Annotated in this window: 52 protein-coding genes and 1 pseudogene (2 of these 53 cut by a window edge); 26 read left to right on the forward strand and 27 right to left on the reverse strand. The window is 52.9% G+C overall.

The features are described from left to right. Positions 1–86, reverse strand: partial view of a DUF1330 domain-containing protein gene (locus HVE01_RS12870; protein ID WP_146944567.1) — the start only. It extends 211 nt beyond the left edge of the window; only the first 86 of its 297 coding nucleotides appear in the window; it begins with the start codon at positions 84–86; its stop codon lies off the left edge, out of view. Positions 87–307: 221 nt separating this feature from the next. Here HVE01_RS12870 and HVE01_RS20050 point away from each other — a divergent pair, with 221 nt between their 5' ends. The 3 genes from HVE01_RS20050 (at position 308) to HVE01_RS12880 (ending at position 2385) form a co-directional block, all read left to right on the forward strand. Then, a complete protein-coding gene (locus HVE01_RS20050) occupies positions 308–883 on the forward strand; it encodes an MFS transporter (protein ID WP_252183162.1) in 576 nt (191 codons plus the stop codon). Continuing rightward, positions 783–1514: an MFS transporter gene (locus tag HVE01_RS20055; RefSeq protein WP_252183163.1), complete on the forward strand. Its 732-nt coding sequence runs from the start codon at positions 783–785 to the stop codon at positions 1512–1514. Before HVE01_RS20050 ends, HVE01_RS20055 begins: the two co-directional genes overlap by 101 nt. A gap of 79 nt (positions 1515–1593) precedes the next feature. After that, positions 1594–2385: a PhzF family phenazine biosynthesis protein gene (locus HVE01_RS12880; protein WP_146944569.1), complete on the forward strand. Its 792-nt coding sequence runs from the start codon at positions 1594–1596 to the stop codon at positions 2383–2385. A gap of 136 nt (positions 2386–2521) precedes the next feature. Here HVE01_RS12880 and luxS read toward each other — a convergent pair whose 3' ends face one another. The 4 genes from luxS to hisI all read right to left on the reverse strand — a co-directional run bounded on the left by luxS (position 2522) and on the right by hisI (position 5898). Beyond that, positions 2522–3046 carry an S-ribosylhomocysteine lyase gene (luxS, locus tag HVE01_RS12885; protein WP_125745879.1) on the reverse strand — a complete coding sequence of 175 codons (525 nt, stop codon included), beginning with the start codon at positions 3044–3046 and terminating at the stop codon, positions 2522–2524. A 21-nt stretch (positions 3047–3067) separates the two neighbouring features. Then, positions 3068–3346, reverse strand: a complete 279-nt coding sequence (locus HVE01_RS12890; RefSeq protein ID WP_244973781.1) for an amidohydrolase family protein — start codon at positions 3344–3346, stop codon at positions 3068–3070. Next, a complete protein-coding gene (thrS, locus tag HVE01_RS12895) occupies positions 3343–5364 on the reverse strand; it encodes a threonine--tRNA ligase (protein WP_146944572.1) in 2022 nt (673 codons plus the stop codon). The genes HVE01_RS12890 and thrS overlap by 4 nt, the downstream gene beginning before the upstream one ends. A 120-nt stretch (positions 5365–5484) precedes the next feature. Next, positions 5485–5898 carry a phosphoribosyl-AMP cyclohydrolase gene (hisI, locus tag HVE01_RS12900; protein ID WP_146944574.1) on the reverse strand — a complete coding sequence of 138 codons (414 nt, stop codon included), beginning with the start codon at positions 5896–5898 and terminating at the stop codon, positions 5485–5487. Between the two features lie 111 nt (positions 5899–6009). On the opposite strand from hisI, the pseudogene HVE01_RS12905 reads away from it, so the two are divergent. Continuing rightward, a pseudogene (locus HVE01_RS12905) lies at positions 6010–6267 on the forward strand (alcohol dehydrogenase catalytic domain-containing protein); the annotation flags it as partial. A gap of 21 nt (positions 6268–6288) precedes the next feature. On the opposite strand, the gene HVE01_RS12910 reads toward HVE01_RS12905, so the two are convergent. Continuing rightward, complete coding sequence (locus HVE01_RS12910) at positions 6289–7470, reverse strand: AAA family ATPase (protein WP_146944576.1); 1182 nt, start codon at positions 7468–7470, stop codon at positions 6289–6291. Positions 7471–7762: 292 nt separating this feature from the next. Here HVE01_RS12910 and HVE01_RS12915 point away from each other — a divergent pair, with 292 nt between their 5' ends. Continuing rightward, positions 7763–9274 carry an MFS transporter gene (locus tag HVE01_RS12915; RefSeq protein WP_146944578.1) on the forward strand — a complete coding sequence of 504 codons (1512 nt, stop codon included), beginning with the start codon at positions 7763–7765 and terminating at the stop codon, positions 9272–9274. A 79-nt stretch (positions 9275–9353) separates the two neighbouring features. Here HVE01_RS12915 and HVE01_RS12920 read toward each other — a convergent pair whose 3' ends face one another. Next, positions 9354–9881 carry a hypothetical protein gene (locus HVE01_RS12920; protein WP_146944580.1) on the reverse strand — a complete coding sequence of 176 codons (528 nt, stop codon included), beginning with the start codon at positions 9879–9881 and terminating at the stop codon, positions 9354–9356. 51 nt (positions 9882–9932) lie between these two features. Continuing rightward, the gene (locus HVE01_RS12925; protein WP_125745891.1) at positions 9933–10376 is read right to left on the reverse strand and encodes a MerR family transcriptional regulator; all 444 of its coding nucleotides are present in this window, start codon (positions 10374–10376) and stop codon (positions 9933–9935) included. Between the two features lie 73 nt (positions 10377–10449). Between HVE01_RS12925 and HVE01_RS12930 the strand changes: the two genes are divergently transcribed. The 3 genes from HVE01_RS12930 to HVE01_RS12940 all read left to right on the forward strand — a co-directional run bounded on the left by HVE01_RS12930 (position 10450) and on the right by HVE01_RS12940 (position 13804). Further along, positions 10450–11478 (forward strand): SO_0444 family Cu/Zn efflux transporter, encoded by a 1029-nt coding sequence (locus tag HVE01_RS12930; RefSeq protein ID WP_146944582.1) that lies wholly within the window; start codon positions 10450–10452, stop codon positions 11476–11478. A gap of 51 nt (positions 11479–11529) precedes the next feature. Beyond that, positions 11530–12285 carry an ion transporter gene (locus tag HVE01_RS12935; protein WP_146944584.1) on the forward strand — a complete coding sequence of 252 codons (756 nt, stop codon included), beginning with the start codon at positions 11530–11532 and terminating at the stop codon, positions 12283–12285. Between the two features lie 322 nt (positions 12286–12607). Continuing rightward, positions 12608–13804: an MFS transporter gene (locus tag HVE01_RS12940; protein WP_244973782.1), complete on the forward strand. Its 1197-nt coding sequence runs from the start codon at positions 12608–12610 to the stop codon at positions 13802–13804. 65 nt (positions 13805–13869) lie between these two features. On the opposite strand, the gene HVE01_RS12945 is transcribed toward HVE01_RS12940, so the two are convergent. From HVE01_RS12945 to HVE01_RS12960, 4 genes are all read right to left on the reverse strand, one after another. Then, positions 13870–15942: an FUSC family protein gene (locus HVE01_RS12945; protein ID WP_146944588.1), complete on the reverse strand. Its 2073-nt coding sequence runs from the start codon at positions 15940–15942 to the stop codon at positions 13870–13872. A gap of 3 nt (positions 15943–15945) precedes the next feature. Continuing rightward, entirely contained in the window at positions 15946–16818 is an 873-nt protein-coding gene (locus HVE01_RS12950; protein WP_146944590.1) for an efflux RND transporter periplasmic adaptor subunit, read from the reverse strand. After that, positions 16818–17036, reverse strand: a complete 219-nt coding sequence (locus HVE01_RS12955) for a DUF1656 domain-containing protein (RefSeq protein WP_125745901.1) — start codon at positions 17034–17036, stop codon at positions 16818–16820. Before HVE01_RS12955 ends, HVE01_RS12950 begins: the two co-directional genes overlap by 1 nt. A 259-nt stretch (positions 17037–17295) precedes the next feature. Continuing rightward, entirely contained in the window at positions 17296–18459 is a 1164-nt protein-coding gene (locus tag HVE01_RS12960) for an MFS transporter (RefSeq protein WP_146944592.1), read from the reverse strand. Positions 18460–18633: 174 nt separating this feature from the next. Between HVE01_RS12960 and HVE01_RS12965 the strand changes: the two genes are divergently transcribed. The 5 genes from HVE01_RS12965 to HVE01_RS12985 all read left to right on the forward strand — a co-directional run bounded on the left by HVE01_RS12965 (position 18634) and on the right by HVE01_RS12985 (position 24467). Continuing rightward, positions 18634–19518, forward strand: a complete 885-nt coding sequence (locus tag HVE01_RS12965; protein WP_146944594.1) for a helix-turn-helix transcriptional regulator — start codon at positions 18634–18636, stop codon at positions 19516–19518. 55 nt (positions 19519–19573) lie between these two features. Then, a complete protein-coding gene (locus HVE01_RS12970; RefSeq protein WP_146944596.1) occupies positions 19574–20098 on the forward strand; it encodes a sigma-70 family RNA polymerase sigma factor in 525 nt (174 codons plus the stop codon). Further along, the gene (locus HVE01_RS12975) at positions 20095–21069 is read left to right on the forward strand and encodes a FecR domain-containing protein (RefSeq protein ID WP_146944599.1); all 975 of its coding nucleotides are present in this window, start codon (positions 20095–20097) and stop codon (positions 21067–21069) included. Before HVE01_RS12970 ends, HVE01_RS12975 begins: the two co-directional genes overlap by 4 nt. Before the next feature lie 82 nt (positions 21070–21151). Next, positions 21152–23563 carry a TonB-dependent siderophore receptor gene (locus tag HVE01_RS12980; RefSeq protein ID WP_244973783.1) on the forward strand — a complete coding sequence of 804 codons (2412 nt, stop codon included), beginning with the start codon at positions 21152–21154 and terminating at the stop codon, positions 23561–23563. Positions 23564–23594: 31 nt separating this feature from the next. Continuing rightward, positions 23595–24467, forward strand: coding sequence for an alpha/beta hydrolase (locus HVE01_RS12985; protein WP_146944601.1), 873 nt, complete (start codon positions 23595–23597; stop codon positions 24465–24467). Positions 24468–24476: 9 nt separating this feature from the next. Here the strand turns inward: HVE01_RS12985 and HVE01_RS12990 are convergent, their stop codons facing one another. After that, positions 24477–25379, reverse strand: a complete 903-nt coding sequence (locus HVE01_RS12990; protein WP_146944603.1) for a LysR family transcriptional regulator — start codon at positions 25377–25379, stop codon at positions 24477–24479. Between the two features lie 186 nt (positions 25380–25565). On the opposite strand from HVE01_RS12990, the gene HVE01_RS12995 reads away from it, so the two are divergent. Beyond that, positions 25566–26144, forward strand: a complete 579-nt coding sequence (locus HVE01_RS12995) for an NAD(P)H-dependent oxidoreductase (RefSeq protein WP_146944605.1) — start codon at positions 25566–25568, stop codon at positions 26142–26144. Between the two features lie 13 nt (positions 26145–26157). Here the strand turns inward: HVE01_RS12995 and msrQ are convergent, their stop codons facing one another. The 5 genes from msrQ to HVE01_RS13020 form a co-directional block, all read right to left on the reverse strand. Then, a complete protein-coding gene (msrQ, locus tag HVE01_RS13000) occupies positions 26158–26778 on the reverse strand; it encodes a protein-methionine-sulfoxide reductase heme-binding subunit MsrQ (protein ID WP_146944607.1) in 621 nt (206 codons plus the stop codon). Further along, positions 26778–27794 carry a protein-methionine-sulfoxide reductase catalytic subunit MsrP gene (gene msrP, locus HVE01_RS13005; protein ID WP_146944609.1) on the reverse strand — a complete coding sequence of 339 codons (1017 nt, stop codon included), beginning with the start codon at positions 27792–27794 and terminating at the stop codon, positions 26778–26780. The genes msrQ and msrP overlap by 1 nt, the downstream gene beginning before the upstream one ends. Positions 27795–27879: 85 nt before the next feature. Then, complete coding sequence (locus HVE01_RS13010; protein WP_146944611.1) at positions 27880–29379, reverse strand: sensor histidine kinase; 1500 nt, start codon at positions 29377–29379, stop codon at positions 27880–27882. Between the two features lie 3 nt (positions 29380–29382). After that, on the reverse strand, positions 29383–30084 hold the full coding sequence (locus HVE01_RS13015; protein ID WP_125745919.1) for a response regulator transcription factor: 702 nt from the start codon (positions 30082–30084) through the stop codon (positions 29383–29385). A gap of 61 nt (positions 30085–30145) precedes the next feature. Then, the gene (locus HVE01_RS13020; RefSeq protein ID WP_146944613.1) at positions 30146–30403 is read right to left on the reverse strand and encodes a hypothetical protein; all 258 of its coding nucleotides are present in this window, start codon (positions 30401–30403) and stop codon (positions 30146–30148) included. 207 nt (positions 30404–30610) lie between these two features. Between HVE01_RS13020 and HVE01_RS13025 the strand changes: the two genes are divergently transcribed. The 3 genes from HVE01_RS13025 to HVE01_RS13035 are packed head-to-tail and all read left to right on the forward strand — an operon-like array spanning position 30611 to position 33211. Next, complete coding sequence (locus tag HVE01_RS13025) at positions 30611–31585, forward strand: DUF2157 domain-containing protein (RefSeq protein WP_146944615.1); 975 nt, start codon at positions 30611–30613, stop codon at positions 31583–31585. After that, entirely contained in the window at positions 31582–32676 is a 1095-nt protein-coding gene (locus tag HVE01_RS13030; RefSeq protein WP_146944617.1) for a DUF4401 domain-containing protein, read from the forward strand. The genes HVE01_RS13025 and HVE01_RS13030 overlap by 4 nt, the downstream gene beginning before the upstream one ends. Beyond that, the gene (locus tag HVE01_RS13035) at positions 32666–33211 is read left to right on the forward strand and encodes a GDYXXLXY domain-containing protein (protein ID WP_146944619.1); all 546 of its coding nucleotides are present in this window, start codon (positions 32666–32668) and stop codon (positions 33209–33211) included. The genes HVE01_RS13030 and HVE01_RS13035 overlap by 11 nt, the downstream gene beginning before the upstream one ends. Positions 33212–33220: 9 nt before the next feature. Here HVE01_RS13035 and HVE01_RS13040 read toward each other — a convergent pair whose 3' ends face one another. Then, positions 33221–34132 carry a LysR family transcriptional regulator gene (locus tag HVE01_RS13040; protein ID WP_146944621.1) on the reverse strand — a complete coding sequence of 304 codons (912 nt, stop codon included), beginning with the start codon at positions 34130–34132 and terminating at the stop codon, positions 33221–33223. A 145-nt stretch (positions 34133–34277) separates the two neighbouring features. Here HVE01_RS13040 and ycaC point away from each other — a divergent pair, with 145 nt between their 5' ends. From ycaC to HVE01_RS13055, 3 genes are all read left to right on the forward strand, one after another. Continuing rightward, entirely contained in the window at positions 34278–34913 is a 636-nt protein-coding gene (ycaC, locus tag HVE01_RS13045; protein WP_125745931.1) for an isochorismate family cysteine hydrolase YcaC, read from the forward strand. 90 nt (positions 34914–35003) lie between these two features. After that, positions 35004–35585, forward strand: coding sequence for an antibiotic biosynthesis monooxygenase (locus HVE01_RS13050; RefSeq protein ID WP_125745933.1), 582 nt, complete (start codon positions 35004–35006; stop codon positions 35583–35585). Positions 35586–35772: 187 nt separating this feature from the next. Next, positions 35773–36720 carry a pirin family protein gene (locus HVE01_RS13055; RefSeq protein ID WP_146944623.1) on the forward strand — a complete coding sequence of 316 codons (948 nt, stop codon included), beginning with the start codon at positions 35773–35775 and terminating at the stop codon, positions 36718–36720. Positions 36721–36787: 67 nt separating this feature from the next. On the opposite strand, the gene HVE01_RS13060 is transcribed toward HVE01_RS13055, so the two are convergent. Beyond that, positions 36788–37669, reverse strand: coding sequence for a pirin family protein (locus tag HVE01_RS13060; RefSeq protein ID WP_146944625.1), 882 nt, complete (start codon positions 37667–37669; stop codon positions 36788–36790). A gap of 243 nt (positions 37670–37912) precedes the next feature. On the opposite strand from HVE01_RS13060, the gene HVE01_RS13065 reads away from it, so the two are divergent. Further along, complete coding sequence (locus tag HVE01_RS13065) at positions 37913–39643, forward strand: mechanosensitive ion channel family protein (RefSeq protein WP_146944626.1); 1731 nt, start codon at positions 37913–37915, stop codon at positions 39641–39643. A gap of 92 nt (positions 39644–39735) precedes the next feature. Here HVE01_RS13065 and HVE01_RS13070 read toward each other — a convergent pair whose 3' ends face one another. Both HVE01_RS13070 and HVE01_RS13075 read right to left on the reverse strand, forming a co-directional pair. Then, complete coding sequence (locus tag HVE01_RS13070) at positions 39736–40521, reverse strand: glutamate racemase (RefSeq protein WP_146944628.1); 786 nt, start codon at positions 40519–40521, stop codon at positions 39736–39738. A 429-nt stretch (positions 40522–40950) separates the two neighbouring features. Further along, positions 40951–44124: an acyl-[ACP]--phospholipid O-acyltransferase gene (locus tag HVE01_RS13075; RefSeq protein ID WP_146944631.1), complete on the reverse strand. Its 3174-nt coding sequence runs from the start codon at positions 44122–44124 to the stop codon at positions 40951–40953. Positions 44125–44258: 134 nt separating this feature from the next. On the opposite strand from HVE01_RS13075, the gene HVE01_RS13080 reads away from it, so the two are divergent. Together HVE01_RS13080 and HVE01_RS13085 are read left to right on the forward strand one after the other, a co-directional pair. After that, positions 44259–45017 (forward strand): helix-turn-helix domain-containing protein, encoded by a 759-nt coding sequence (locus tag HVE01_RS13080; protein ID WP_125745951.1) that lies wholly within the window; start codon positions 44259–44261, stop codon positions 45015–45017. Positions 45018–45059: 42 nt separating this feature from the next. Beyond that, positions 45060–45923 (forward strand): putative RNA methyltransferase, encoded by an 864-nt coding sequence (locus HVE01_RS13085; RefSeq protein WP_146944633.1) that lies wholly within the window; start codon positions 45060–45062, stop codon positions 45921–45923. A gap of 156 nt (positions 45924–46079) precedes the next feature. Here the strand turns inward: HVE01_RS13085 and HVE01_RS13090 are convergent, their stop codons facing one another. Further along, positions 46080–46286, reverse strand: a complete 207-nt coding sequence (locus HVE01_RS13090; RefSeq protein ID WP_125745955.1) for a cold-shock protein — start codon at positions 46284–46286, stop codon at positions 46080–46082. A 363-nt stretch (positions 46287–46649) separates the two neighbouring features. Between HVE01_RS13090 and HVE01_RS13095 the strand changes: the two genes are divergently transcribed. Further along, the gene (locus HVE01_RS13095) at positions 46650–47123 is read left to right on the forward strand and encodes a nucleoside deaminase (protein WP_146944634.1); all 474 of its coding nucleotides are present in this window, start codon (positions 46650–46652) and stop codon (positions 47121–47123) included. Between the two features lie 142 nt (positions 47124–47265). Here the strand turns inward: HVE01_RS13095 and HVE01_RS13100 are convergent, their stop codons facing one another. After that, a complete protein-coding gene (locus tag HVE01_RS13100; protein WP_038481890.1) occupies positions 47266–47439 on the reverse strand; it encodes a YqaE/Pmp3 family membrane protein in 174 nt (57 codons plus the stop codon). Positions 47440–47809: 370 nt separating this feature from the next. Between HVE01_RS13100 and HVE01_RS13105 the strand changes: the two genes are divergently transcribed. Continuing rightward, positions 47810–49858, forward strand: a complete 2049-nt coding sequence (locus HVE01_RS13105) for a TonB-dependent receptor family protein (protein WP_146944636.1) — start codon at positions 47810–47812, stop codon at positions 49856–49858. A gap of 75 nt (positions 49859–49933) precedes the next feature. On the opposite strand, the gene HVE01_RS13110 is transcribed toward HVE01_RS13105, so the two are convergent. From HVE01_RS13110 to HVE01_RS13120, 3 genes are all read right to left on the reverse strand, one after another. Continuing rightward, positions 49934–52414 carry a glucose/quinate/shikimate family membrane-bound PQQ-dependent dehydrogenase gene (locus tag HVE01_RS13110; RefSeq protein ID WP_146944638.1) on the reverse strand — a complete coding sequence of 827 codons (2481 nt, stop codon included), beginning with the start codon at positions 52412–52414 and terminating at the stop codon, positions 49934–49936. 263 nt (positions 52415–52677) lie between these two features. Beyond that, positions 52678–53682, reverse strand: a complete 1005-nt coding sequence (locus HVE01_RS13115; RefSeq protein WP_146944640.1) for an NADP-dependent oxidoreductase — start codon at positions 53680–53682, stop codon at positions 52678–52680. Between the two features lie 219 nt (positions 53683–53901). Beyond that, positions 53902–54276 carry a septal ring lytic transglycosylase RlpA family protein gene (locus HVE01_RS13120; protein ID WP_089038975.1) on the reverse strand — a complete coding sequence of 125 codons (375 nt, stop codon included), beginning with the start codon at positions 54274–54276 and terminating at the stop codon, positions 53902–53904. A gap of 316 nt (positions 54277–54592) precedes the next feature. Here HVE01_RS13120 and HVE01_RS13125 point away from each other — a divergent pair, with 316 nt between their 5' ends. Further along, positions 54593–55970: the 5' portion of a hypothetical protein gene (locus HVE01_RS13125; RefSeq protein ID WP_146944642.1), read on the forward strand. Its footprint extends 56 nt past the window's final position; 1378 of the gene's 1434 nt are visible here — the first part of the coding sequence; its start codon is at positions 54593–54595; its stop codon lies off the right edge, out of view.

The following is a 55970-nucleotide window of genomic DNA, read 5'->3' on the forward strand; positions in this document are numbered from 1 at the left end:
CGGGCGGCTTTGGCCTTGGAAGCGTACTGCTCCATTTCCTTGGCATCGTGAGTGTGCTCACGGGTTAGTACGATGTAGGCGGGCATTCGGCTCTCCTTGTTGGTGTGAAATGCGCTACACAATCATACCCGTTGTTGGTTGGGCGCTGTCCACTTACTCTAATGGCTCTGCTCTCAAGGACTGTTCTCAGAACCTTGCACGAAAATTTTATTAGCAAGCTATCAACCTATTCGATTGCCTTGATAGCAACTGTCGGTATCATATTGTTGATGTTGTCCATCATTACGCCTCTCTACCGTGAGCTTCTATGACCCAATCTAAAACGCCGTTCATTGTGGTGCTGAGCTTGGCATTGACCATGATGCTGGGCCCGTTTTCCATGGATACGTACCTGCCGGCTTTTCCGGTTATTGGCGAATCGCTGGGAGTTTCTCAGCAGGCGGTATCGCTGAGCGTTTCAGTGTATGTCTTCGCAATGGCGTTTGGTCAGTTAATCGGCGGTGCGCTTTCAGACCGCTTCGGGCGGCAGCGGGTGTTGATGAGCGGCCTGGCGATTTTTGCGCTTTCAAGCATTGTCATTGGTATGGCGGATTCCTTGAACACGCTACTCGGCGGGCGAGCCGTTCAGGCCCTTGGCGCTGGCTTTACTCTGGTATCTGTGCCGGCGTTGGTACGCGACCGGGTGGCTGGCCGCGATGCCGCGAAGCTATTTTCGATGATGGGCTTTATCATGGTGCTGGCACCTGGCACCTGGCATTGCGCCGAGCGTAGGCAGCGCGATCCTGTCTTTGGGTTCCTGGCACTTTATCTTTTTCGCCTTGGCGGTATACGCGGTGCTGCTGGTGCCGTTGCTGGTGCGGGTGCTTTTTACCGGTACGGGTAAAGTGTCGCGGGCGAAAAGCCCTAAGATGAGCCTGCTGGCGCGCTATAAATTGGTGCTGTCGACAAAGCCAGCTCTGCCGTTCATCGTTTGGCAGGCTGCCTCGTTTTCGACTCTAATGATGTTCATCACCTATGCGTCATTTATCTATCAAGGGCATTTCGGCCAGTCGCCTTCAAGCTTTTCGATGCTGTTTGCGGCGAATATCGTCGCGATGCTTATCTTCAATATTCTCAATCGAGCGTTGCTTTCCAGGCTATCGTCACTGCGTATCCTGCAGCTGGCAACGGGCTGCCAGGGCGTTGGCATACTGTTGTTGGTGATGGCCGCCTTTATGGAGTGGCCGCTGTACGCCTTCTTGCCTGCCATGATGCTGACCATCGGTGCGGTGGGGGCGATCTCGCCGAATATTCAGGCCTGCTTTTTGGAGTACTTTCCGACCAGTGGCGGGACGGCAGCAGCGCTTCTGGGCGCTGCGCAGTTTGGTGTCGCTGGGTTGCTGAGCGCACTGTCTGCCATGTTGCCGCATACGCTTGAAGCGGTCATCCTGGCCATGGCCGCCTGTGGCTCGGTGGCGTATCTGATGCTTGCCCGTTCTATCATTAAAGGGCGCTCCGCCGTTGAGACGAACTGAGCCAAACGGTACGCACTTGCCAAAAGCCTCGTGCTATCCAAAACATAATGACCCATGACGTTAGAAAAGGCTGGCTGTAATGAATATTGATCTTTACCAGGTAGATGCGTTTGCCTCTAAACCGTTTGAAGGTAACCCTGCGGCGGTTTGTCCGTTGGAAGCGTGGTTGGACGATACGTTGTTGCAGGCAATAGCCACGGAGAACAACCTCTCTGAAACCGCCTTCTTCGTGCCGACCGAGTCTGGCTATCACCTGCGCTGGTTTACCCCTTCAGTGGAAGTGGATTTATGTGGTCATGCTACGCTGGCGGCGGCGTGGGTGATCTTTAATGTGCTGGGCGATAGCGCTGAAACACTGGCGTTCGAGACCCGCAGTGGGCAGCTTTTAGTGCAGCGTGACGGCGACGAACTGGCGATGGATTTTCCTGCCAAGGTAGTCGAACCCTTGGCGATGGAAGCTGAGGTAAAGGCGGCGTTAGGGATTAATGAGATCGAAGAGCTGCTGATATCTGACGATATCGTGGTGGTGGTTAACGATGCTCAGTTGATTGAATCGCTAACGCCGGATATGCAGCAATTGAAGCACCTTCCAGGACGCGGCATTGTCGTGACTGCGAAAGGCAGCGATGTAGACTTTGTCTCCCGTTGGTTCGGCCCCAAAGTCGGTGTGGAGGAAGACCCCGTGACTGGCTCGGCGCATACCTCGCTTGCGCCTTTGTGGGCGAGAAAATTGGGTAAACGGCAGCTTACAGCACGCCAGGGGGGAGTCCGAAAAGGTGCGCTGAGTTGTGAGATAGAAGGCGAGCGCGTGATTATCAAAGGTTGCGTTGCGCCTTACTTGAAAGGGGTAATTACATTGCCTAATGGATAAGCTGATCCACCACTAAACCGAATAGTGGTGGTCTGGGTGGCCGCGATGCGACGAAGTCACCTAGTTTTAGTAAGTGCTGCCGCTCACTATCAATTTAATGAGCGGCTTCTGAAAAGCGCTGATGCCTCTGAGGCGATCACTTCACATCGTTACCTAAGGCTTTTAGTTGCTCGGGGCTAAGGGCGATGTCATCGTTTTTGTTTACCCCAATACCTTGCTCAATGATAGTTTGCGCAATCTGCTGGGCTTCTTCTAGCGAGTGCATAACAAAGGTGCCGCACTGATACTCATTGAGCTCGGGAATCTCGTCCATTCGCTGAACCGCTAGTACATCGCGCATAGCGGCTAGCCAGGCATTGCCGACACGCTCTTCGCTTGGGCTGCCCAACAGGCTCATATAAAACCCCGTACGGCAGCCCATCGGTGAAATATCAATAATTTCGACGTCTGCACTGTTCAAATGATTGCGCATAAACCCTGCAAACAAGTGCTCAAGAGTGTGGATGCCTTTTTCACCCATCATGTCTTCATTTGGCTTATTAAATCGTAAGTCGAACACGGTGATGGTATCGCCAGAAGGCGAGTTCATGGTTTTGGCAACACGCACGGCTGGGGCATTCATTATGGTGTGGTCAACGGTAAAGCTATCGAGAAGCGGCATGCTGCCTCCTGGCTGAGTCGTCTATAAGGGGACTTCTAGAACTTTGATGGGTTGCCCTTGGGGGCTACCCATCAGCGCTCCATCACGAACGACTGTTTGGCCGCGTATTACGGTCGCTATCGGCCAGCCGGTCACTGGTTTGTCGTGATAAGGCGTCCAGCGACTAACGCTGGCGATCCATTCATTTGTGATGAGGCGCTCGGTTTTAAGGTCGACCAACGTAAGGTCGGCATCATAGCCTAGAGCAATTCGTCCTTTGCCTTCAATACCGAATAGTCGAGCTGGCCCAGCGCTGGTCATGCCGGTGTCTCCTCTGCGGGTGTTGGCGCGCGCAGGCGCTCCAGGCGGTTGGCTTGTTCGCGGCGCTGGACATCAATGTCGGGGGCACGGCTATGCTCTGCTAATAGCGTGATCGCCTCATCCACGGGCAGAGTGCCTAGGTCAGTGCCGTCACGATGGCGCAGGGTGACTTTACCCTCTGCCGCTTCGCGGCTGCCGACGATTAGCAAAAAAGGAATTCGCTGTAGAGTCTGCTCGCGGATTTTGTAGCCGATCTTTTCATTGCGTACATCGGCCTTGGCACGAATTTCCGCGCCGCATAGCGTTTCAGCCAGGGTGTTGGCATAACCTGCCTGTGGCTCGGTGATCGACATAACGACGGCTTGTTGCGGTGCTAGCCATGCGGGCAACTTGCCAGCATGATGCTCAATAAGGATACCGAGAAAGCGTTCTAATGAACCGAAAAGTGCGCGGTGTAGCATCACGGGGCGTTGGCGTTGGCCTTGCTCATCGACGTAGTCGAGCCCAAAACGCTCTGGTAGGTTCATATCCACCTGCAGGGTGCCGCACTGCCAGTCGCGGCCGATGGCATCGCGCAGCACGAACTCTAGCTTGGGGCCGTAGAAAGCGCCTTCGCCAGGGTTGAGTTGGTAATCTAAACCCATCGTTTCCAGTGATGCGGTCAGCGCATTTTCAAGGCGATCCCACACCGCCTCGCTACCCATGCGATTCTCTGGCCGAGTGGAGAGTTTCAGGCGCACATCTTCAAAGCCGAATTCGCGGTAAATATCGAGTACCAGCGCCACCACTTGGCGGCACTCGTCATTCATTTGCTCGGGGGTGCAGTAGATGTGGGCATCATCTTGGGTAAAGTGGCGCACTCGCAGAAGGCCATGTAGCGCACCAGAAGGTTCGTAGCGATGTACCTTGCCAAACTCTCCCATGCGTATTGGCAAGTCACGGTAACTTTTAAGGCCATGGCGAAATAGCAGCACGCTGCCTGGGCAGTTCATGGGTTTGAGCGCCAGTGAACGGCCATCTTCCGTCTGGGTGGTGAACATGTGCTCTTGGTAGTTCTGCCAGTGGCCGGAGGTCTCCCACAAACCGCGGTCCATCATATCGGGGGTGTTGACCTCGACATAGCCGCTGTTTTGCTGACGGCGGCGCATATAGGCAATCAGTGTCTGTAGCACTCTCCAGCCATCGGGATGCCAGAAAACGGCGCCTGGAGCTTCCTCTTGAAAGTGGAATAACCCTAGCTGGCGACCTAAGCGGCGATGGTCGCGTTTTTCGGCTTCTTCGAGGCGTTTAAGGTGGGACTTAAGCGCTTTCCGGTCGGCCCATGCGGTGCCATAAATGCGTTGCAACTGAGCATTGCGCGCATCGCCTCGCCAGTAGGCGCCGGAAAGTTTGGTCAGCCGGAAATGTTTCAGAAAACGCGTGTTAGGCACGTGGGGGCCACGGCACATATCCACGTACTCCTGATGAAAGTAGAGCCCTAGACTCTGTTCATCAGGCATTTCTTCGATCAGCCGCTGCTTGTAGCTTTCACCCCGTTCGCGGAAGATACCCAGCGCTTCGTCTCTTGGCAGGCGTTGTTTGACGACATCGTACTCCTGATTAATCAGCACTTTCATGCGTGTTTCGATAGCGTCCATATCTTCTGGTGTGAAAGGGCGCTCATAGGCAATGTCGTAATAGAAACCGTCATCAATGACTGGCCCAACCACCATCTCAGCGTTCGGGTAAAGCTGCTTTACGGCATGCCCGACTAAGTGGGCGCAGGAGTGGCGGATGATCTCCAGCCCTTCGTCGTCGTTGGGCTTGATGACCTGTACCCGTGCATCAGCGGTGATCAGATCACAGGCATCTACTAACTTACCGTTCACACGGCCAGCCAGTGCCTGACGGGCCAAACCAGGGCCAATAGTGGCGGCAATCTCGGCGATACAGGTGGGAGACGTTAGCGTCAGCTGGCGCTCATCCGGCAGGGTGATCGTAAGAGGCTCTCCGTTAGCGGTAAAGGGCGTGTCGGTCATGGCGTCGTTCTCGTATTGAATGATGTTATGAGCACAGGCAGGGGCATTAGCGTTTGTTTCGATGTGAGGCGGTGTTGCGTGAGCTTGGCTGCCAGCAAGAGCTGTTAGGCGGTTTTGATGTCAATGGCTCAACGGTGCGGTAATAACCTCAACCGTTTCGTTGCGGATGGCGTTGTAGAAACAATTGGGCCGCCCGGTGTGGCAGGCTGGTCCGTGCTGATCAACCCGCAGCAGTATCGCGTCGCCGTCGCAGTCTAGTCGCGACTCGACCAGCCGCTGGCGATGGCCGGAACTTTCGCCCTTGCGCCACAGAGCCTTCCGCGAGCGTGACCAGTAGCACACTTGGCCAGTCGTTAGCGTTTCGAGTAACGCCTCGCGGTTCATCCAGGCCAGCATCAGTACCTCACCGCTGTCGTGCTGCTGCGCGATGGCGGTGATCAAGCCGTCGGCGTTCCAGGGAATGGCATCAATCACCGCTGCTAGCGGTTGGCGCTCGCCGCGCTTGGCATTCTCTAGCTTCATCCAGATGTTCATTACCGCTCTCATTTCATTTAAATTATGTTATAACATAACATAAATGGTGCCTTAGATAGCAAGGTTTGCTGGGAGCCCAGCGCGCTAATACGTCATCCAAACGCGGAGATGATGAAAACACGTGCAGCCATTGCCTGGGTACCCAACCGGCCACTAGAAATTGAAGAAATCGCTCTGGAAGGCCCGAAGTGGGGCGAAGTCTTAGTCAGGATTGTTAACACCAGTCTGTGTCATACGGATATGTTTACGCTATCCGGCAAAGACCCAGAGGGTTTGTTTTGTGTTCTGGGGCATGAGGAGGTGGGCATCGTCGAGGAGCTTGGACATGGGATAACTTCGGTAAAACCCGGCGACCAAGTGATTCCACTCTGTTTGGTTTAATCCATCCTTTTAATCCATCCACTGCCAGGGTGGTTCGTCTAACCATCCCTGGCCGAGGATAACGGTTTCGCCAAACTCCTTATTTAGAGCAATAGCGTTGCAGGCAGCCTCTTTTTCCAAAGTGGCTACCAAGCGTGGTGCGTGGGAGACCACCCATACTTGGGTTGCCCGTGATGCTCGGATGATCAGGCGCCCTAAAGCAGGCAGCAGATCTGGATGCAAACTGGTTTCCGGCTCATTTAGCACTAATAGGGAGGGCGGACGAGGGGTGAGTAGCGCTGCCACCAGCAGTAGATAGCGAAGCGTTCCATCGGATAATTCCGACTGATTTAAAGGGCGTAGCAGCCCATCCTGAATAAATTGTAATAGGAAGCGGTTACCGGCGTCGGCTGCAAAATTGATGGTTGCACCGGGAAAGGCGTCTTCAATCGCCTCGTATAACGCTTCTCTGTCGCCAATCTCGTGGATAGTTCGTAATGCAGCCACTAGGCTATGGCCATCGTGATCCAGCACCGGGGTGCGGGTGCCTATCTGTGGTGTTCGGATCATAGATTGCGGGTCGGTGCGAAACTGATCATAGAAGCGCCAACTACGAATGGTTTGTCGAACCGCGTGAACCTCAGGCACGGCGATGGGGTCACTGATTTCGTTCAAAATGCTTTCGTGGCTATGAAGATGGGCGTTGTAAACCTGCCATTTACGGCCAGCACGCACCTTCACCACTGGTCCGGCTCGGTCGATCAGGCAACTGCTGGGGCGGCAGACGTCGCCAGCCCAAATACACTCGCGCTTTATCTCGGGGTCGAACTGAAACATGGAGGGGTCCCCGTAGCCAGCAAACCCCTGTGGCGCGGGCATTCCCAGTGAAATGGCGTAACCAAAGTCTTCACCCACAAAACCCAGCCTAAGGCGGGAATTGTTTCTCTTGGCAGAGCCTTCAATGGGGGCGGTGCCATCTTTCATGCTTTTGGTCAGTTTTTCCGGGCCAGCCCATAAGGTGTAGTCAAGCCCGCCTTCCTGGGCAATTGATGAGATCAGATTGCCTTTAGTTGTCTCTGCCAGTAGCCGCAGCGCTTTATACAGGTTGGATTTTCCACACCCATTGGGCCCGGTCACCACATTGAGATCTGCCAGGGGGGAGACAACGTTTTTCAAACTGCGATAGTTGGATACGGCAAAGGCGGTAATCATAGGCGCTGAGATCCGCGATAAAAAAGTTTATCTGGCTGCTTTTCTGGAGGGGGGCAGCATACGCAGACAAGCGTCTGCCACTTGGTGTGCAAAGTATGCACGGTCGTCTGTCTTGGCTGCAATGATATCGGCCGTGGCGCCATGCACTGCTTAGAAAATACGGCCTAGTTTAGGCGAGTGATGGCTTAGAGCACAGGTGATCAATACAGTATAATTTATTGACCGACGGTCGGTCGATTTGTATGCTTGAAAAAAGAGCCCGCAATTTTCTATCTCACCGCAAGGAATTGTCATGCAGCCTTCTCGCCGCTACGGCGCATTGTGCGCTGTTTGTCTTGGAAGCTTTATTGCCACACTTGATATCAGCATCGTCAACGTGGCGCTCCCTACCATGCAGATGGCATTGCGCACCGATATCGTAGGGCTGCAGTGGGTCGTTAACGCTTATGCAATCTGCCTATCTGGCTTCATGTTGTCTGCGGGCCCAGTAGCGGATAGGTATGGTCAAAAGCGCGCTTGGCTCAGTGGTGTCATCCTGTTTACGCTGGGCTCGGCAGTGTGCGGCTGGGCACCGTCATTGCCGGTGTTGCTAGTGGGCCGGGCTATCCAGGGAACTGCAGGCGCTTTCCTGATCTGTGGTGCCTTGCCTATTCTTACCTCTGCTTTTCCCGACCCAAAGGAGCGTTCGCAGGTAATTGGTGCTTGGTCAGCCTCTAATGCCTTAGCGCTAATCCTGGGGCCGTTATGCGGGGGGCTATTGCTGGATCATTTTGGCTGGCAGAGCATTTTTTTGATTAACCTTCCATTGGGTATCTTGGTCGTTATCCTCGGCATGTACGGCATTACCGAGCGTCAGTACCCCGAACACGCTGCACGTGATCCGTTGGGCCAAATTCTTAGTGTGTTAGCCCTGGGTGCACTGGCGTTTGGCATGATTGAGGCAGGGGATAATTTCACAATGGGGGGCATTGCATTAATGGTCGCCGCGGTTAGCTTTGCACTGTTCGCGGTGGTAGAAAGTCGAGTAGAGCGGCCTTTACTGCCAATAGCACTACTGCAGGAGCGCGCTTTCTTAGTGGCGAATTTTGCCTCGTTCATATTGGGATTCTCTTACTACAGCAGCCTGTTCTTTTTCTCGATTTTTCTCCAGCAGATTCAGCATTGGTCACCTGTTGAGGCTGGCTGGCGCATGATGCCGCAATTTGTCATGACGCTGTGCGTTTCTCTGCTATTCGGAAGATTAAATAAGCTGATTCCTCTACGGCGGTTAACGGCAGTAGGATACGGCTTCGCTGGGCTTGCTTTGCTATTAATGGCAACGGCTACGGCACAAACACCTTACTGGATTGTAGGGGTATGGTTTGCGTTACTCGGTGTCGGGGTGGGGCTGGCAGTTCCTGCCACTAGCATTGCCGTGATGAGCCTGGCATCGGCCGAACTATCGGGAGCCGCCTCTGCAACAATGAATGCACTCCGCCAAGCTGGCATGACAATTGGTATTGCGCTGCTTGGTACATTAATGAGTGAACGGGCAATTCATGTTTTTGCCTCTGCTTCTGCCGTAGTTGAGAGAGGAGTTGAACAAGGAGTGGGTAGTGTGGAGCAGATTGCGCGTGAGGCTATTACTCAGCACGTATTCCCCAACACCTCAATCGCTCTTCAAGACCTTTTTACCCGCGCGATGGAAAGTGGTTTTCATTTGGCAATGTTGTTGGCAGGGCTCGCCTGTTTTGGTGTACTAAGCTTGCTGCTCATGGGTAATCTTCATGCAGGCCAACGATATAGCCCTAGTTCCAGTCCATAGATGACACTGTAACTTCCTCTAGGCGTGTTAATCGCTGTCTCAAGATGGAAACTACTCTGTCAGTCCGTATTGCTACCCGCTAATGGAAATTAGCAGGGTCGTCGGCAGGGATAAAGGTTGCAGGCTCTGCCACTGGAGGTAGCTGCTTGTTTTCCAGAGTTGCCAAGGCAATCTTGTAGCAATCCTCGATATGTCGGTTGCCCATGTATTTCATGGCAGTAAAACTAATACTGCCTGCCACAGCGCTGCCAATAAAGGGAACAAACTTAGAAACACCTTTGGCAGCAACTTTAACGCCCATCTTGTTCAGCAGCGTAATGATTAACGTCTTGGTGATGTATTTTCCGGCTAACTTGCTTCCCGTATTGGAAATGGCGGTCATCACAAAAAGCTTGGTTTCAGTGTCTAGGCTTTCGATTTGTTCAGGCGATAAACCAAACTGGGCATTAATCTTGGGAATTATGCGCATCAAGATGGCCACGTCTGAGCCGATATCCAGCCCAGGTATGGGAATAATGGCGGTGCCTGCCGAGATCCCTGCGCTTTTGGTCACCATCGAATAGCATGACTTTTTAATAGCGTCGAGTTGTTCCCTTGTCTCAATCATGCGGTGTTCCTTTGTTACGATACTGAACTGCGATATTGCAGGGGGCAGCTTTTACGCCGTCACTTCTCCGCATCCCCGCTCGGTGCAGGTGGGTTGGTGGTCATACAGCGTTTGAATGATCTGACAGTTAGCCGCCTTGCCGCCTCGGCATTGATGCACCACTTGGCGCAGTTCCCCCGCCAGTGCTTGTAAGGCAGCGATGCGTTCTTCTAAGTGTGCTAGATGACGGCTGGCAATATTATCGGCGGCGGTGCAGTCGGTGTCGGGGTTGTCGGAAAGTGCTAACAACTCCTGGATACTGTGCAGATCTAACCCCAGGCTACGGCCATGGCGGATAAAGCCAATGCGTTCTAATGCCGCCTGATCATAAGACCGGTAGCCTTGCTCTCCCCGCTGTGGCGGTGCCAGTAATCCCAGCTTTTCATAATGGCGAATGCTTTCCGGCGAGCATCCGGTTCGGCTGGCAACTTCCCCGATACGATAGTAGCGTTTCATTGGCTTGACCCTGTAACGATTACAGGGTTTAGGCTAGTCGTTATTCTCTTGACTAACAAGTAGGTAACCGACGATGAGTTTGATCAATGAGCTGTTGAGTATTGCGTTAAGTGCCGCGCCTTGGCTGCTGTTGGGGCTGGTGATTGCGGGATTAATTAAGGCCTTAATGCCCGAGCATCTATTACAGCGTTGGATGGGAGGGCGTGGTCTGGGCAGCATTTTACGCGCAGCGGTGATTGGTATGCCGTTGCCATTGTGTTCCTGCGGGGCGATTCCCACCGCGCTGGCGCTGCATCGGGGTGGGGCGGGCCGTGGGCCAACCACGTCTTTCTTGATTAGTACACCCGGCGTTGGGGTAGATTCAATGCTCATCACCAGTGTGCTCTTGGGCCCATTAATGGCCCTGGCGCGAGTGTTGGGAGCCTTGGTAACTGCCATAGTGACAGGCATTTTAGTGGGTTTTACCGGCCAAACTGCATTGCCGAAAAGCACCCCTGTTAGCAGCTGCTGTGCATCAAAAGGGGCTGATGATGGCCATGCTCATGCACATGCCACTGAGTCGACGGGGGTGATCGCAGGATTAAAGTATGCCTTTAGCGATTTATTGGATGACATCAGTAGCTGGATGTTTGCCGGTTTATTGTTGGCGGGGGTGCTGGTTACCTTTGTGCCGCCAGAAACCCTGGTAGGTTTTTCGGGTGGCCTGTTGGCACTCATCCTTATGGCGGTCATTGGTATTCCTTTGTATATCTGTGCTACTGCAGCTACACCGGTTGCCGCTGGCTTGCTATTAGCGGGCATTTCACCGGGGATGGCGTTAGTTTTCCTACTGGCAGGCCCTGTGACGAGCCTAGCCACCCTGGCTATTCTGCGGCGTGAGTTTGGCAGCCAAGCGTTAGCGGTTTATCTCGTCAGCATTCTGCTGGTGACGGTGCTAATTGGCTGGGTATTTGATCAAGGGCTGGCGATGACTGGGTGGGACCCGGTTCAGCAGGCCAATCAAGTTCAGGAGCTGCTACCTGCATCTGTCGAGTGGTTGGCTTTAGGCGCACTGGTACTGTTCTCTATTCGTCCTATGCGTAAGCGGTTGTTGGGGTTTTAGGGGTATAGTGGTCGCTTCCAAGCTAAAATTTACTCACAAGCTCTGCTAAGCATGAAAATATCAAAAGCCGCGCTCTATCGGGAGTTGGCACCAGAGGCCCGTTTACAGTTAGGGCTGTCGGTAACCAATAAAGTCATTTGTGTACTGATTCTATTGGCAGCGTTGACAGCAATTCTGGAGACGGAACCAACGCTGCGGATGCTTCTACCGTATCTTTTCCCTACGTTGGAAGCTGTATTTGTAGTGATCTTTATTGTGGAGTATTTGCTGCGGCTGTATGCCATTGGTGAAGATCCCCGTTATCGCGGCTGGAAAGGGCGGTTACGCTATGTATTTTCATTCTGGACTTTGGTCGATTTATTAGCGATCTTGCCGTATTTTCTGGGATTTATTGCTCAGAACAATGCGTTCTTACTGAGACTGTTGCGCTTAGCGCGCATGCTACGCCTAGCTAGATTAGGCAGGTTTAGCCAAGCATGGACCGCGCTGGCAGAAGCACTGCAGTCTCGCTCTCACGAACTATGGTTAAGCGCAGGCGTGGCTGTGTTGTTGTTGCTGTTTTCATCCTGCTGCCTTTATGTGGTGGAGGCAGCAGCTCAGCCAGAAGCGTTTGGTAGTGTGCCCCGGGCGCTTTGGTGGAGTATCGCTACGCTGACGACGGTAGGCTATGGGGACGTCACGCCAGTAACTGCGGTAGGGAAGTTCTTTGCGGGGTTAACGGCCGTTGCAGGTATCGGCATTATCGCCATGCCCACTGGCATTTTAGCGGCGGCGTTTAGCGATGCATTTCAGAAGAAACAGAAATAAGAAAACAGTAACGTTAGGCGCCCTGATATCTCCTGGGTGATGAAACATGTATTGATGAAGAGACCGCCCGCCATAGACAATACGCATCCTACCTGGCCACGAAGCTTCAATTCTCCAGCTTGTTATTAGTCCTTCAGCGGCGTAGTCATAAATCGTTGATACTTTAAGTCCGCTCCTTTTCGCCACCTCGCCCACACTCAATGCCCTTTCCCCAGAGTCTATGCGCTGATCCCTTATTTCTCTTGACCTCAAGTTAACTAGAGGTTTTACAGTAAGTGCCGATTCTTATTTAGCAATGGCCGATAAAGGGTGGGCAGTGGGTATGCGCAATAGCAATTCGAGATCAATTCCGTTGGTAAGAACGATCCTGCTGATCATTCTTATTGGGTTCAACCTGCGGCCATCCATGGCAGCTATTGGGCCGCTGGTTGAGGCAATCCGCCACGATGTAAGTCTTTCATTTACACAGTTATCGCTTTTAACCACGTTGCCGGTACTAGCGATGGGGCTAGGGTGTTTTGTTAGTGCATTGCTCGTAAAACGGGTCGGTTTTAATAGCGTGATTACCCTGGCGCTTGCGTCGATTGCTCTGTCGGACGCGTTACACTGGTTTGACTTCGGGTATGCCGGTTTAGGGACAGCCGCACTGGGCGCTGGCATTGGCATAGCGTTTATCCAGGCCGCACTGCCCGCGGTGATAAAGCAGGCAGCAGGCGAGAAAACTCCCATGGTGATGGGGTTCTACATTGCCTCTATTATGGGGGGCGCAGCTCTCGCCGCTGCCATTACCCCTGTAGTGAGTGACTATATTGGCTGGCAGAGCGCCTTGGCGTTATGGGGTCTTTTAGCACTTGCCGGGCTTATTGGCTGGGTGATGCGCGGGCAAGTACTGCCAGCCCCTAGTCAAAACAGCAGCGTTAATATTGCTTTTTCAGCGATGGCTCGGCAGCCTCGATTTTGGTCGTTGGCGATTTTCTTTGGTTTAGGCACAGCGGGTTATACTTGCCTTCTGGCTTGGATTCCACCCACCTTTATCCATTTAGGTTGGTCGGAAACGCAAGCGGGGCTGGCACTTAGTTGGCTAACGGCCATTGAGGTGATAGCTGGCCTAACGTTTCCTATCTTGGCCCAACAAATGAAAGACCGCCGCCCGGTGTTACTGCTGGTACTTCTGTTATCGGTGGCGGGTTTCTTGCTGCTTGGGCTGGTGCCTGAAGCAATGGCTTGGCTAGCAATCACGCTACTGGGGTTGGGAATTGGTGGTCTCTTTCCGTTAAGTTTGATTATTACGATGGATCACTCAGACGAGCCCGTGCTCGCTGGCCAGCTGACCGCTTGGGTACAGGGTATCGGCTATCTCATTGCCTCTTTAGCACCAGTTGCGGCAGGGGTGATAAAAGACCTGCTGGGTAGTTTTGAGCAGGCATGGCTGATGCTTGGGGTGATTTTCATTGGCCTGATAGTGATGAGCCTCCGTTTTGATCAATCTAAAGCGCCCCAGCAGCTACGCTTTAGTTAGGGCAAGGAGATTCTCGGCAATCTCGCTGGCAAAGTCGAAACGCCCTATAACATTGATTTATTCGCTCACTGTGATGCGGATGTCGACAAGCGCTGCTTAGCTGAAGGCTTACTATGTGGCCGCTCCGCCATAATGCGCGCAAGACGCTCTAAGGCCAGTTCGAGTCGTTCAACCAAGCCTTTCATGAGCACGAGATGGTCGGCGGGAATGTCGCCGTAGGTCTCAATCGCCGCTTCCAACTGCTGACCGGCTTCGCGAATACCTTGGGGCGGCCGTCCGTTGGCGCTCTCTGCAAAACCGTTGGCCAGCGTCTGCAGTAGGTCTTGGTGCGTTCGGCGGATTAACGGGTGCGGCGCATCGTCAAAACGGTCACGCAGGCGCAACATCGCAGTGCCTAAGTCGAGCCCTGTCAGGCCTAAAATAAACAGATGGCGTTGGTCCTCGGGGAGCATATCGTCGTGTTGAGCGAGCTGCAGTAGTCGGTCGGCCATATGGCCGCTGAAGCGGGTTTCAGCATTTCGAATCGAACGTCGGCGTAGTCCATCGATATCCTGGGAAATTACCTTAATCAGACGCCGCCGCCTAAGTCGTGCACCTGGCCCTGGCAGTAGGCGAAAAGCCATAACGACGCAGGTTAGCCCAATCACCACGGCCACCACCCGGTTGGCGAAGCTGTCGAAAGAGAAATCCATGCCGTTGCCAGGCATGGTCAGCAGAATGTTGAAAATAGCGAAGGCTAAACAGTACCCCATGGTGGCCGGGTTAGTCGCTCCCAGTAAGCCTAAAAATAGTGGCGTGCCAAACAGCATTGCTAGCATCGGGAAACCATTGGCTTGGGAGAGCAGTACATGGCCGAACAGAAAGGCGCTGGGAATCGCCGCCAACATGCCTTTGTAAAACATCATCGTGATAGCTACGGGGTTTTCGCGGCTAGCGAAGAAGGCTGAGAACAACGTGCCCAGCATCATAGCAATCATGGCGCTATTCCAAGCGGTAACAATCCAGAAGGTTGCCAGCAGCGCAAACAGCAATCCCGAGCGTATGGCGTTAATACTGGCGGCTAGGTGGTCACGGTGCCAAGCTAGCGGCGTTGAGCGTAGTTTATGGCGCCCCGGTGCAGCAATGGCCTCGCGGGCGTCGAGCATCACCAGCGCATGGCCAATCGACTCGCGAAGCCCCAAGCGAAGGCGCTGGTCGAGTGGGGCGATGCTGCTCTGGTCACTTTCATGAACCTGATGGCGTAGCACCTGGAGTGCTTTTCTTGCTTTAGCGACCCCCTTAACGTGTTCTGCCTCACGAAAGCCCTGAGCGACCTGGCATGCAAGCTCGATACTTTGTGGGTCGAGCCGATCGGCGTGGTCGTGCATCAGTTGATGAAGTGCTTGGAGGTTGGCGAAAAAGCGTAGCGTACGCCGCGTTAGCACATGGGTGGCACGCACTCGGCCGGGGCCGACAGGGCCCTCAAAACGGGCCGCTTGGCTATCGGTTTCCAGTAGTGTTAATGGTTCTAGGCTACTCCGCAGGGCTTTCTGCATTGCTGGAATATCGTTGCTGGCTTCCAAGCGCAGGGCGGCATGCTCGAAGGCTTCGTTGATGACGCTATCGGCCTGGGTGGCAAGGTGTGCACCTACATGAGATGGCCAGAGTAGTGAGCTGGCCAGCATCGCGCAGACTGCGCCTAGCCCCAATTCGGAAAGTCGGGCCACGGCGATATCGAAAATACCCGCTGGTGTGCTGCCACTGGAAATCACCACGATCAGCATCGCAGTGACGGCGGCCATCAGGCAGCCGTAAGTGTAGTTGTTACGCCACAGTGAACCGACATATGTGCACAGCATAATCCAGGCCGTCAATACGATCAGTGCGGGTATGCGCGCTTGGACGAACAGCGCCATTATCACGATACCTGCAACGGCACCGATAACAGTGCCGGTAAGCTGGCAAATGCCTTTTTCGATCACCATGCCGCTCATCGGTCGAACCTGGAGAAAAGCAGCCGACATTAGCGCCCAGTAAGGCCTTTCCAGGTCGAACCAGAGAGCCACATAGAGTGCCAGCATCATTGCCAAGGTGGTTTTGATGGCGAACTTGACCGCCGTGGCATTGGGCGTCAGGTAGGTATTAACAAACGGCGACATGGATCACTCAGGCTGTTCGGCAGCGTGGACGCGTACCGTTGCTGTCATACCGACGCTAAGCAGCGTGTCGTCAGGGACGTTGTCTAACGAAATGCGTACTGGGATACGCTGTGCCAAGCGCACCCAGTTAAACGTTGGCGCCACCTGCGGTAGCAGTTGCTGGTTAAGGGTCGTGTTGCTATCGGCAATACCTCGGCCAATACCCGCCACCCGGCCGTCCAGATGGGGAGCGCCGTTCATTAGAATGATCTCGACCGGATCGCCTACGTTGATCGACGCCATTTTGGTCTCTTCGAAATAGCCCACCACGAAATAAGAGTTTGCGGCGATCAGTGCCATTACCGAGGTGCCGCGATTTACGTAGTTACCCGCGACAAATTGCACGTTAAGTACATGGCCGCTGACCGGCGCCGTTACTTGTGTTCGTTCTAAATCAAGCTGGGCACTGATGAGATCGGCCTGGGATTGATTGAGATCGGCGGCAGCAATACGTGAGTTGATTTGGGCAACCTGCTGGTCTTCTGCACTAATCGCACGACTGCTACGCAGTTGGTTACGCCGGCTCTCTTCTGCGCGGCTGAGTTCGAGCGTTGCTTGACGGTGTTCAACCGTGGCCTGAGCTCTGTCGACTGCCGTTTGATAGCGTGTGTCATCAATCTCAAATAGTACGTCGCCCTGGTTAACGTAATCGGTATCGGTGACATTGAGCGTATCCACCCAACCCGATACATCAGGCGCAATCGTGACGACCTCTGCATGAATGCGAGCGTCGCGGGTCCAGGGAGTATAAAGATAGTAACGCCATAGCCAGGTACCGGCGGCAATCGCAAGTACGACAATAACCAGAGTGAGTAGCAGTCGGAGCGAATGGCGCATCAAGAACCCCCGAGCAGGATAGTAAATACAAAGGTAATGCCAGCCGTAAGGATGACGAAGAGCGACAGGTCGAACCACGCTGCGTACCACAACGTATGCTGCCCCAACACCCAGTGAAGCAGCGTGCGGGTCACCAACGTGACAATGAAGCCTAAGAGGGCATAGATCAGCAGTGGGCTAAGAAGGATGCCACCGAAAGCGATTTCCTGAAGACCCATAATATCCTTGAATAACTGGAGAAAAATAATAGAAACAATATGACTAAGTTGACTCGCGGAGGGCCAGCAGTTTTGCGACCACTGCTGACGCTGCCAATAACCAGCAGTATAGAAAGCGTAAGCTAATCTTGCTTTATCGCAATACGCGCTGTTTAGGTGTTAAGCATTAGGCCGATCTATGCGCAACCGCCAAGCGGCACTCGTCATGCCACTCTCTTCATACCACTCTCGTCATGCCACTTGGCGTATACGAACTGAGCTAGCGCTTGGTGAGTATGATGACTAGCTGGATTGCCGCACCTACCGCGGCGACAACCCCCGCGCCAATCGCAAGTGTCGAAACGGGAAATTGGAGGGCCAATATAATGCCTCCGCTCGCCGCACCAATGGCACTGCCTAAATAGAGCGCTGATTCATTAAGTGCAACCGCCAGATTATCGTCGCCGTGGGGTTGGCGCGTACGAATCAGCTCGTTGTTTTGTGGCACTTGCAGTGCCCAGCCTACAGCTCCCCAAATGGCAATAGGCAGTAACGTCAGCAGTGGGTGAACCGACGCCGTGATAGGCAGAGCAATGAGCGCTAGAGAGAGTAGCAACATAATCGCCAGGGTAATCACAGGGCCGATAAATCTGTCCACCAGAGGCCCAATTAGAAAACTGCCCACGACGCCGCCAATCCCCCATACCCATAAATAACCGGTAATCGACCGAACAGCGCCTGACTCGGTAGCCGTCATAAAAGGGGCGATAAAGGTATACATGCCTAAGCTGGCAACGGCGCCGAATAAGGAAACCGCCAGAATGGCCATGGCATGAGGGGCTTTCAAAATGGCCAGCTTGCGGGCAAGCGGCAGTGACGGTAAGGAGGGTAGGGTAGGCAGTTTGGCGTGAAGCCCGGCATAGGCGACGATGCCGAGTACTGAAATAAGCCACATCGCTGATTCCCAGCCAAAACGTTCCGCCAGCAGCAGGCTGAAAGGCACCCCTAATACCGTGCCACTCGCCATACCGCCCATAATGATAGCAATCGCTTTACCACGGTGGGCTTCAGTCGCGATGGCCGCTGAGGCGGCAATACCCATGGCAAGATAAACCCCTGCGCCAACGCCAGCGACTGCCCGCCATATGGCAAGGGATATGAAGCTGCTGGCCAAGGCGCTGGCGATATTGGCCACAATAAACACGGCTAGCGCCAGTAGTAAGCCTACGCGTTGATAATGACCGGGCAGAAGTGCAACAACGACAGGCGAGCCTAAGCCATAGGCTAAGGTAAATGCCGTGACTAGCTGAGCAGCCGTGGCAGCAGAGACACTAAAGGCATCTTCAATGAGTGGAATGAGCCCTGCCGTTACATAAGAGGCCATCCCAAGCGCAAAAGCACCCAGTGCCACTAGATATACCGATAGACGAGATTGGTCAGCCATCACGCTCTCCATGTTAATTAAGGATCGAAAAATCACCGGGCGTTCTGCCAGCGAAGGGCTATTCTGGAGAGGCTTTAAGAGGGGTACAATTTAACCATTTATGCTATTACTAAAAGTGCTAGGTTATTAAAAGTGCTAGCTTATTAGAAATGATGAGTTCTCAAAGGTAACAAAATGACTGCACCCCGGACGCTGACTCGAGCGCGGCAAGATTTGGCTGAGTTTCTCCGTAAACATCGAGAGAAAATCGCACCGGAAGAGGTAGGTCTGCCTCGTGGCCGCCGAAGGCGTACGCCAGGGTTAAGGCGCGAAGAAGTCGCTGCGTTAGCGGGCGTGGGACTGACTTGGTATACCTGGTTAGAGCAGGGGCGCGATATTAGCGTATCGGCGACCTTTCTGGACAATCTAGCCAAAGCGCTTAAGTTGGATGCGACTGAGCGACGCCATTTGTTCTTGCTGGTTCATCAGCGGTTACCCTCTGAGCTAGGCAAAACCTGGTGCAGCGTGCCACCGCTGATCCAAACGTTGATGGACGATTTGCCGACACGGCCTGCGTATATTCTTAACTTACGCTGGGATGTGCTGGCGTGGAATGATGCCGCCGATAAGCTCTTCAGCTTCTCATCCCATGTGCCTGAGCGCCGCAATCTGCTGTGGCTGTTATTTACCGACCCTGGTATGCGTCAGCGTTTATCACCTTGGAAAGCGCAGGTCAGCCAAATGCTATCCAGCTTTCGGCGCGACTTTGCCCGTGCGGCTCAAGATCCCACCATTGATGAGCTTATTGAAGAATTAACCAAGGTCTCGCCCGAATTTAAGTTGATGTGGAAAAACCAGGAGGTCAACGCCCCTTGTCAGGGAGTGCGTCATCTTTACCTTGAAGAGCTGGGCGAGGTGGCGTTCGAGCACACGACGCTCACTGTTGATGAAGAGCGCCATCTACGATTGGTTTATTATGCTCACCAAGGTAACTGCGCAGAGGAACAAGCCTTTAATGGCTGGATAGTCGCTAGTAAGATTAATAGTTATCGTAAAGAAAATAATAATGATTTGTATTAACTGTTGGCTGTTATTAGAATATCCCTCCGTTTGCTGATCGTTTATCGGAGGGGGAATGCCTGTTTCAGCTGAGAAGACGCCATTGGCCGAGATGTATAATGCACATCATGGCTGGTTGCAGTGTTGGCTGCAGCGCAAAACAGGCTGTAGCTGGCAGGCGGCTGATCTGGCTCAGGATACCTTCCTGCGCATTCTCTCTTCTCCCAATCATTCCTCCCAAATTAGCAAACTTCATGAGCCACGTAGCTTTCTGACCGCCATCGCCCGCCGGGTATGGGTGGACTTCGTGCGTCGGGATGCGTTGGAAAAAGCCTGGTTAGAAGCTTTGAAGCAGCAACCTGAGCCAGTGGTCGTCTCACCAGAAGAGCAGGCCTTGATTCTGGAAACCCTGCTGCAGATTGATGAAATGTTGGAAGGGTTAGGCCATAAGGTAAGCCAAGCATTCTTGCTCTGTCATTTAGAGGGGCTACGTTATGCCGAGATCGCCAAACGCTTGGGAGTGTCCGTCAGCTCGGTGAAAAAGTACATGGCCAAGGCGACTGAACACTGTTTGCTGTTGATGTGCGAAGAATCGCTATGAGCGATACCCAGGCAGCCCGTAAAGATACCCTCAGAGCGGCTGCCCGCTGGTACGCGTTGCTGTGCTCGGAGGATGTTACTGAACAGCAAAAACAGGCACATAATGCTTGGTTGGAAGCGGATCCGAATCATGTTCAGGCTTGGCAGCAGGTGGAAAAACTGCGTCAGCAATTGCAGGTGATTCCTGGCACTCTTTCGCTCAATGCGTTGCAGATCAAACAACGCCAGAGTCATAGCCGGCGAGCCGTGCTGCGCGGTTTTGCCTTGTTGGCAGTGGGAAGCGCCCTAGGCTCGTTGGCTTGGCAGCAGACTCCAGTGGAAAGCTGGATGGCCAGCCACCGTACCGCGCGGGGCGAGCGTCGCCAATATACGCTGGCGGACGGTACGCAACTGGTGCTCAATACCGCCACCGCACTGGATGTAGTGGAAACCTCGACCTCACGATTGATTCGTCTCTATGCTGGTGAAATCTTTATTCGCACGCAGGATGGCGCTGAAAACGCCAGCGCTGCTAAAACGCTTCAAGTGCATACCGAGCAGGGCACTGTGGTGCCGTTGGGCACCGTGTTTACCGTGCGCAAGCTGGATACGTCGACCCAGGTTACCGTGTTGGAAGAGGAGGTCGAGTTGATTCCGCAGTCGGCGGGTGGCAAGACGCAACGCCTTGTTGCCGGAGAGCAGGCGCAGATGAGCTCGGTTAATGTGGACGTTGCCACCGCCAACGCTCAGGCGGATAGCTGGACGCGCGGTCTACTGGTGGCGGTAGACTGGCCACTGAGCCGTTTGGTGGCGGAGTTGGGTCGTTACCGTACAGGCATGCTGCGTTGTGATCCCGCTATTGCCGGGCTGAGGGTATCAGGCGCTTTTCCTATTGATGACACCGATCGGGCACTGCAAGCCATTGCTAATGCACTGCCGGTTAGCATCGTCCGCCTGACCCATTATTGGGTAACGATAAAAGCGATCGGATAAAAAAAGAATTATTTATTGTCCCTTTTTCGATCTCGTTCGACCTAGAGATAAATCTACCGACTCTGGACTTGACGAGATTACGATGACCACACCCTTTAAGCCCAAGCAGACACTTATATCACTTCGATACCACCATGGCGGTCAACCCTCGCGTGCGCTTGGCGGCATCGCCCTGGGTTGTGCCTTGATGAGTTCGATGGTGTTGTTGCCTATTCAGGCAGCACAGGCGCAAACAGCGGGCGGTCAGTCGCAGCAGGCTACTAGCCAACAGACATATAACATTGAACCGGGACCACTGGGCAGTGTATTGAGTCAGTTCGCCAGCCATGCCGGCGTTGTGTTGTCTTTTTCCGCTTATCTCACTGATGAGCTGCACAGTGCTGGATTGAATGGTCGTTATAGCGTGGACGAGGGATTTGCCCAGTTGCTTCAGGGCAGTGGTTTGAAAGTGTTCAAGCGAGGGCCTGCGGACTATGTCATGGAGAAAACGGGTAGCTCAGAAAACATGGTGTTAGATACCGTGGAAGTGGTGGGCAGCCGAATCGCTAGTGATGGTTATTTGGCCTTTAGCACCTCGGCAGGTAGCAAAACCGATACACCGCTGATAGAGCTTGCGCAAAGCATCAGTGTGGTCACCGCAGAGCAGCTTCGTGACCGCCAGCCGTCGTCCGTAGAGCAGGCGGTGGCCTACACGGCAGGGGTTCGAGTGGAAGCGTCGGGGATGGACCCGCGCTTTGACTTGATCTCGGTGAGGGGGTTTCCGACGGTATATCATGGCGATTTTCTTGATGGCTTGCGCCAACCCAATAGTGGCTGGCTCTCTTACTATTCCACCGTGCCCTATAACCTGGAACGCATTGAGGTGGTTAAAGGCCCCGATTCGATGCGCTATGGTCAGCTTTCACCCGGTGGGCTGGTGAACCGGGTCAGCAAGCGTCCGCAGGTAGATGCGACGAAGGAAGTGCAGCTGCAGGTCGGCAGTCATGACCACCTGCAAGGCCAGTTCGATGTGGGGGGAGATATAGGCAGCGATGTGCAGTACCGCTTGGTGGGTGTTATGCGCGATGCACAAACAGATATCGAACAGGTGGATAATGACGTCACCTTGCTGGCGCCTACTCTCCATTGGCAGATGAGCGAACGTACCGACATTACCTTTATTACGCAGTATCAGGAGCGCCAGACCTCCGCCTCACCGCGCCCTTATCAGGATGGTGATAACTTGACCCATTTTTGGGCTGGCGATGAAGATTACGACAAGCTGGATCAACAGCAGTGGGCACTGGGCTATGAATTTAACCACCGTTGGAGTGACCAACTGCAACTGCAGCAAAATGTACGCTACGGTCAGGTGGATGCCACTAACCAGTACCTTTCAGCAGGTACCTTAGCCGGTACAACGCTAAACCGCAGCAGTGTCGGCCTTTACGAAGAGATGGAGTCGCTTAGCACCGACACCCGGCTGATGGCGACCTTTGATCAGGGCGCGGTGGAGCACCAGGTGATGTTAGGCGTCGATTACGCCTATCTTGAGAACGATGTTATTTATGCGGGTGGCAGCGCGCCGTCGATCGATATCGACAACCCGGATTATAGTCAGCCTGTCGCTCAGCCGAGTAACGTTTGGACCAACGACAGTGGTAAAAACCATCGTAGAGGCCTTTATTTACAGGATCAGATTAAACTCGATAACTGGCGTTTGACCGCCGGTCTGCGTCGCGATTGGGTGCGGGACGAGACTCGCAACAACCTCACTGGTACTACTAGCGAAAGCCAAGATGAACAGAACACGTGGCGGTTTGGCGCACTTTATGCGTTCAATTCAGGGTTATCTCCGTACTTTAGCTATGCACAGTCGTTTTTGCCGGAGAGCGGCACCGATGCAAGCGGCAATGACTTTGACCCTACCGAGGGTGAGCAGTTTGAGTTGGGGGTGAAATACCAGCCAGTGGGCAGCGAAGCGATGTTGACTGCGGCGATCTACCAGATTGATGAAACCAACCGTAAAACCACCGATCTCGACAATCCGCTGTTTCAAATCCAAACCGGAGAGGTGCGCACCCGTGGGGTGGAGCTTGAGGCTGTTGGGAATGTCACCGATAACCTGCGTATGACGGCAAGTTACAACTATAACCGTAGCGAAATCACTGTAGATAACGATGGCAACGAGGGGAGCGACTTGGCGAATACTCCACGCCATCTAGCGTCCCTTTGGGTGGACTATCGCGTTCCTGCGTTGGAACGACTGCATCTTTCCGGTGGCGTGCGCTACACCGGGAGTGAGTATATTGATAACGCCAACAGCAATAAAAACGCTGGATACAGCCTGATTGATATGGCGGCTCACTATGATTTCGCGGGTTCTTTACAGGGAGTTCGTGCCAGCCTCAACGCCACTAACGTCACGGACGAAGAGCATATCTCCTGCGAGGGCATCTATTGCTATCGTGGTGCTGGGCGCAGTCTGATTGGTAGCGTTGCTTACCGGTGGTGATGAAATGACAGTGTCGCGAGGGCAAGTAGTCATGAAGCAGTTCGTGAGTAGCGTTGTATTTTTCTGGTTGGCGTTAGTCGCTACAGCGGGGCAGGCAGCGCAAGTCGATGAGTCAGCCGCAACGGTTGAGCGTCAGGTAACCCTCGATCAGACGCTGGAATGGACGATGCAAAACGATCAGGGCGCCACCTATCGTATCCTGATCAGTAAACCGGAAGGCGAAGTGCCCTACAGTGGTGGCTACCCAGTGATTTATGTGCTGGATGGCAACGCCTATTTCGCCTCTTTACATGAGGCTAAGCGGGCGCAAGAGCAGTTTCGCCAAGCCATCATTGTGGGTATTGGTTATCCAGGAGAAACGCCGCATAACTTTCTGCGGCGCTCCTACGACTTATCTCCGCCGGTGGCAGAGGAACACAACGAACCACCTCAAGGAGGGCAGGATGAACTGCTCGATTTTATCGAGCATAGCTTAATGCCGGCGGTCGCCGAGCGCTTCCCTGTGGATGCTAATCACCAGAGCCTTTATGGGCACTCGTTCGGCGGCATGTTTGCGATTTATGCCTTATTTACTCGGCCGGATCTGTTTAACCACATTGTCGCGGCCAGCCCTAGTCTCTGGTGGAACAATAGCTACCTATTAAAACATGAACGTGATTTTAGGCAGCAGGTAGAAGCCGGAGAAGTAAATGCTATCCATCACAGCCTGTCATTGGTCGTCGCTGATAACGACTCACTGCAGAACCAGCAGGATGCTAGCCAGCTATACCAGCGTATTGAAGCATTGTCAGCATACGGTTTGCGTAGCAGTTTTCACACCGTGGAGGGCGAAGATCATATGTCCGTTCCCTTTGTGCTGGAATCGCGTGTTCTCAAACAGCTTGTGGGCACCCGAGGCGGCTGAATGAGTGATTTAGGCGATCAAGTACTTCCCTGGCAGCTGTTCAGCTAAAAACTCCATAAACAGCCGGGTGCGCTGTGAAAGCGTGGTTTGGCGGTAGTACACGGCATTGACCGCTTGGGTCTGCATTTCTATGCAGCGGGGTAATACATCCACCAGTGTGCCGTTGCGACGGGGAGTGATGGTCATAAAGTCGGCGAGGCAAACAATACCTTCTCCTGCAATGGCCAGCTCTATTAGCGTACTTCCGCTGGAGGCCGCCAGCGTTGGAGTGATATGCAAGGGTTGGCCATCGGCGCGGCACAGAGGCCAGCGGTTGAGATGATCGAGCTGGCTGAAGCCTAGCAAGCTGTGGTCTTGAAGGTCGTCGATGCTTTGCGGCGCGCCGTGACGTTCAATGTAGGCGGGGCTGGCCAGAAGGCGCAGCGGGCTGTAGCCAAGGAGGCGGGCGTGTAGCGACGAGTCTTCTAGCTTGCCAATGCGGATGGCCAAATCAACCCGCTGCTCCAGTAAATCTATAAAGCGGTCATGGGTATCGAGTTCCAGGGTAATACCAGGGTAGCGTGCGCGGAACTCGCCAATAATCGGCACAATCATGAACTGCATAAAGCTGGGAGCGGCGTTGATCCGTAACCTGCCTTGAGGCTGATTGTGGCGATCCAGCATCGCCTCTTCGGCTTCTTCCACGGCGGCGAGAATACGGCGGCAATGGTTTAGAAATGTTTCTCCCTCTTCGGTCAGCTCCAGGCGACGCGTGGTTCTACGAAGTAGGGTAGCGCCGAGTTTTTGCTCCAGGCGGTTGAGCGCACGGCTAACCCCAGAAACGGTCAGGCCAAGCCGTTCGGCGGCACCGGTGATTGAGCCGCTATCGACGACTGTCACAAAGGTCTGCTGTTCTTCAAGGGTGCTTTTCATTGAGTGCTGTTCATAGCGTCATCGGTTGCCTTAATGGCGAACACCTTGTTTGTTGATTTTAAATCAAAAGTGTCTTGCTGAAGTGTCGCTATTTTTTCGCATGTTTTGAACTCACAATACCGCTCATTAAACGCCATGCCAAAGAATATAAGCATGGATGTCAGGCTATCATGAGAGGTTTTATTAATGAAAATTCTGCTGATTAATGGCGGTAAAGCGTTTGCACACTCTGGCGGTGAACTCAATAATACGCTGCACGACGTGGCAGTAAGCGCTCTACAGGAAATGGGCTATCAGATACGCGAGACGGTGATTGATCAAGGCTATGACCTGAAGGCCGAGGTGCAGAATTACCTGTGGGCGGACACGATTGTGTATCAAATGCCTGGCTGGTGGATGGGCGCGCCCTGGATTGTGAAGCGCTACATCGATGAGGTATTCACAGAAGGCCACGGCTCGCTTTACGCCAGCGATGGCCGTAGCCGCCAAGACCCGAGCAAACAGTACGGCAGTGGTGGCTTGCTACAGGGGCGTCGCTATATGTTGTCGTTAACCTGGAACGCGCCTTTGGAAGCGTTCGATGAACCGGATAACTTCTTTGAAGGTCGCGGTGTGGATGGTGTCTACTTCCCGTTCCACAAATCTCAGGAATTTATTGGCTTAGAAGCCCTACCGACCTTTATCGCCAACGACGTAATAAAGGCTCCAGATGTAGCACGCGACAAAGCTGCCTATCGCAAGCATCTGCGCTGCGTACTTGGTTAGGTTTCGACAAACCCTAAGTACGACTCAATCGATAGCGCAACTTGGGCAGTGTGCGAGCGACGGGCGGTAGGCGGGTTGCCATAACTAGTGCAGCAATGGCGGCATACATGGCCCACTCTTGCATGTCGGCGCGCACTACCCAGAAGAAGTGCAGTAGCACCAAGCCTAAAATGACATAGGCAAATTTGTGTAGCGGCTTCCAGCGTTTACCTAAGCGGCGCATCGACCATTTGTTAGAGGTCGCCCCTAATACGGCAAGGCCGATCAGTGCGATCATGCCGACAATGATGTAGGGCCGTTTGACCAGCTCGCTACCCAACAGTGCCCAGTTAAGCCCTAGAATAAACAGCGCATAGCTGAGCATGTGCAGGGTAGCGTAGGCGAGTGTCCACAGACCAAGCTGACGGCGGATCAATGCAAAACCCTTCCAGCGGGTGAGCTTGGTGAGCGGCGTAAGGCTTAGCGTGAGCAGCAGCATCCATAGCCCGCCAATGCCGATGTTCAGCAGTAGGTAGTTGCCCGGCTCGGGGCCTGCGGCGTTAATCGCTACCTGCCAGCCCCAGAACACCAGCGGCGCGAGCGCCGCCAGGAAAACGCCTACCCGCCACAGTAACCATACCCGTGGCGCAGCCATTAGTAGTGCTTCCTTAAATCCATGCCAGCATATAGCTCGGCGACCTCGTCGGCATAGCCGTTGAACATCTGGGTATCAATGGTATTAGCGTTGAACAGGCTGTTGGGAAGCCGCCGCTCGGTGGCTTGGCTCCAGCGTGGGTGGTCAACTTGTGGGTTAACGTTGGCGTAAAAGCCATACTCATCAGCGGCGATTTTCTGCCAGGAGTTGACCGGCTGCTCTTCCACCAGTGAGATACGCACAATCGATTTAATGCTTTTGAAGCCATACTTCCAGGGCACTACCAGCCGCAAGGGAGCGCCGTTCTGGTTGGGCAGTTCACGGCCATACATGCCCATGGCGAGCAGTGTTAGCGGGTTCATGGCTTCGTCTAGGCGCAAACCTTCTACGTAAGGCCAGTCGATTATCGAGAACGAAGAGCGCTGGCCAGGCATTTGCTCTGGGTCCACCAGGGTTTCAAAGCGCACGTACTTGGCTTTGCTAGTGGGGTCAGCACGTCGAATCACCTCCGCAAGGGGGATGCCAAGCCAGGGTATCACCATCGACCACGCTTCTACGCAGCGCAGGCGGTAAATGCGCTCTTCAAACTGCGCGGGCTTAGCGAAGTCTTCTAGGGCAAAGCGCCCGCCGTTATTTACTTCACCATCGACCACTACGCTCCAGGGTTGGGTTTCCAGGTTGCCTGCATGACGGGCGGGATCACGTTTATCGGTGCCAAACTCAAAAAAGTTGTTGTAGCCGCTGGCATCGTCAAAAGGGGCGATTTTATCTTTATCAGGGTCGCTGGGGGTGATAGCTCGCCATTGGGTGTCGCCGATTTTTTCCCTCAGCCAAGCTGGGGCATCGCCTTCTGGCACATCAGCATAATCTTCGCTGGCGCGGACATGGCCGGAGAGGGCAAGCCCCGCGCCTAAACCCGCCATGCCGCCCATAAAGCGTCGCCGGGAGAGGTAAATAGATTCCGGTGTTACATCGGATTCGTGTAAATCACTCGGTTTGGCAATCTTTATAAGCATGTGGTGTCTCCACTCGCTATGGGGAAAGGGTGTGACTACTGTGACCAGTTTGCATGAGAGTTATCACAACCAACTCTCTAGGTTATTACGTATTTATAACGTTGGCGGGCGAGGGGGCGGTGGGTAACCGTATACAGAACGATGCTCCGCCGCTGGTTAGGTTTTCGACACTGATATCACCGCCCTGAAGTGTCATGATTCTGCGCGCAATCGCTAGCCCTAGCCCGGCATGGCCAGCGCCACTAGAGGTTTCGCCACGGTAAAACGGGTCAAAGATATGCGGCAGATCCTGTTCCGCAATGCCTGGGCCGCTATCTTGTATGCAAACCTGTGGTTCTCTATTCGTTTGACTGAGCACAACGTTGATGTGGCCGCCAGCGGGGCTGTAAGCAATGGCGTTGCTGATTAAGTTGTCCAGCACACGTTCGGTCATCGCTAGGTCGGCATACGCGGTTGGCAATGCTGGGTTGCCACTTAACGTTAGCGCCAAGTGGTTGTCGCGCGCAGTCTGGCCGTGCTTCTGCACCACGTCATGGACCAGCTCTGCTAGCGGGAAGGGCTCTGGCACCGGCTGTTTCTCTCTTGCTTCTAGTGCAGCAAGCTCGAAGAGCTCATCCACTAAGCGGCTTAACCGACGGCCCTCTTTGAGGGCAATGTCGAGAAAGCGATCTTGTTCTTGGGGGCTGAGCCGATCACGCCTTAATTTCAGACTTTCGATATAGCCTTGCATGGAGGCTAGCGGGGTGCGCAGGTCGTGGGATACTTGGGCGATCAAACGACGGCGCTGAGCATCTTTTTCGGTCAGCTGTTCGATTTGGCTGGCAATTCGATGGGCCATGTCGTCGAAGGTAACGTCCAGATAGTCGATCTCGTCACGCACCACGGGCTGTTTGTCGTGCCATTTGTTGTCAAGTTGGAGCTGACTCATGTCGCTGTTCTCGAACGCTTCTACTCGCCGTGTTAATGATCTCAAGCGGCGGGTCAGCAGGCGGAAAATAGTCAGCCCTGCAAGCATCGCCACTGCCAGACTGACCAGCAGCGCCCAGGCGCTCATTTCCAGTAGTTTGCCGCCACGGGCCATGGTTTCCGCCGCGTCGTACTCTTCACCTCGTAGTACGACATAAAGGTATCCTTCGGGGTTGTCTGCTGTTGGCACTGGAGTAACGGAAAAAACTTTCTGCCGGTCATGGCTGCGGGGGTCGTCGCCAAGTATCGGATAAAGGCTCATGTCATCCATCAGCCTGTGTATAGGGGCCATCGATACTTGCTTGCGTTTAATCTTCGCTGGATCTGCTGAATAAGACAGAATGGTGCCATCTAGCCCTAGCAGGTAGATCTCGATGCTGGGATTAATGGCCATGTAGAGTGCGAACAGTTCTTCTAAGGCGCTACTATCGAGTTGCCCGTTGCTGACTAAATTTCTGTCTGATACTAGGTTTTTGGCCAGGTTCTGGTGTAACGCCTGATTGACCGAGGCGTTGTACTCACGCAGCGAATAGAGGCTGATGAAGGTATATAGCAGGCCGACGGCGAGCAATAACAGAAACAAGCCTAAGGCTAGCCGGGTGTAGAGTGTTTTCAGCATAACTTATTCGCGGAAGCGATAGCCCACCCCCCAAACGGTTTGGATAAATATCGGGTCAGCAGGGTCCGCTTCTATCTTGCCCCGTAAGCGGTTGATATGGGTGTTGACGGTATGCTCGTAACCTTCGTGGCTGTAGCCCCACACAGTGTCGAGTAGCTGGGTACGACTGAATACCTGACCTGGGTGGCTGGCAAAGTGCCATAGCAGATCAAACTCCCGCGCGGTGAGTTCGACGGGCTGATCTTTTATAAACACCCGCCGACGCAGCGGATCAATGCGCAGTCCGTCGGTGATTAGTACTTGCTGGCTGGGTTCCGTGACGGTGGCAGATGCCATAGCATCTACGCGTCGAAACAAAGCTTTCACCCTTGCGGATAGTTCAGCCACACTGAAAGGCTTAGTGAGGTAATCATCCGCCCCCATTTCCAGACCTAGCACGCGATCAAGCTCCGTACTTTTGGCGGTTAGCATTAGTACCGGAACGTAACCTGGGCCGGAGCGAATTTCGCGGCAAATCGACAGCCCGTCCAGACCGGGCAGCATCAAGTCGAGAATTACTAGATCGATACCCCCTTCACGAAAACGTTCAAGCCCGGTATCACCCCGTTCACAAAGAACGGGGTTCATACCAAGCTCGGCCACATGCATGCGGACGAGCTCACCAATACCCGGGTTGTCCTCAATAATCAGTACGTTTCGTGTCATAGCTGTCCCAGCTTTGGAGTGCTCAGATTAATCGTGTGGCAGAAGCTCGTATTTCCTCGTCTTACATGTCCTCGTCTTGCATTTCCATGTCTTTTTCCATTTCCATGCCATCGTCAGACATGCTGTCATCGTGCATATCCCCGTCCATAGAATCGTCCATCGCGTCGGACATATCATCCATCGCCATGTCACTTTTGCCCATAGACTGCGACATGTCACTTTCCATCATGCCCTCTTCGGACATCATGTCATCGGCGTGGCTAGCCGTTGCCATTAGGCTAAATAAGCAGATAGCAGTGACTGTAGTAAGCTTGTTCATAGAGATGTCTCCCCAAGATTTAAGCCTGCCGAACTAGCAGGTTCAAATCCTATCCTAGATGCTCTGCATCACAGCTGGGTCACGGGGTGATATAGAGTGTATCGCGCAAAGTTCACAAATGTGTCACGGGGACGCTAACGATAGGGCGATGTCTGCAATAACGCTTCCCCTTATTTCAATCAGTGTGCTTCAGCAAGGAGAGCGCTCATGGCCACTACACGCCGTAAACTCATGTCGTTAATTGAGCAGGGAGTGATACCTCCTGAACAAGTGCCGTTAGCGGTTGAGGTGGCGGGACTGCACCCGTCGCCCCACGCCTGGGCGCTGTTGATTGACCGGCTGCTGCTGTGGCTGGGTGGCTTAGCATTGGCTTGCGCGGTGATGTTTTTCGTGGCTTTCAATTGGGCCGATATGGGTCGCCTGCCACGCTTTGCGTTAGTGCAGGCCGCGTTGGTGTTAGCGGCAGGCATAGCGGTGTGGGGTAGTGCGAGTGCGATGCTGTTCCGCGTGGCGTTAGCTGCGGCGTTTCTGTTGATAGGAGTGCTACTGGCGCTGGTTGGTCAGGTTTACCAAACGGGTGCTGACCCATGGCAGTTGTTTTTCGTTTGGTCCCTGCTTAGTTTGCCGTTGGTATGGATCGCTCGTTTTGATGCCCTTTGGGTGGCATGGCTAGGACTTTTGAACCTATCAGTGTGGCTGTATAGCAGCACCTGGGGCGGCATTTTAGGCAGTGTGTTCTTAGCTGATAATGCCGCTTTATGGGGACTGGTACTGATCAACTTAGCGGCTCAAATTGTGTGGGAATGGGGTGTGCAGCGCCGCAACTGGCCGGGGCGTTGGGCGATTTGCTTGTTGGCACTGGGTAGCGGTATACCGCTGACGCTACTGATGATGACGTGGGTGAGTGGGAAAACGTATGCGTTGACAGCGATTGTGGCGGTTTACCCTGTATGGTTGGCAGTGCTGTATGGCGTTTATCGTCAGTGGCGGCTTGAGCTATTTATGTTGGCAGGGGGCTGCGTATCGGTGATTACAGTAATCACACTACTGCTCGCACGCTACGTACTATGGGAAGGCCAGTGGCACGAAGGCGGCTTACTGTTGCTGGCAGGTGCGGTCTTTGCCATGGGGGCGGCAGCGGTGATGTGGCTGAAGCGATTGAATGCCGAGGAGACGTCATGAGCCAGTCTATGAGTACGTTAAAACAGCGATTAGCTCAGGCTGGTATTTCGCTAAATGAGCCTTCATCTACAGCGCCGCTAGACTCACCCTGGTTTGTGCGGGTTGTGCAGGCGTTTTTCGGTTGGTTAGCCGCGCTGTTTCTGTTGGGGTTTATTGCCACGGCAGTTGTGTTTGTACTGAAAAGCTCAGTGGCTTCGCTTGTCGTAGGCGGCCTGCTGATTGGCGGGGCATTTGCGCTATTACGCGCCGCGCGAAGCGATGTACTGGAGCACATGGCGCTGGCGTTTAGCTTAGCAGGGCAATTATTAGTGGCCTGGCCAGCGGTCGAGAGGTGGGGTTTTTCCGCCAGCCTATGGTGGAGTTTGCTGGCGCTGCAGTGCGTGCTGGCGCTGATCATGCCGAGCCAGGTTCACCGCAGTATGTCGGCGTTTTTAGCAAGTTTAGCGTTAACGATGGCGCTAGCAGCCAATGGACTGGCACCGGTGGCGATTGGCATGGTGGTGCTGGTGCTGACACTGCTTTGGTTGAATGAATGTCGTTGGCCTGGGCGCATAGGGGCGGTTCAGGCATGGGGGGCTGGACTGTTAATGGGAGTGTTGGTGCTTCAAGGGCAGGCGTACTCTAACCAGCTTGCTTGGCTTTACGGTTCAGACACTCAGTGGTTTGACCCATGGCTTGCCAGTTGGCTGAGCACTGCTTTGGTGGCGCTGGCCTTAGTGTGCGTCATCCTTCAGGCACTTCGTCAGCACTCTCAGACTACTATTGCACAACGCTTGGTAATTTATGGCGCAGTCGCGCTAGTGGCGGTGGTAACAGTGTATATGCCGGGGCTTGGCGCTGGAGTTACCGTCCTATTGCTCGGATTTACGCTGAGTCACCGGATGCTGATGGGAAGCGGTATTGTGTTACTCCTGATGGCGGCTAGTAATTATTACTACTGGCTGGAGGTGACGCTGTTGATGAAATCACTCATGTTGCTGGCAATGGGGGCGTTGCTGTTATCCATTCGCTGGGTACTGAAGCGTTGGTGGTTAAACCGGTGGTTAACAGTGCATAAGCCCGCGCCGCTAGGAGATGCTAATGAGCCGTAACGTGAAGCGAAGCCGCTGGATAGTCATTGCGACCACTGCTGTTGTGCTAGCGGTGGTTAACTGGGCCATTTGGCAGAAAGAGCATCACTTAGCCGAAGGTGAAATTGTCTATTTGGAGCTTGCCCCGGTTGATCCGCGCTCGTTAATGCATGGTGACTACATGGTGCTAAGTTTTGCCTTGGCTAACCGTATTCGTATGCAGCGTGCAATTGATCGCCACGAAGAGGCGGATGGAAATGTCATGCCAACGGCGGCCAATGGTCGTGTGATAGTTCGTTTGGATGAGGCATCAATCGCTCACTTCCAGCGCTTGGATGATGGCACGCCGCTCGGCGACGACGAAAGGCGTTTACGTTATCGGCTGCGCCATGGGAACGTGCGCTTTGCTACGGATGCATTTTTCTTTCAGGAAGGGCACGCTGAGCGTTTTGAGCCCGCCCGCTACGGTCAGTTCCGAGCCAATGAGCACGGCGAGCTGCTGCTAGAGGCGCTATATGATGCATCACTAAACCGTTTGGGAGAGATGGAACGGTGATGTGCTGCATCAGTGTTCAATACCTATGGCGGCATAACGCTTGGCTAAGAAATCAAGCAGCGCCCTTACTGAGGGTAGTAAACCTCGGCGAGAGGGGTAAACCGCGTGGATGACTTCTCTGCGCGGTTGCCACTCAGGTAATACTTGCACTAGCTTATTTGAGGCCAACGAATCACTTAGCATTAAACTTGGAAGTTGTACCACACCAACGCCAGCTAGTGCTGCTCTATAAAGAGCGGTCATATCCGTGGTGATAAACCGTGGCGAATGTTCAATTCGGCACTCTTCACCGTCGCGTTGAAGGTGCCAGGCGTGGGCTTCTTCTGGCCTTGCTCTGCTTAGGCTAGGCAATGTGCAAAGGTCGTTGGGCGCTGATGGCATGCCGTGCTGTTCAATCAGTGTTGGGCTTGCTACCAAGCATTGCCCGCGATCTGATAGTACCTTCAGAACAAGCTCGCTATCTTCTAAAGGTAAGGGGCGGGCGCGGATCGAAATATCAAACCCCTCAATAAACGGGTCAACACTGCGGTTAGTTCCTTCCAGGTGTATCTGGACATCTGGGTAGAGCACCATGAAATCCGCCAGGATTGCACTCACGTGAAAGCTCAATAGCCCCGTGGGGCAACTGATACGGATGATACCGCAGGGCACTTGTTGGGTTTCTTCGATGAACTGCTGAGCCGCTTCAGCTTCCACTAACATGGCTTTGCAGTGTTGGTAGTAGCGTTGGCCAATATCCGTGAGTGTTAGATGGCGAGTCGAACGGTGCATCAAGCGCACGTTAAGCTGACTTTCTAGCTCTCCCACCCGTCTGCTTAATTTTGATTTGGCAATGCCCAGCGCGCGGCCTGCTGGAGAAAAACCTCCATGGTCGACTACCTTCACAAAATAATAAAGATCATTCAGATTAGGGGGCGTCATGTGTTCTCCCTGTGCAACGCTGTGTCTTAATTGCCTATCTAATCATTGAATCAGCGAACGACTAAACTCTGTATGGCATGCGCAAGAGCTGTTGGATCTGTGTTTTCCAAAAGCCCACTCAGGCTAATAGATAAAGGAGTATGTCATGGCTAACCCCTATGTTCGTCTCGATAAAGATAACGCCGCCGTTCTTTTAGTAGATCACCAAACTGGGCTGTTGTCCTTAGTTCGTGATATTGATCCTGATCGGTTCAAAAATAATGTACTGGCGCTTGCTGACTTGGCGAAATACTTTGGTCTGCCAACGATTCTTACCACAAGCTTCGAAGATGGCCCTAATGGGCCGCTGGTGCCTGAATTAAAAGAGATGTTTCCAGAGGCGCCTTACATCGCACGCCCTGGACAAATTAATGCCTGGGATAACGAAGATTTTGTAAAAGCGGTTAAGGCGACGGGTAAGAAACAGCTGATTATTGCGGGCGTGGTGACAGAAGTGTGTGTGGCTTTCCCGGCGCTTTCCGCACTTGAAGAAGAGTTTGATGTGTTCGTGATCACCGATGCATCGGGTACCTTTAACGAACTTACCCGTGATGCTGCCTGGGACCGTATGTCCAGCGCCGGTGCCCAGTTAATGACCTGGTTTGGTGCTGCCTGCGAACTTCATCGTGATTGGAGAAATGATATTGAAGGCCTAGGGGCGCTCTTCTCTAATCATATCCCCGACTATCGCAACTTAATGAATAGCTACAGTACTTTGACACAATCCTCTGAGAAGAAGTAAACCATGCTCATGACTGGGGGCAGGTAAGCCCCTGGTCATTACTTGCAAGGATGGCATTAATCGGTTGTTCATCAATTATGGAATACCACCATGCCCTCTGAACATAGTGCAGCATCACCCGAAGAGTCCGGTGCGATAACACTGAAGATATGTCATCGCGTGAAACCCGAGGCGCGGGCTGAGTATGAAGCATGGTTAAAAAAAATTATTCATGTGGCGGGTCAGTATCCTGGCCATCTTGGCGTGCATATTCTTCGTCCTGCGGAGGGGCACAATGATTATGAAATAGCGCTTAGGTTTGCCTCTCATGCTGAAGCCGGAAGATGGCTTGAGTCTGCCGAACGAAAGGCGTTGATCAATGATGCGTTACCGGCTTTTCGGGAAGAGGAGGTCATCCAGATTCAAAGCGGTATCGATTACTGGTTCTCGCCACCTAATGCACCTGTTAACAAACAGCCTGTGCGCTGGAAGCAGTGGCTTGTTACAACCTCGGTTATCTGGCCTCTCACCATGTTGGTTCCATTTCTTTGGGGGCCGCTTTTCGCATTATTTCCCTGGTTGAATACATGGGGTATTCGCCACGGTGTTGTCGCTGCCAGCGTGGTCGGGCTGGTGGTCTATGTGGTGATGCCCCGTGTAGTGCGTCTAGTCGCGTCATGGATGTTTCGCTGATATCTATTAAGTTATAGAAATAGTTCCTTGGCTGGGTAACGTGCAATACAAGAAGGAGAAGGCAATGTCTGATACACCTGCAAGCCCCTTTACCATTGAACATGAAACCAGCGATACCAAGGGACGCGATGTGCTCGCTTAACGAGTGTTCGACACTTTTCTGCCTCTCACTTCTGGAGAAACTCCTATGAGCTGGATGCCCGATATTGAGCCCAAATGTCCTTCCGCAGGCAACCTACACGATATTGAGACACTGATCGTACCTCGTGCGCACGACCTGGGTGGCTTTGAAGTACGGCGTGCGCTTCCTGCGCCCAAGCGCCAGATGGTGGGGCCGTTTATTTTTTTCGATCAGATGGGGCCCGCTGAATTTCTTAGAGAGGATGGTATCGATGTTCGTCCTCATCCCCATATTGGACTTGCTACGGTCACTTACTTGTACCAGGGAGAGTTCCAGCATCGTGACAGTCTGGGGACTAATCAGATGATTCATCCTGGGGCGGTTAATTGGATGGTTGCGGGTAATGGCGTGACCCATTCTGAACGTACTAGCCCCGCGACACGTCAAAATAAGCACTCTCTGTTTGGTATTCAGACGTGGGTGGCATTGCCTGAAGCATACGAAGATAAACCCGCCAGCTTTGCGCACCATGGGCAGGAGACATTGCCGCTGCTTAAAGGTGAGGGTAAAGAGGTTCGCTTGATTCTGGGTACGGCATGGGGTGAACAGGCGCCTGTGCAGACTTTTTCGGAGATGTTTTATGCGGATGCAGTTCTCCAGCCAGGCGCTAAGCTTCCTTTGCCAGATGGCCACGAAGATCGTGGACTCTATGTAACGTCGGGTAGCGTTAGCATTGCAGGGGATATCTTCGATGCGGGACAAATGATGGTTTTCCGCCCGGGTGACCCCATTACCGTAACTGCGGGCGAAAGCGGAGCTCGGCTAATGCTGCTCGGTGGCGAAACGCTCAATGGGCCACGCTATATCTCCTGGAACTTCGTTGCGTCTTCCCGGGAAAAGTTAGCGGCTGCTAAGCAGGCGTGGATGGAGGGTGACTTCGAGCATGGGCGATTTAAATTGCCGCCGGGGGACGATGAAGAATTCATTCCTTTTCCAGGCCAGCAGCGTAATTAATTGGTAGCAAAATGGCTGGCTGTTTAAGCCAGCCAGCCTAGTCGCTATTTAAATAGTATCCACTTAACTAGCTTGGCATATGGCCAAAGCGACCGTTGTTAAAGTCTTCTATCGCTTCAATGATGTCACGTTCGCTATTCATCACAAACGGCCCATGACCGACCACTGGCTCATTGAGCGGCTCGCCACTTAGCAGCAACATAGTTGCGTCGTTGTTGGCTTCAAGCGTCAGCGCATCACCTTCTCTAGAAAGCTCGGCCACTTGTGCTTCACGCAGTACCTCTTCGCCATTGATTTGAACCGTCCCTTTTAGCACGACCAGCAGGGTTGTCCATCCATCCGGCTGCGTCAGCGTGGTTGTCTGACCACCGTTTAGCCGCACATCCCAGACATTCATCGGAGAGAACGTCTGTGCAGGCCCCACGTGGGTATCCTGGTTGCCATCGACATAGTCACCTGCAATTAAGCGAACGCTACCCGCTTGCTCTGGCAATTCCACGACAGGAATCTGGGCATTAAAAATTGCCTGATAGCCTGGTGTAGCCATTTTGTCTTTGGCAGGTAAGTTTACCCACAGCTGCACCATCTCAAGCGTGCCGCCTTGCTCTGTAAACGCGGGCGAATGAAACTCATCGTGTAGGATACCCGCACCCGCCGTCATCCATTGCACGTCACCTGGGCCGATCACACCGCCTTTGCCCGTTGAGTCGCGGTGCGCCACTTCGCCTTGGTAGACAATCGTGACGGTTTCAAACCCTCGGTGCGGGTGTTGCCCGACACCACGTGGCCGTGTGGTGGGAGTAAAATCGGCAGGCCCGGAATAGTCCAGTAGCAAAAAGGGGCTCAACTGCTCGGAGCGTGGGCCATAGGAGAACAGCGAACGCGCCGGGAAACCGTCACCCACCCAGTGAGGGCGTGGCGCGCTAGTAACAGCTACTAACTTTTTCATCGTTTCTCCTTAAAGAGTACGTTGCTGGTTAAGAAGGGTACGTGTTAAGTGATGCCAGTAATAGATAGTGCGTCTGAGACTCAGTGTTGCAGTGTTGGAACACTAGATGCTTGATTGATTGAAGAACGTCGTCTGTACTTTGCTCAACCACTGGCATGGATGCACTGTATTCAGCGCAGGACTGGCGATTGTGTTGCCAGTTAGTGGTTGTTTAGCTCACTTACTTTTAATGACAAGGTTGTTATGAAAAAAAGCAGCTCGTGGCTTATGTGGTTTGTGCTGGTTGTCACTTTGGTGTTTTCCAGCGTTAGCACAGCGCAAACTCAAGGAGATGAGAGTGAAAATGAGCGGTGGTTCGCTATTGATTCGCTTAACGCAGGGCTGGGAGAGGTGCCGGAAGAGGCTAAGCGGATGTCTCCACGAGAAGCGGTTCGTAGCTTTTTAAACTTCACCGAAAGTGGAAATTACGCCTCAGCCGCGCATTTGCTTAATCTAAACGGCATTGATTCAAGCGAACAGCAGGCGAGAGGAGCTGAGCTTGCGAGGCAGTTAGCGGAGGTACTAAAGCGTGGCGAGTGGCTAAATGCTTCGAATCTGCCTGCTCGCCAAGACGCAGCGATTGAAGATACTTCTGGTCAGAACCCCTTAGCGGGGTCGCCACGGCGAAATATAGAGCTGGCAGCATTAAAAGTAGAAGGACAGGCTTATGATGTTCGCATAGGGCGTTATCGAATCAACGAAGAGGATCCTGTTTGGCTAGTAATGCCAGAGAGCGTGTCGTCTATTCCAGCTCTCTATGAAGAGTATGGGCCTTCAATGCTAGAAAGCTATATTCCAGAACGGTTGAAGGCATCGTTTGGCATACTAAAAATTTGGGAATGGTTAGCGATCCCAGTTTTTTTAATCGCCATCGGAACGGTAGGCATGGTGACTTATTACGTTGTTGGGCTAGTGGCACGCATTCTGCCTTCAGGCGTGTCTACTATTTTCGCCGATCAAATTGGTGTGCCCATGGCGATGATTGTTATGTCGCTGGTAACGCAGATGTTGCTGGACTACGTTGTATCGTTTTCCGCCATTGTGACGACAACGTTCCGCGTATTGTTGATCTCAATTATGGCCTGGGGGGCTGGTACCATTGCACTACGCTTGATCGACACGATCATGCTGCGCATGACCCGGCGCTTAGTCGGGGAAATTGACGATACCAAGCCTAAAGACAAGAGACGTCTGTTAACCTCGCTGTATGCTTTGCGTCGCGTGATTATCTTAATCACCGTCATTGGTGTGTCGGTTTATGTGCTGGGGCAGATCCAGCTGTTTGAGTCTTTAGGTTTATCGCTGTTGGCGTCGGCTAGTGTGCTGGCCGTACTGGTAGGTATTGCCGGCCAAGCGGTGTTAGGCAATATCCTCTCTTCTTTTCAGCTGTCGCTTGCCAAGCCTATACGAATTGGTGACTTGGTCATCTTCGAAGGGCAATGGTGCTATGTTGAGGGCATTTTTTATACCTTTATTCGACTGCGCTCCTGGGATGAACGACGTGTCATCGTGCCGGTTACCTACTTTACGTCTAAGCCGTTTGAAAACCTCTCGGTGAAGAGCACTAAAATGTACCGTTTCTTAGAACTGACGCTGCATTTAAGCGCTGATATTTCTCAAGTGAGGGAGATGTTTTTAGCCTATGCCCAGGAAGAAGATAATGTCATTGAGCACCATAAGTTGCTTTGTTACGTGACCAAACAAACGGCCTACGCGCAAACGGTCACTTGCTATTTAATGACATCCGATCCTATGGCGGGCTGGACGGCCGAGATGAACATTCGTGAAAAAATGCTGGCCTTTATCCGTGATAACCATCCCGAGTGGTGGCCAAGAGAAGTCATGGTTATCAGCCATGAAGATATTGCACGCGGAGAAGGGCAAGGCAAGCGTTCGCAGGGAACAGACCATTCTGCGGATAAACCATCTGAATAGAGGGCAACCAAGCAGCGGCAAGTGCCGCTGCCTGACGTATCAGCTTGTTGGTATTTCATCTTGTTTACGCTGAAATGCCAGCAGGCCATACGTTATGGTAGCGAGACTACCTCTAACGGAATATCTACGCCGAACTGCTGCAACATGCGTTGAAAGGTTTCTACGTTATAGGCATCACTTTCTGTCACTAGGCCACGAATTTGTCCCGTGCCCTGTGTGCCGTTGCCTAGCCCAGCGACAATCGCTTCGGCGGGATCGAGGAAGCGGCAGTTTGGTCTCGCCGATTCGAAGAAAGTACGCAACCAAGGTAGATGGGTACTTGAAAGCGTCAGAGTATCGATATCAGGATGCCGTTGGAAAACGTCGTCTATAAAAGCCGAGACCGCTTGCTGAGTTGTCTCTGGGTCGAATATGAAGGCACCATTTTCGACAAGCTCCACCATGGGGGAGGCATTGATCAGGCTAACGTTACCTGGATCAGGCGCATGGTGAGAGATAAATTGCTTCAGAGGTGAACTTTCGATGAGCGAATGCACACCCATAATGCCAATCTTGCCTGTAACCGATGCGGCAAGCGCTTCTTCGATAGGTGGGTAGACGCCGAACAAGGGGACCAATGTGCTTTGACGAATATCGTTCAGCACCATAATAGAAGGAGCGTTCGAGGCGATGACAATAGCGGATGGCGTGTAGCTCTCTAGAAAGCGCAGCGTGCGATGCATGACTGTGAGTAATTCATCACGTCCTTTGCTGCCATAAGGAAAGCTCGCCCGGTCAGCAAAATATAAAATATCCTGTTTGGGAAGGCGTTTGTGTATCTCCGCAACAATGGCATAGCTACCAATACCCGCGTCGAAAACAGCGATAGGTTGGTGCATAGCAAGATCCTTGGCGTCGGCTGGTAAATCCTAATGATCCATAATGTTTAAACGCTATGGAAGTGTTATTTCCAGCGAATGCTAAAGAAGGAAAAAATCATATTTAAGGCAAGCGGGAGGGGGAGCAATAACTATGGAGGCACCTGTTGATCAAACGGCTGAATACTGGTTTTAGCTGACTGCTCGTTTTAACGATCCCGCTAGCGGAAAGAAACACAAGGACGTTAGGAAATGGACATGATGAAATCACAATTACAGGTAGTGCAGCGTTTTCTTCCCGATTGGGGTGTTACCTACGGCCCGGCAGGCGATGGCCCTTTTAGGCCAACCGCTAATACGTAACTCAGCTAGCCAAGCCTGAATACTAAGCTTGGCTAGCTAAACGTTTTATCCTGTCGGCAGCAATGGCTACCTCGTGTTGGCCAGCGTTTAAGCCCAACGGCCAATTAGGGTTAAAAAGCCATCTTCATCGATAAACCCTTTATCGCCGGTGACAAACCAGCGTTGGCCATCGAGTTCTTTAATGGCGGCGGCTGTGCGCTTCGGGTCGTTTAAGTAGCCCTGCATCACCTGGGGACCGCTGATCAAAATCATGCCTGCCTCCCCGGTAGGCTGTTCCGCAAAGCTTTCCGGCTCAACGATCTTAAAGCTGGTGCCGGGAAGCGGCATGCCAACGGTACCCGCTTTACTACCTTTCTGTATGGTTTGGTAATGAGCGCCCAGTGAGTCTGGCAGGTTAACCGAGGCCACGGGGGCGGTCTCGGTTGCCCCATAGCCTTTATAAATGGGCTTATGGAATTTTAAGACGAAGTCGCTGCATACCTGCTCATCCAAGTTTTCGGCACTGACAACGACTGCCCGTAGGCTTTCTAGCATGGGTGGGTGCACGTTGGGGCTGTGGTTTAGGTGCTGTAGAAAGTCTGATGTGCCGAACATCAGGGTGGCTTTGTGCTTGGCGACGGCGCAGGCAATGCCAGCAGTGTCGTTGGAGTCCGCGTGGCAGACCAGTGGCAGGCCTTCGATAAGTGGCAGCAGTTGGGTAACGGTGAGCCCAAAGGCATGAAACAGAGGCAGCGAGCCGATCACCACATCGTCATGTTGGGTATTAAGCACATCGGAGGTCTGCTTAATATTGGCCATCAGGTTGCGGTGGCTCAACATGACGCCTTTGGGCTGTCCTTCGCTTGTGCTTGGAAACACAATGGCAGCGGTGGCATTGGCATCTCTACTGCGGCAGTAAAGGCGCTGAAGCAGCCATGAAGGTAGCAGGCGAACGGCAAGCCAAGTGCTGATGCGTTCATGACGCCGGATATTGGCTTGTAGGTCTTCCAGGTAAATCGTCTGGGTATTTGCCAGCTGTGAGTTAACGCTTAGCCCTTGTTGCTGAAGTTTTTCGACGAAGTGGCGCGAGGTCAGCACTGTATTGATGTCGGCTTGGGTGAGTGCCGCAGACAACACGTCCTCTTTCGCGGTGCCATTGGGTCTGTTGTTAAGATGATAGTTGAGGTTAACCAGCGTTTTTCCAGCCAGAAGTGTTGCCATATTGGCCAGTGCTCCCGCGCTGCTATTGGGTAGCAGTAGGCCCACGTTTTGCTCAGGGGTTAGCGTGTGGATGCGCTTTGCAATAAGCAGACTGGCGGTAAGTGCTTGGCCTGCCGTCAGCGGGCGGCTAAGGGAATCAGTGAGTGCTTGTGCAGCAAGGTTACGCTTCACGCTACGAATCCAGGCGTCGGGCAGCGAGGGCAGTTCATCGATAGCATGTTGCCACGAGTTGGTTGCTTGTTCGAAGATGCGCCGTTTGAGCACGTCGGCCGGGGTGTCTTTAGGCAGCGGCTTGCCAAACGCAACGACGACTGAGCGATGGAGAGGCGCGTTACGCAGCTCTTTGAGTTTGCTGGATGAGCGGGAAAACTGGCTACCCCACAGCCCGCGCAGGTAAAACGGCACAATACGTACCTCTGGGTTCGCCAGCTTACAGGCGCGTTCATAGCCTCGGCGCAGCTCGCCTAGCTGGCCGTTGCGGCTGATCGCGCCTTCAGGGAATAGGCATACCACTTCACCGTTATTCAGCTGTTCGGCAACCGCTGCTAAAGCGTTATCGGCTCCTGCGCCCCGTTCGATAGGAATACAGCCCAGCGCTTTAAAAAACCAGCGTAAATACCAACGCTGATAAATATCCTTCAACATGACAAAACGCACGGGGCGAGGGCAGGCGATTTGCACCATTGCCCAATCTACCCAGCTGATATGATTGCCAAGCAGCAGCACGCCGCCTTGGGCAGGCAGGTGCTCTAACCCATGAACATCAACACGGTAACGGCGGGTCAGCAGGAAACTGAGTAGAAAGCGTACTAAGCTTTGCGGCAGTTTGAAAATGGTGTAACCACCACCCACCATGGCGACGGTAGCCACGAGTAGCAACAGATAATGGCTATCCACACCTGCCAGGGCAAATAGTGCGGTAAGCACTAAGAAACCCAGCATAGACAGGTTCTGAATCCAGTTGTTAGCAGCTAGCACGGTACCTAGTTCATGGTCTGCCGCATGAAATTGAATCAGTGCATTGAGCGGTACAATGAATACTCCGCCCATCATGCCAATAAATACAAAGTTCAGCGCTTGGCTGATGGGGGTAGTGAACAGTGGCAGGCACCACAGACCCACCGCAACACCAACAGCGCCCAAAGGAATCAAGCCGGTTTCAATGCGATTGCGAGACAGCTTGCTGGCAAGCAATGATCCTAACGCAATCCCAATGCCGCTAGCGGCAAGAATACCTTGCAGGACTAAGGTGTTATCAATGCTGAGTGCATCTTTGGCATAGGCGGGGAACGCAGCGAGCAGCACCTGGCCCACCGACCAGAAAGTGGCAAGACCGATAATCGACAGCCGCAGTATCGGTTGGCGTCCCAAAATGCTCAGGTTGTCTTTAAGTGCACTGCCTTTGATATAGCGCTGCCAAGTGAGCGGGGGGGGGGAAGGCTGAGCGGTATCCAGTTTCAAGCGATAAAGCGCTATCACTTGTATAGCGCTGTTCAACACCAGCAGCCAACCCAGCGGTGCAATGCTGCGTAATAGTTCGCCGGGTGTTTGAGCGCGGGGCACTATCCAGCTTTCAAACAGCGCAGTAAAGGCCACGGTGCCTGCCAAAATGGCACCAATGGTGACGGCCTGGATAAGCCCGTTAGCTTCAGCCAAGCGAGGTTTGCCAAATAGCCCTTTCACCAAGCCATACTTTGCGGGAGAGTAAAAGGCTGATTGAACTGCCAGTACTAGCGTCATGGCAAACGCCAGCCAAAACCAACCTTGGTAATAAGCGGCGGTGATGCCCAGTGAAACAGCGACAGCGGCCCAGGCTGAAACCCGCAGAATGCGGACTTTGGGATAGCTATCCGCCACATGGCCTGCTGGGCTAAACAGCAAAATAAACGGCAATAGAATAAGCCCATTGACCAATGCCGTCAGTACCACCTGGATTTCGCCGTCGTAGCTTTTAAAAATCGTGTTTTGAATGACGATTTTATGCCCTAAATCCACAAAGGCATTCAAGAAAATGGCAATCAGGTAGGGCCAAACACCCGTGATGCGTAGTAAAGGTTGCATGAAATGACGCCTTATAAACCAGAAGTTAGAGCACTTTCGGTAAATGGGGTTAATGTTGCAACTCTGGTAGTTAAAGTTGTGTTATTTGGGCTTTAAGGTATCGTTATACGCTACTTTATACGTCTGGAGGTGATGTGTCTCAGACAAGCGCGCTTATTGATACCTTAAAACGCCAGCTGCGCTCCCAAGGGAAAACTTACGCTGATGTGGCGTTATGGCTTGGGTTAAGCGAGGCTTCGGTCAAACGGCTATTCGCTGAGCAGCACATTACCTTAGAGCGGCTAGAGCGTATTTGCGACCAGCTTAACCTGGAATTTGCTGAGTTGGTGCAAGCCATGCAAGAGGAAGAGCACCGTTTGCAAGAGCTGACCCAGGCGCAAGAGCAGAGCATTGTCGATGATCGTGAGCTGTTTTTGGTCGCTGTGTGTGTGATTAACGGCTATCGGTTTGATGAAATTCATCACCAGTACCAGCTCAGCGAGGCGCAATGCACTCAGCAACTGCTGGCGCTAGAGCGGCTAAAACTGATTGACCTATTGCCGGGTAATCGAATTCGGCGGCGTGTGGCCGCGAATTTTCGTTGGCGGCCTGGTGGCCCTATTCAGCGCTTTTTCCAGCAATATATTGCCACAGAGTTTTTTCAGTCTCGTTTCGATAGCGACAGTGAAAAGCTCATTGTGCTGAATGGCTTGCTATCTCATGCGGGTAATACTGAGTGGCAACAAACGATGCAGCGGCTAGCAAAAGAGTTTCACGCCCTGTGTGAACGCGAAAGTGGGCTGCCCATTCATCAGCGCTTTGGCACCACCTCGGTACTAGCTGTTCGTCAGTGGCAGTCCACGCTGTTTAAAGATGTCGCCCGCAGGTCGTATAGGCAAAAGAAAAATTTATAAACCAACGCTTTATGGGAATATGTTTTATGAGTTCACATTGTTATGAGTAGCGCTCCTTTTCAATTATTAGCCTGTCCGTTAGATGGCGAGCCGCTTCATTTGGCAGGCCGTACCTGGTGCTGCTCTGCGGGGCATAGCTTCGATGTCGCTAAGCAAGGTTATATTAACCTGCTTCCTGTACAGCAAAAGCGTTCCGCTGACCCTGGTGACAGTAAGCTGATGGTGGCTGCAAGGCAGCGTTTTCTTGAAGCTGGTTACTATCAGCCCATTGCGCAGGCGGTAAGTAAGCATCTGTTAAGCCATGCTGATGCGCAATCCGCCGGCTCACTATTTGGTTGCCTGGATGCTGGCTGCGGTGAAGGCTATTACTTGCGTGAGCTAGCCCGTACTGCATCCAATGCGCAGTCACTTTCACTGCTGGGGTTAGATATTTCCAAGTGGGCAGTCCTGTCGGCGGCTAGACAAGATGATAAAACATTTCCGCTTTGCCGTTGGGTCGTCGGGAGTAATGCGCACTTGCCAGTTCAAGCGGAGACGCTTGACAGTGTACTGTGTATGTTTGGCTTTCCAGTGCATCACGAATTTGCGCGGGTATTAAAGTCAGGTGGCCTATTGGTACAGGTTGAGGCTGGGGTGGGGCACCTGCGTGAGCTGAGGGAGGTGATTTATCCCACGCTTAAGCCGGACACGATAAATGAGCGGGAGGTGCCTGAGGGCTTTACTCTGTTGTACACAGAGTCACTTAACTATCAAATAACGCTGGAAGAGCAGGCATTAATTGGTGATCTATTAACCATGACGCCCCATCTTTACCGTGCCAGCCAGGAGGGGCGGGCACGTGCGGCGGCACTTGATGAGCTTACCCTGACGGTAGATGCCAAACTAATGGTGTATGAGCGTAAATAGGGGGCTAATCCGAGCATACTCTCTTTCTGAATCTTTATGCTAACTGCCTTTCATTTTGTCTTTCATGTTCAATACGCAAACGCAACAAGGCCCGCATAAGCGGGCCTTGTTATCCGAACCGGTTAAGGTCCGAGCAAACTCTTAAACCGTTAAGGTTTAGGACGTTTGCTTGATGTTAGAAGCCTGAAGGCCTTTTTTACCCTGGGTAACGTCAAAAGAAACGCTAGCACCTTCTTGAAGGGTTTTGAAACCGTCAGACTGAATTTCAGAGAAGTGAGCAAAAAGGTCGTCGCCGCCGTCAGAAGGAGCGATGAAACCAAAACCTTTAGTGTCGTTAAACCATTTAACTGTGCCAGTTGCCATGATGTAGATCCTTTCGCGCTAATGCGCTGTAATAAAGTTCCTGGTATTACCCAGATGAATAGTAGTGGGTGAAACAAGGAATACAATATCAGGCTGCCGAAATAGATCGTACACTTCTGAAACCATGCTGCTTGCTAACCAACTGACGTTACAGTACATGATTTTTTCTTCGGGTCAAAGCCTTTTTATGAATATTTTCTGGGGGATGGTGCCAGTACGGCGGTTTTTTTCATCCCATTGCTCAGGTGCGTGGGTGCTTTGCGGTGGGTCAGACCTGCAATATTAAAAATGCTATCTTTGGCGAAGCACTTTTGAAATGACAACCCTGTTGGTCAGGCACGTTATCAAATCGAGGAGAATCCAATGATTGCCGAACATGAATTGGCATACCTAAAGCGCGCTGTGGCTTTAGCAGAGGAAGCTTTAAATGCAGGGGATGAGCCATTTGGTAGTGTGCTGGTCAATGCTGAAGGTCAGGTATTAGCCGAGGATCGAAATCGCATTGCCGGTGGAGATTCTACTCAGCATCCAGAGTTTTCGCTGGCTCGCTGGGCAGCGAATCATATGACGCCTGAAGAGCGCTCGAAAGCGACCGTCTATACCTCAGGAGAGCACTGCCCAATGTGTGCGGCAGCTCATGGATGGGTAGGATTAGGCCGTATCGTTTACGTCAGTTCTTCTGAGCAGCTGGGAGCATGGCTGGCTGCATTGGGCGTAGCGCCACCGCCTGTCGCTCCGCTATCAATTAATGAGGTGGTGCCTGGGTTGACTGTTGATGGCCCAGTGCCTGGGCTGGACGAGCAAGTCCATGCTTTGCATCGCCGCTTGCACGCATAACGTCAGGCCAGGTTTTGAAGGGCTCGGTTTTAATCGACTGGCAAGGCTCGGTAAGCCAGGCATGATCAATAAAGACAAACGCCGCCTTGTGCTCGACAAGGCGGCGTTTGTTAAATCGGTGCATAAAAATGCATCAATGTGCCTAGTGTTTCAATATGACATAGAAGGCGTGAATGATGCCTGGAATAAAGCCAAATAGCGTGAGAATGATATTTAGCCAGAAATGTCCTTTGAAACCGACCTCAAAAAACACCCCTAGTGGGGGTAGAAGAATGGCAAAGATCATCTTGATCGGGTCAGTTGCGGTAAACGCCATGCAGCCTCCTTTGCTTACACAGTTTGTTGGTTAATAACGAACAGGTTAATAGTGTGGGTTTCTAGAAGGTAGATATCAATAACGGTTTTAGCGCTGACTGCTAATGCTGGTCTTTTAGCAACAGTGCGGTTCAGCGACTGAGCGTAACGTAGTCGCAATGACTAGGTTTTGCGAATCAGCGCGACCTAGGTAAGACCTCGTGTTTGGGCTATCGTTCACTTGCTTAGGTAGGCGCATTCAAGAACTTAGGTTTTCAAGAGCTTAGGTTTTCAAGAACTTGGATTTTCAAGAACTTGGATTTTCAAAAAATTAGATCTTCGAGAAATTAGGGCTGTGAAAGCCCATCGACTACAGCTGAATAAGGAACGCTATGAGTCACTATCTACCGTCATCTCTGCTGCTCGCGAGCGTTGTTCTGGCCAGCCCTGTGTGGGCACAGGTACCCAGTAGTGGGGAGGCGGTACTGCCTACGGTAGAAGTGAGCGCTCCGCGGCTAGCCCGCGAGCTATATGCTACGCCTGCAGCAGTGTCGACCTTGGCGCACGAAGATCTTGCTCAAGGTCGGCAGCGGGTGAGGTTGGATGAAGCGCTTAATCGAGTACCAGGGGTGTTTTTACAAAACCGCGATAACTTCGCCCAAGGGCAGCGAATCGCTATTCGCGGCTTTGGCGCGCGTGCTCCATTTGGTGTGCGTGGGATTACCGTTATGGTGGATGGCATTCCTTACACACTTCCAGATGGCCAGGCGCAGTTGGACGCCATTGATTTAGATAGTGCCGAGCGTATTGAGGTGATTCGCGGGCCGTCTTCAGTGCTTTACGGTAATGCGGCTGGCGGAGTCATTGATGTGACCACTGCCGATGGACGTGATAGCCCCGGTACACGGCTGCGGATGGGCGCAGGTAGTGATGGCTATCAAAAAGTGGCGCTGCAAAATGGCGGCGTTCAGGGCGATTGGTCACACCATGTCAGCCTGACGGCGCTTAGCATTGATGGCTATCGCGAACAAAGCTCAACCGAGAAGTATTTGCTGAATGCGAAGTTACGCCGAGAACTCGGCAGTGAGCGGGCGGTTACCGCGATTATTAATCTGCTGGAGAATCCCCGTTCAGAAGATCCCGGTGCACTCAATGCCCGTGAAGTTGCCGCTGGGCGCAATCAGGCTGCGCCCAATTCGCTGGCGCTAGATGCTGGGCAAAACGTCGACCAGCAGCTGTTGGGTCTGCAATACGAGGACTTGGCGGCGGGTGATGGAGAACTGTATCTTAAAGGCTTTATTGCTCAGCGTGATTTTGAACAGCAGCTACCATTTGTGGGCAGTAGTCGTTTGGGCTATCAGCGTGACTATATGGGCGCAAGCGCTGAATATCATCATGAAGTGGCGTTAGGGAGCTTGCCGCTGAGCTATATTGTTGGGGTGGATGTGGCGCGCCAAGAAGATGAGCGTTTTCGTAACGATGTCGATGCTCAAGGGGCTGTCGGCGAGTCGTTAGCGGATGAAACCCAAACGGCCACGTCCGCTGGCGTATTTGCCCAAGGAGATTTAGCGCTCTCGGAACAGCTCTCGCTCTCGTTGGGTGCGCGATTTGATCGGGTGGCGCTAGACGTCGACGATACGTTTCTTGATGACGGAGATCAAAGCGGGAAGCGTACCTTTAACGAGTGGAGTGGCTCGGCGGGGCTAAGCTATCGCTATCGTCCGCAGCACCAAGCGTATATTAATACCGGCACCGCGTTTGAGACGCCTACGTTTTCTGAATTTGCCAACCCGGCTGGTGGTGGTTTTAATCCCGCGGTTGAACCGCAAAAAGCATGGAATCGCGAGATAGGCCTGCGTGGCTACATTGAGCCGTTGGCGATGGATTACGATCTCGCCCTATTTTCGGTCCGGGTTCGCGATGAACTGGTGCCGTATGATGAGGGTGGCCGTACCTTCTATCAAAATGCAGGCGACACAAATCGCGATGGCCTAGAACTGGCGCTGGGCTGGCAGCTTTCCGACCAGTGGCGTTTGGATAGCGCTTTAACCCTCGCGCGTTATGAATTCGACAAGTTTGCAACACCTAGTGAACGTTTTGATGGTAACCGGATTCCCGGGTTGCCAGAGCAGACGTGGGTCACTCAATTGACCTGGGAAAACTTTGATCAGCGTTTCGCCACGTTGGAAACCGAATACATCGGTGATTTAGTGGCGGATAACGCCAATGCGACGGAGGTGGATAGCTATTGGCTGCTCAACCTCAGGGTAGGCGATGGTTGGCAGTTAAGTGAAGATACGCGACTAAGCGCTTATCTTGGTCTGCGCAATCTGCTTGATGAAAAACACTATGCCAATGTGCGCATAAACGGCACGTTTGGCCGCTTTTATGAGCCAGCCCCAGGACGCAGTGTTTATGGTGGTGTGGAGCTGAGTTTTTAATCAGAGGCACCCTAGCCAAAAAACGGGCGACCCATTGGGTCGCCCGTTCTCGTTTATTACTACGCTAGGTCATGGCTATTCCGGTAAAGCGTAACCAATCACGTAGTCACCCATTTTGGTGCCGAAGGTGCCGTGTCCGCCGGCGGTAATGACCACATATTGGCGGCCATCTGCGCCGGTGTAGGTCATCGGCGTTGCTTGGCCACCAGCAGGCAGTCGAGCTTTATACAGCTCTTCGCCAGTGGTGATGTCGTAGCCACGCAGGTATTGATCCAGCGTGCCGCTTAGGAAGGAAACACCGCCCGCAGTAGTCAGCGGGCCACCTAGCGCAGGGACGCCGACGTTCAGACCAACTGGCAGATCAAAGGGCATGCTGTCGCGGGTGGTACCATTGGGGTGCTTCCACACAACTTCGCTACTTTGCAGGTCGATGCCTGCCACATCCCCCCAAGAGGGCGCTTGGCAGGGAAGGCCGAGTACTGACAGCAGCGGGCCAAGTTCGACTGCGTAGGGGGCGCCCGTGTTGGGCTGCAAACCTTGCTCGCTAGCAGAGCCTTGGCCATCCTCAACTTCATCGCGTGGAATCAGCTTGGAAACAAACGCTAAGTACTTGGCGCCGGTAAACAGTGCTTGGCGTTCTGGGTCTACTGCAACACCACCCCAGTTCATCACCCCAACGTTGCCGGGGTAGATAATGCTGCCTTCCAGCGAAGGCGGTGTGTACTGGCCTTCGTAACGCAGCGAGCGGAACTGGATGCGGCACATCATCTGATCAAAGGGTGATGCGCCCCACATATCGCGCTCGGTAAGCGGCGGTGGTAGCAAGTTCAGCGCTGAGCGAGGTTGAGTTTCTGCCGTCCAGTCGCCTTCAATAGCACCTTGAGGAGCGGGCACTTCTTCAATCGGCACAATCGGCTCGCCAGTCTCACGGTTTAATACATACAGGCTGCCTTGTTTAGTAGGCTGGATGACGGCTGGCTGGGTGCCATCTGCTGTCGCTAAGTCAATCAATACGGGTTGTGCAGGTGTGTCCATGTCCCACAAGTCGTGGTGCACAAACTGGTACACCCAGGCCACCTGGCCGTTGTTCAGATTAAGCGCCACTAGCCCGGCACTATAGGTCTCATCATTTTCAGATCGGTTAGCGCCGTACTGGTCCGGCGTAGCGTTACCCATGGGCAGGTAGACGAGGCCAAGTGCTTCATCGACGCTAATCGGCGCCCATACATTGGGTGAGTTACGTGTGTAGGTCTCTCCCTCTGCTAATGGGGCGGTGTCTTCAGGGTTCCCGCTGTCCCAGTTCCACACTAGTTCGCCAGTATGTACGTCGAAGGCGCGTATGACGCCGGAGGGTTCGTCGGTTGAGCTGTTGTCAGTAACGTGGCCACCCAAAATCACTAAGTCTTCAGTGACCGTGGCAGGCGATGTCGAGTAATAACCACCTGGATTGAACTCGCCAATATTATTCGTCAGGTCGATCTCACCGTTTTTGCCAAAGCTTTCACAGCGTTCCCCTGTGTCGGCGTTAAGTGCAATCAGGCGAGCATCGGCGGTGGGTAGGTAAAGCCTGCGTGGGCACATGACATCGGTGGCGCTTAGCAGCTCAGAAGTTGAATCTTCTTGAGAGTTGAGCGAGAAGGATAGGTCGAGTTCAAACTGACTGCCATCGGCATACAGCGTTGGTTTATCGACGGTGTAATCTTCAGCACTGCTGGAATAGTTAGCCGCGTCGTAATACGCCAAGCCACGGCAGGTCATATGCGCCCAGCCGGAAAAGTCCTCTGCGCCCATGGTGCTAATGTTGGGGTCAAACGCCCACAAAGTCTCACCGGTTTCGGGCGATAGTGCCATTGCACGGCTGTGCGATGTACAAATATAAAGGCTATCGTTGACCTTTAACGGTGTGTTTTGGTTGGTGATTTCAGGTGGTGCATTGGGGCCTGGTTCATCACCGGTTTGAATACGCCACACCTCTTCCAGTTCGCCTATATTGTCGGGGGTAATCTGGCTAAGCGAGGAGTAGTGCGTGCCTGCATTAGTGCCGCCGTAGGCAGGCCAGTCATCGCCTGCAGCCTGGGCGGGGTTAATCTCAGGTGTATCATTGGTAGACGCTATCGTGCCTGTCACAGTACCTGGATAGGTGAATTGACTAGCAATTGCCACAATAATCGCTGCAACAATGCTGGCCACTAGCGCTAGGCTGCCGCCGCGTGAATGTAGCGGCTTTCGCCACCAGGGAAGCAGTAAAATGATGCCAATTAAACAGACAATGGCAACCCTGGGGACCAGCTGCCACCAGTCTAGGCCAACTTCCCAGAGTGCCCATAGCAGCGTTGCAAAAAGTACTACTGCATAAAGCCATAAGGCTGCGCCTTTGCGCATTGCCAGCAGTACACCGACAATAAAAATACTGACCCCAGCGATTAAGTAGTAAGCGCTACCACCTAAGCTAAGCAGCTTAGCGCCGCCAATGGTCAGTGCAACACCAGCTACCGCGAGTAGCAGGCCGAGCAGTAGCGCTGGCCATTTGCCGCGGGCACGCGTGTGTCCATCCATGAGAAAACCCCTATTAACAACGAATTGAAGCCGCTTGATAAAATTAGAAAAGCGACAGATCTGCAACGTGCCCTAACCCATTGGCAGTGATGATGGGTTAAAACACACATTGATTATGGGTAATTTTAATAATCAATTCGCTTTTGGTCTAATTATTTGCTTGCTAAGTAATGCTATAAGCCAAAAAACCGCGCCTGTTAACGTAGCGCGGTTTTGCGTTGGGGGCGGGAAGTGAGCGGGGGTTAACTTAGTGCAAGCATGGCTTAGTTAGTGAGCCTCACCAGCATTTTACCGGTATTGCCCCCTTCAAAAAGCGCTAGAAAGGCATCCGGTGTGCTTTCAAGACCCTCTTTGACGGTTTCTTTATAAGCTATATTGCCTTTCGCTACCTGAGGAGAGACTTCGTTAAGGAAATAGCGATAGCTAGACCAGTGATCGGCAACGATAAATCCCTGCATCTTAGCTTTGCGTACCACTAGCTGGGAAAGGTTGCTCGGCCCTGGTGCTGGTACTTCGGCGTTATAGCTGTCAATCATGCCGCATACCGCAATGCGCGCGCCGTCATTGAGTTGACTTAGCGCTGCTTCTAAGCAGACTCCACCAACGTTCTCAAAATACACGTCAATGCCATTAGGACTAGCAAGCTTAATAGCGTCGCTGAGCTCCTGCGCACTTCGGCCTTGGTAGCTAACCGGTTCTACGCCCAATGACTCAAGCCACGCAAGCTTGTGAGCGGCCCCAGCGATGCCAACCACGTGACAACCTTTTGCTTTCGCCAGCTGAACAGCAAGCGAGCCAACAGCACCACTGGCAGCGCTTACCAGTACATTGTCGCTAGGTTTACACTCGGCAATAAGATTCAAACCTGTCCATGCCGTCATGCCTGGCATGCCTAATACACCGAGATAAGCTTGTTCTGGTACGTCACTGTCTGGTAGCGCAGTAACACTGTCGCCTGGCAGCTGCGCGATATCCCGCCAACCACCCATGTGGCTGACCTTGTCGCCTTCCTTAATGGTTGAGTGGTTAGACGCAATGACCTCGCCAATTGCGCCGCCTTCCATCGGCTTGCCCAGCTCAAAAGGGGCGACATAGGTGCGCATGCCTGTCATTCGTCCGCGCATATATGGGTCAACGGACAGCCAGCGATTGCGAATTCTTACTTCACCTTCGTCAAGGTCGGGAAGCTCATGATTTTGAAGTGAAAATAGTTCACGTTTAGGTAAGCCGGTGGGGTAATCGGTTAAGGTAAAAAAGCGAGATTGCATGGGCGCCTCCTGCATGTGTGATTTAAGCAAATCTCTTTGCAGCAAATCTCTTTGCAGCATATCTCTTTGCAGCATAGAGACCGTTAGCGCGCTTTCAAGTTCGTCGAAGCGTTAATTTGCTGTGCAATAAAAAAAGCGGCCCTGGTGAGCCGCTTTCCATTAATCTTCTTCAACGCTGTTTGTTTAAGGGGTATCACACGCTTGCGAGTGTGTTATCCGTTAATCGACCAGGGTGATCATGACTGGTGCAACGCCACGCCGGATCATACCGAGTTGGCGAGCTGCCCGTTTTGATAGGTCAATAATACGTCCCTTAACAAAGGGGCCGCGGTCATTTATCAGTACTTCGACCTCCTGGCCAGTATCAGGGCGGGTAACAAGCACCTTGGTACCAAAAGGAAGTGTTGGATGGGCAGCCGTAAGCGCTTGCTGGTCAAAAGGTACGCCACTGGCAGTCGGGGAGCCCTGGAAGCGATCGCTGTAGAAGGATGCAATTCCCTCTTGAATTTCGGTGGCAAATGCATGACCAGTGGAAAAGAAAGTGAGTAATGCCGCAGCACAGCTCGTGCGGATGAACCGTTTAGATGCTCCCATTGGAGTGCCTCAGTTTACATTGTGCCGATTCTTTATGTGTCGGAGTATTTACCGATATCTGCCCCGATAGTAACGTGGTCATTTTAATACGGCAAGCTTTACGAAGATCGATGCAATTGGCTTCTAAATTAAGATTTTTTGCAACTTTCTTCAGTGCCGTTGTGATTCAGCAAGTTAACGAAGTGTGGTCGATGTAACTCGGCGGTGTCATGTGTCTGGTATAAATTTTAGATAAAGGCTCACTTTACTCAGATAGGCATCATATAATTAGCACTCGCTAGGTTTTACATGTTTGCCAATAAACAAGGATGCACCTATGGCTAAGTCTTCTTCTCTAACGCTAGTTTTGGTTGCCGCCGGTGGGGTTGCTGTTGGGTTGTTAGCCGCTCAGACGGCGCCCAGTTTTACATCAAAGGCAATCGCCAATGAACCTACCAGTGCGGAGCAGGGGCAGACTTCCCAAGCACTAGCAGGGCTCGAAAGTATCACGCTGGGTGAGCAAACTAGGGGAGAGATTACCTCGGCAGCGGAGCTGAACGGTAATGATGGTAGCCGCTATGTGCGCTATGTCATCAGCCTGGAAGAGGACTCGTTAGTCGAGTTTTCTCTCAGTGGTGCCTTAAGGGGAGTCGTCGCTCTCTATGACGATGGACTGCAGCTGCTGGAGAATGCCGAGACCGTTCGTCATCGTATCGAAAAAGATGGTCAATACGTAGTGGCCGTCAGTGGGGCGGATGCAAGTAGCTATGGCCCATTCACCCTTAATAGCCGTACGGTTGAGCTGAGCGATTCTGACACGCTGACCATTGGCGAGCCGATGGATAGCTGGCTGCCGGGCACGCCACGGGAAGTAACGTTAACCGTTGAAGAAGAAGGTATGTATCAAATTGAGATGCGTGCCGATGAGTTTGATGCGTATCTGGAGCTGTCTGGGCCGAACGGCTATAACCGTGAGGATGATGATAGTGCTGGCAACTTGAATGCACGTGTTTCAGATTTCCTTGCTCCTGGTGATTACACCGTCACCGCACGTTCTGCCTTCGGCGAAGGGAGTGGTCTTTTCACCTTGAGTGCGGAACCACGTGAAATGCCTGACGATCTGCGCAATGAAGGGAGCGTTGTACCCAGCGAAACGCTGAGTGGTTGGTTTAGCGGCCAGGATCGAAGCTATCAGCTAGAGATCGAAGAAGCTGGTATGTATCAAATTAATATGCGCTCAAGTGATATCGACTCTTATCTTGTGCTGGAAGGGCCAAATGGCTACTTCCGCGAAGATGACGACAGTGCTGGCAATCTGGATGCCAGTATTGCCGACTTTTTAGCACCGGGTAGTTATCAATTAACAGCACGTACGGCGTATGGCTCCGACAGCGGTTTGTTTACGCTTTCAGTAGAGCCGCGTGAATTGCCGGAGGGTGTAGAACTACGTAATGAGGGTGAGTTAACAGCTAATGAAACGCTCACTGGCTGGTATAGTGGTGAGCCGTTGACCTATGAACTCACTTTAGAAGAAAGCTCTTTGGTTAGGCTCAGCATGCGTTCAAGTGACTTTGATACGTATTTAGAGCTAAGTGGCGGCGGCGATTCTTATAGCGATGATGACGGCGGCAGCGGCACTAACTCGCGTTTAGAGCAGGCGCTTTTGCCGGGTACCTACACTGTTGTTGCACGTGGTTTCGCAGTTAGCGGCAGTG

The sequence above is a fragment of the Vreelandella venusta genome (assembly GCF_007989605.1).
Taxonomy (GTDB): Bacteria; Pseudomonadota; Gammaproteobacteria; order Pseudomonadales; family Halomonadaceae; genus Vreelandella; species Vreelandella venusta.

What these genes read in the sequence shown, in the direction of transcription:
- HVE01_RS20050 (WP_252183162.1), top strand. Translation starts at nt 308, where the DNA reads ATGACCCAATCTAAAACGCCGTTCATTGTGGTGCTGAGCTTGGCATTG.
- HVE01_RS12880 (WP_146944569.1), top strand. Translation starts at nt 1,594, where the DNA reads ATGAATATTGATCTTTACCAGGTAGATGCGTTTGCCTCTAAACCGTTT.
- luxS (WP_125745879.1), bottom strand. Translation starts at nt 3,046, where the DNA reads ATGCCGCTTCTCGATAGCTTTACCGTTGACCACACCATAATGAATGCC.
- HVE01_RS12890 (WP_244973781.1), bottom strand. Translation starts at nt 3,346, where the DNA reads ATGACCAGCGCTGGGCCAGCTCGACTATTCGGTATTGAAGGCAAAGGA.
- thrS (WP_146944572.1), bottom strand. Translation starts at nt 5,364, where the DNA reads ATGACCGACACGCCCTTTACCGCTAACGGAGAGCCTCTTACGATCACC.
- hisI (WP_146944574.1), bottom strand. Translation starts at nt 5,898, where the DNA reads ATGAACATCTGGATGAAGCTAGAGAATGCCAAGCGCGGCGAGCGCCAA.
- HVE01_RS12910 (WP_146944576.1), bottom strand. Translation starts at nt 7,470, where the DNA reads ATGATTACCGCCTTTGCCGTATCCAACTATCGCAGTTTGAAAAACGTT.
- HVE01_RS12915 (WP_146944578.1), top strand. Translation starts at nt 7,763, where the DNA reads ATGCAGCCTTCTCGCCGCTACGGCGCATTGTGCGCTGTTTGTCTTGGA.
- HVE01_RS12920 (WP_146944580.1), bottom strand. Translation starts at nt 9,881, where the DNA reads ATGATTGAGACAAGGGAACAACTCGACGCTATTAAAAAGTCATGCTAT.
- HVE01_RS12925 (WP_125745891.1), bottom strand. Translation starts at nt 10,376, where the DNA reads ATGAAACGCTACTATCGTATCGGGGAAGTTGCCAGCCGAACCGGATGC.
- HVE01_RS12930 (WP_146944582.1), top strand. Translation starts at nt 10,450, where the DNA reads ATGAGTTTGATCAATGAGCTGTTGAGTATTGCGTTAAGTGCCGCGCCT.
- HVE01_RS12935 (WP_146944584.1), top strand. Translation starts at nt 11,530, where the DNA reads ATGAAAATATCAAAAGCCGCGCTCTATCGGGAGTTGGCACCAGAGGCC.
- HVE01_RS12940 (WP_244973782.1), top strand. Translation starts at nt 12,608, where the DNA reads ATGCGCAATAGCAATTCGAGATCAATTCCGTTGGTAAGAACGATCCTG.
- HVE01_RS12945 (WP_146944588.1), bottom strand. Translation starts at nt 15,942, where the DNA reads ATGTCGCCGTTTGTTAATACCTACCTGACGCCCAATGCCACGGCGGTC.
- HVE01_RS12950 (WP_146944590.1), bottom strand. Translation starts at nt 16,818, where the DNA reads ATGCGCCATTCGCTCCGACTGCTACTCACTCTGGTTATTGTCGTACTT.
- HVE01_RS12955 (WP_125745901.1), bottom strand. Translation starts at nt 17,036, where the DNA reads ATGGGTCTTCAGGAAATCGCTTTCGGTGGCATCCTTCTTAGCCCACTG.
- HVE01_RS12960 (WP_146944592.1), bottom strand. Translation starts at nt 18,459, where the DNA reads ATGGCTGACCAATCTCGTCTATCGGTATATCTAGTGGCACTGGGTGCT.
- HVE01_RS12965 (WP_146944594.1), top strand. Translation starts at nt 18,634, where the DNA reads ATGACTGCACCCCGGACGCTGACTCGAGCGCGGCAAGATTTGGCTGAG.
- HVE01_RS12970 (WP_146944596.1), top strand. Translation starts at nt 19,574, where the DNA reads ATGCCTGTTTCAGCTGAGAAGACGCCATTGGCCGAGATGTATAATGCA.
- HVE01_RS12975 (WP_146944599.1), top strand. Translation starts at nt 20,095, where the DNA reads ATGAGCGATACCCAGGCAGCCCGTAAAGATACCCTCAGAGCGGCTGCC.
- HVE01_RS12980 (WP_244973783.1), top strand. Translation starts at nt 21,152, where the DNA reads ATGACCACACCCTTTAAGCCCAAGCAGACACTTATATCACTTCGATAC.
- HVE01_RS12985 (WP_146944601.1), top strand. Translation starts at nt 23,595, where the DNA reads ATGAAGCAGTTCGTGAGTAGCGTTGTATTTTTCTGGTTGGCGTTAGTC.
- HVE01_RS12990 (WP_146944603.1), bottom strand. Translation starts at nt 25,379, where the DNA reads ATGAAAAGCACCCTTGAAGAACAGCAGACCTTTGTGACAGTCGTCGAT.
- HVE01_RS12995 (WP_146944605.1), top strand. Translation starts at nt 25,566, where the DNA reads ATGAAAATTCTGCTGATTAATGGCGGTAAAGCGTTTGCACACTCTGGC.
- msrQ (WP_146944607.1), bottom strand. Translation starts at nt 26,778, where the DNA reads ATGGCTGCGCCACGGGTATGGTTACTGTGGCGGGTAGGCGTTTTCCTG.
- msrP (WP_146944609.1), bottom strand. Translation starts at nt 27,794, where the DNA reads ATGCTTATAAAGATTGCCAAACCGAGTGATTTACACGAATCCGATGTA.
- HVE01_RS13010 (WP_146944611.1), bottom strand. Translation starts at nt 29,379, where the DNA reads ATGCTGAAAACACTCTACACCCGGCTAGCCTTAGGCTTGTTTCTGTTA.
- HVE01_RS13015 (WP_125745919.1), bottom strand. Translation starts at nt 30,084, where the DNA reads ATGACACGAAACGTACTGATTATTGAGGACAACCCGGGTATTGGTGAG.
- HVE01_RS13020 (WP_146944613.1), bottom strand. Translation starts at nt 30,403, where the DNA reads ATGAACAAGCTTACTACAGTCACTGCTATCTGCTTATTTAGCCTAATG.
- HVE01_RS13025 (WP_146944615.1), top strand. Translation starts at nt 30,611, where the DNA reads ATGGCCACTACACGCCGTAAACTCATGTCGTTAATTGAGCAGGGAGTG.
- HVE01_RS13030 (WP_146944617.1), top strand. Translation starts at nt 31,582, where the DNA reads ATGAGCCAGTCTATGAGTACGTTAAAACAGCGATTAGCTCAGGCTGGT.
- HVE01_RS13035 (WP_146944619.1), top strand. Translation starts at nt 32,666, where the DNA reads ATGAGCCGTAACGTGAAGCGAAGCCGCTGGATAGTCATTGCGACCACT.
- HVE01_RS13040 (WP_146944621.1), bottom strand. Translation starts at nt 34,132, where the DNA reads ATGACGCCCCCTAATCTGAATGATCTTTATTATTTTGTGAAGGTAGTC.
- ycaC (WP_125745931.1), top strand. Translation starts at nt 34,278, where the DNA reads ATGGCTAACCCCTATGTTCGTCTCGATAAAGATAACGCCGCCGTTCTT.
- HVE01_RS13050 (WP_125745933.1), top strand. Translation starts at nt 35,004, where the DNA reads ATGCCCTCTGAACATAGTGCAGCATCACCCGAAGAGTCCGGTGCGATA.
- HVE01_RS13055 (WP_146944623.1), top strand. Translation starts at nt 35,773, where the DNA reads ATGAGCTGGATGCCCGATATTGAGCCCAAATGTCCTTCCGCAGGCAAC.
- HVE01_RS13060 (WP_146944625.1), bottom strand. Translation starts at nt 37,669, where the DNA reads ATGAAAAAGTTAGTAGCTGTTACTAGCGCGCCACGCCCTCACTGGGTG.
- HVE01_RS13065 (WP_146944626.1), top strand. Translation starts at nt 37,913, where the DNA reads ATGAAAAAAAGCAGCTCGTGGCTTATGTGGTTTGTGCTGGTTGTCACT.
- HVE01_RS13070 (WP_146944628.1), bottom strand. Translation starts at nt 40,521, where the DNA reads ATGCACCAACCTATCGCTGTTTTCGACGCGGGTATTGGTAGCTATGCC.
- HVE01_RS13075 (WP_146944631.1), bottom strand. Translation starts at nt 44,124, where the DNA reads ATGCAACCTTTACTACGCATCACGGGTGTTTGGCCCTACCTGATTGCC.
- HVE01_RS13085 (WP_146944633.1), top strand. Translation starts at nt 45,060, where the DNA reads ATGAGTAGCGCTCCTTTTCAATTATTAGCCTGTCCGTTAGATGGCGAG.
- HVE01_RS13090 (WP_125745955.1), bottom strand. Translation starts at nt 46,286, where the DNA reads ATGGCAACTGGCACAGTTAAATGGTTTAACGACACTAAAGGTTTTGGT.
- HVE01_RS13095 (WP_146944634.1), top strand. Translation starts at nt 46,650, where the DNA reads ATGATTGCCGAACATGAATTGGCATACCTAAAGCGCGCTGTGGCTTTA.
- HVE01_RS13100 (WP_038481890.1), bottom strand. Translation starts at nt 47,439, where the DNA reads ATGGCGTTTACCGCAACTGACCCGATCAAGATGATCTTTGCCATTCTT.
- HVE01_RS13105 (WP_146944636.1), top strand. Translation starts at nt 47,810, where the DNA reads ATGAGTCACTATCTACCGTCATCTCTGCTGCTCGCGAGCGTTGTTCTG.
- HVE01_RS13110 (WP_146944638.1), bottom strand. Translation starts at nt 52,414, where the DNA reads ATGGATGGACACACGCGTGCCCGCGGCAAATGGCCAGCGCTACTGCTC.
- HVE01_RS13115 (WP_146944640.1), bottom strand. Translation starts at nt 53,682, where the DNA reads ATGCAATCTCGCTTTTTTACCTTAACCGATTACCCCACCGGCTTACCT.
- HVE01_RS13120 (WP_089038975.1), bottom strand. Translation starts at nt 54,276, where the DNA reads ATGGGAGCATCTAAACGGTTCATCCGCACGAGCTGTGCTGCGGCATTA.